Below are 55247 nucleotides of genomic sequence, written 5' to 3' on the forward strand. Positions count from 1 at the left end.
CCAGCAGGAGGCATAGACGAGCAAAGCGAAGGAGGCGGCGTGGCTTTCGGGAAAGCCGTATTCGCCGAAGCCTTCGATCTGCTTGAAGCAGCGCTCGGCGAAGTCCTTGGTGTATCCCTTGCCGACCATGCCGTCGATCATGCGCTGGCGGTAATTGCCGATGGTGCCGGTGCGCTTGAAGGTGGCCATGGCGCGGCGTAGTTCGTCCGCCTCGCCCGGCCTGAAGCCGCCGGCGACGATGGCGATCTTCATCGCCTGTTCCTGGAACAACGGCACGCCCAGCGTCTTGCCCAGGATTTCTTCCAGTTCCGGCTTGGGGTACTCAGGCATTTCCTTTTTCTGCCGGCGGCGCAGATAGGGATGCACCATATCACCCTGGATCGGACCGGGCCGCACGATCGCCACCTCGATGACCAGGTCGTAGAATTCGCGCGGGCGTAGACGCGGCAGCATAGACATCTGCGCGCGCGATTCGATCTGGAAGACGCCGAGCGTGTCGGCGCGGCAGATCATGTCGTACACGTCGTTCTCTTCCGGCGGCAGGGTGGCCAGCACATAGGGTCGGCCGTAATCATCCCGGGCCTTCGGATAATAGTCGGTGAGCAAGGTGAAGGCGCGTTTGAGGCAGGTCAGCATGCCGAGCGCCAGAATATCCACCTTCAGGATCTTCACCGCGTCGAGATCGTCCTTATCCCACTCGACCATCTTGCGCGCCTCCATCGCCGTCTTGACGATGGGGACGATCTCGTCGAGCCGGTCGCGGGTAATGACGAAGCCGCCGACATGCTGCGACAGGTGCCGGGGAAAGCCCATGATCTCGTTGGCGTGGGCGATCACGCGACGGGTCGAGGTCTCGTTGCGGTCGAGGCCGCCGGCATGCGCCTCCTTCTCGCCGAGCTCCGAGGTCGACCAGCCCCAGATCGAACTGGAGAGCGCACTGCGGACATCGTCCGACAGGCCCATGGCCTTGGCCACCTCGCGCAGCGCCGAGCGGCCGCGATAGCTGATGACGGCGGCAGCCAGCGCGGTGCGCTTGGCGCTGTATTTGGAGTAGATGTACTGGATCACCTCCTCACGCCGCTCATGCTCGAAATCGACGTCGATGTCGGGCGGCTCGTTGCGCTCCTCGGAAATGAAGCGCTCGAACAACGTGTCGATGCGCTCGGGGCCGACCTCGGTGATGCCGATGCAGTAGCAGACGATCGAGTTGGCGGCCGAGCCTCTGCCCTGGCACAGAATGCCCTCATTGCGGGCGAACTGGACGATGTCGTAAACGGTCAGGAAATAGCGCGCATAATTCAGACGCTCGATCAGAGCGAGCTCCTCACTGATGCGCTGCAAGACGGAAGCGGGGACGCCCGCCGGATAGCGCGTGGCGGCCCCCTCCCTGGCCAGACGCTCTAGCTCGGCCTGCGGCCCAAGCCCTGATTGCGTCGGCTCGTCGGGATAATTGTACTGGAGGTCGCTGAGCGAGAAGGTCAGTTCGCCGGCAAAGCGCAGCGTCTCGGCCAGCGCCCGTGGATGGCGGCGGAAGAGACGGGCCATTTCCAGCGGCGGCTTCAGATGGCGCTCGGCGTTGGCCGTCAATTCCAGCCCGACCTCGGCGACCGGCAAATTGAGGCGGATGGCGGTGAGCACATCTTGCAGCGAGCGGCGCTCGGCGCTGTGATAAAGCACGTCGTTGGTCGCCATCAGCGGCACGCCGGCGATGTCCGCCATGCCCGCCGCCTGCTCGATGCGGAAACGGTCATTGCCGCGATAATCCGGCGCCATGCCTAGCCGCAAATTAGCGCCGAAACGGTCTTTCAGTTGACGGACCAATGCCAGGGGATCGTCGGCATTCGCCGAGAGATCCGGCAGCACCGCCAGCGACAGCAGGTCGCCCCATTCGAGCAGGTCGCTGCGCTGGAGAAGGGTCGCGCCCTTCTCGTTTTCATCGCGCAAATTGGCTTGCGTCAGCATGCGGCAGAGATGGCCCCAGCCCTTGCGGTTCTGCGGATAGGCGAGAATGTCCGGCGTGCCGTCGCCGAACACCAGGCGGCAACCGGGGTGATAGGCGAGCTTCTCGACCTTGGCCTGCTGCCAGGCGCGCACGACGCCGGCCACCGTGTTGCGGTCTGCCAGTCCGATCGAGGAAAAGCCGAGGAATTTGGCCGCCACCACCAGCTCCTCCGGCTTGGAGGCGCCGCGCAGGAAGGAGAAGTTCGACTGGATGCCGAATTCCGCATAGGGGATGACGGTCAGCGCATTCATGCGAAGACCCCATGCATGAACCAGCGCGGCGGCAGCTGCGGGTTGCCATAGAGGCCTTGCCGGTAGAGCCAGTAGCGGCGGCCTTCGGCATCCTCGATCCGGAAATAGTCACGCGTCGATGTGACCGGATCGCTTGACGTTTCACGCCACCATTCCGGTGCGATGCGCTCCGGCCCTTCGGCACGCGCGACCCGGTAGAGCGCGCGGCGCCAGCGGAAATTCATCGGCGGCCCCTCCGGCATTTCGGTGGCCGGCACCTCGATCGGCTCGGGCGAACGGAACAGCCGTATCGGCCGTTCCGGCGGGAAGATGGTTGCGCGCGGCGCGTCTTTCGAGCCGGGCTTCCTGGGCGGTGTTTTGCGTTGTGGCGCTTCCGAGAACGGGATGGTGGCGACGGCGCGCTCCGGCAGATGGCTCTCGAGGGCGACCGGCTTCAGCACCGCACTGTCCCCGAGCCTGGCGCGGATGCGGTCGGCAAAGAGTGCCATGTCGGCGTCGTCATCCTCGGCCTCGCCGGTCAAATCGGCTTGCTGCATGTCGAAGTCGGCGGCCGCCAGCACCGAAAGCCGAACCAGGTCGAAGCCGTAGCCGGCATCGATGTCCTGTTCGAGCGCGGCCAGCCGCTCATGGAACAGGCGCTGGATCAGCTTCGGTTCGCGCAGCGGACGCGAGGTGCCGACAGCGATGCGGCTGACGGCGCCGTCGACGCGAAACAACAGCAGCGCCAGCATCCTTGCGCCTTCGCCGCGGCGTTCGAGATCGGCCTTCAGCGTCACCGCCAGCAAGAGCACCAGCCGTTCGATCTCGGCGGTCAGCACGACCGGCTCGGCCAGGTGGCGTTCGACTGAAAGGGGCGCCACCGGCAGGCGCGGCGATACCGCCTCGTCGAGGCGGCCGAGCGCCTGGTCAAGACGCAACAGCAAGGTCGCGCCGAAACGGCGGGCGAGCGGCGCGCGCGGCGCTGCCATGACCGCGCCGGCGGTGCGCAGACCGACGCTTTCCAGGCTGGCGCGGATATCGGCCTCGATGCGCAGTGCGGCCAGCGGCAAGGGGGCGAGCAGCGCTTCTTCCTCGCCGGAGACAACGATGCGGTCGCCGCAAAAGCGCGCTGCCGCCCAGGCTGCACCCGGCGTCGCGGCCAACCCGGCGCGGACAACGAAACCCTGCTGGAAAAACCGCGCAAGGATGTCGTCCAGCATGGCGCGCTCGCCGCCGAACAGGTGGGTACAGCCGGTGACGTCGAGATAAAGCCCGTCGACGCCGTCAAGCGCCACCAGCGGCGTATAGCGGTCGCACCAGTCGGCGAGGCCTTCGAGCAGCCGGCGGTCGGCCTCCGGATCGGCCTCGACAATGTCGATCGAGGGATGCATGGCACGGGCGTCGGCAATGCCCATGCCAGGCTTCAGATGCAGCGCCTCAGCCCGCTCGTCGAGGGCCGATATGCGCTGGGCGTTGCGGTCGCGATGGCTGATCACGAGCGGTGGGTGAGATGGCGGCAGATGATCCGAAGGCCGGGAACGCCACGACCGTCCCAGGCGCTGGCGCAGGATCCGTTCTGCCGCCAGATGCGGGAACCACAGCGACAGAATTCTCTGCCCGTTTTTCGCGGGGCTTTCTTTCTTCGAATGCGTGTTCATCGGGGTTCCACTCCAGTGTGAATTGTCCAGGCAGAGCGGTGCGGCTCTTGCCGATGCTGACGGTGAAGGCAGGCCGGCCGATCGAGCCGGCGAGCGACCCGGCGATCGTCCGGCGGCTCGCCGCTGGTGCAGCCGACACGATGAGGCGCACCGGGGCGGCGGTCGGCTCGGCTTCGCCGGCCTGGCGCAGCAGGAACACCGGCCGGCCGGCGTTTTGGGCGCGCGCGTGCAGCCGGCGCGTCGCGGTGAGGTCGAGCCGCTGCGGGCTGCCACGGATTTCGAGGATGATTGCGGCGAGCGCCGTCATCTTCGCGGCCTCCTCGGCTACCCACAGCGCATCGGTGAGTTTCGGCGCCTCGGAAAACAGCAATTGCTCCGGTGCGAGACCGAACATGCCCTGCAATCCCCTGGCATAGGGAAAGCCGGCCTCGCGAAAAATCTCCGATGTGCCGATCCACAGCACGGGCAAGGGCTGGCCCTTGAGGATCAGGCTGACAAGCGACAGCACAAAACCGGCGACGGCCCCGGCATTGCGGGTCTCAAGGCCATGGATTTCGCTCAAGGCGGCTTTCGGAAGGCCGCCGCTCAGCGCCGCATCGAGGCGCTCGACGCCGGTGGCCAGGAAAGCATCCGGCGAAGCCACGGCAAGCCCGCGCCGGATGATGGTGACATCGGCATCGGGTTCAGGCGCGGCGTCGAGACCGCCGCCAGGACCCGCGCGCAGCCCCTCGCCAGCCGGCGCGGCCAGGCGCTCGGGCAGCGTTCCCTCGATCTTCGCGATCTGGCGGCGCAGGGCAAAAACAGTCTCCCGCGCCACGGCTGATGTCGCCATGACGGTCAATTTCTCTCACAATTGTTCCTGTTATGTTCCTATAGATTCCAGAGGGTGCCGGAAGAGTCAAGCAGAGTCAGAAGGAATTTATTCCTTGATCAAAGGTGGCGAGGCCAACCTTGGACTTTGGTCGCAGCCATTCGGCGCAAAGAAACAGTCATTGGCCAGGTACCCGTCCATTTGCCGAGTCCGGAGGGAAAGCCTATATGCCGGGATCAAAGGACAAAGCATGGCCCGCATCTACAAGACCCGCACCTGGCACGATGAACTCTCGCCTTCGATCGAGGAGATCGAGTTTCTGGCGCTGGAGGCGTACGCACATCTGCCCGACGATTTTCGCAAGCTGACCGGCGAGATCGTCATCATGATCGCCGAATTCCCGACCGACGAGATCATGGACGATCTGTCGCTGGAGACGCCGTTCGACCTGCTCGGCCTGTTCGAGGGCCGCGGCATCGCCGAGCGCTGGAACCCGCAGACCGGCGAACGCCCGAACCGCATCACCCTCTACCGCCGCGCCATCCTCGACTACTGGGCCGAGAACGAAGAGACGCTGGGCGACATCGTCACCCATGTGCTGATCCATGAGATCGGTCACCATTTCGGCCTGTCGGACGACGATATGGAAAAGCTTGAAGAGGCGGCGGAATAGCCCCCACCTTTGTCATCCCAGGGCGAAGCAGGAGCGAAGCTCCGTCGCGAAGACCCTGGGATCCATGCCTAGGGTCTGCGTCGCGTCGCTTCGCTCCTTGCTTCGCCCTAGGATGACGAAGACGCGGAGGTTGACGCCTTCCCTACCAATCACTCAGCTTCGTATCCGGCCCGTATTCCTGGCCGTCGATATCCTTCACCACCGCCTGGCCGCAGCGCATCGATTTGGTCTTCTTGTCGTAGGCGTAGGTCGGCGAGCCGTACAGGTGCCAGCCCTTGTTCAGCGCCGCGGTCACCTTGTGGCAGAAGGTTGAATCGTCGGGGGCGGACAAAAAGCGGTAAAGTCTCATGGGTCAGATCCTGTCGTGAGTTCGTCTTTTCGGGGCGGATCATGCGCCGATGGCGGCGGCCTTCGCCAGCAATTTCTCGGCTTGAGCCAGATGCAGCCGCTCGACCATCCTGCCGTCCAGCGCAATCACGCCCTTGCCGGCATTTTTGGGCAAGGCGAAGGCATCCTTGACCGCGCGCGCCTGGGCCAAGGCTTCGGGCGAGGGCGCAAAGGCGCGGTTGGCGGCGTCGATCTGGGCCGGATGGATCAGCGTCTTGCCGTCGAAGCCCATGGCGGCGGCTTCGGTGCATTCACGCGCAAACGCGTCGAGGTCGCGAAAATCGTTGGAGACGCCGTCGAGCATGTCGATGCCGCCGGCCCGCGCCGCCAGCACCATCTGCATCAGCCAAGGCACGAGGTAGCGCCGATCGGGCGTCGCCAGAATTCCGGTTTCCTTGACCAGATCGTTCGTTCCGGCAACGAAACAAGCTAGGCGCGAGGCCGGGTCGCGGCCGAGTTCGGCAATGGCGCCGATGTTGAGCATGGCCTTGGGCGTCTCGATCATCGCCCAGAGCTTGACGCTGTCGGGGGCAAAATTGTCGTCGAGCACGTCGCCGACTTCGAGGATATCGCGCGGCGTGGCGACCTTGGACAACAGGATGCCGTCGGGCTCGAATTTTGCCGCGGCGAGCAGGTCTTCAGTGCCCCATTCGCTGGACAGCGCGTTGACGCGCACGATCATCTCGCAGCGGCGTTTCGGTCGGCTGGCGAAAATGCCGGCCAATTTGTCCCGCGCGGCGACCTTGTCGGCGGGCGCAACGGCGTCCTCGAGGTCGATGATCACGGCATCGCAGGCCAGCGTCGCGATCTTGGCCAGCGCCTTGTCGTTGGAGGCGGGGACGTAAAGCACCGAGCGGCGCGGGCGGTAAGGTTCGCTTGTCATGGCCGATCTATGCCGCGTGTGGGCGGGGGAGGCAAGCGTCCGACCGGTACCTGATGACGAGCCAACCGCGAAAGCTTGCGCTGCCCCGCCCGTCCCGCAGCAGTTGCGGAAGGGGGGCCATTCCTCTCCCCCGTCGATCGGGGGAGAGGTGTGGGGCGCAGGTGGACGGGGTGGGGGGCGACGGAGTGGATGTCGACCCTCGGGGCGCAAGGCGAGGCGATGTTTGCACCGAATGCCCTTCCTGTGTCCGTTCGCGGCGATTGCCAGGTGGTTCCCCCATTCCGTCTCGGCTTCGCCGAGCCACCTCTCCCCCCTCCTGAGGGAGAGGAAAGGAGCCTGGCTGGGACAGCGCCAACGTCCGGAAAGATGGCGGGCAGCGCCCCGGCCGTAAGCGCAGGTCCTGCACGAAAACTGCACTTCCCTGCGGAAAACCTCCTCCGCTCCGCCCCGCCGTTTCCATGCGAGCCCGCGACAACAGCGGCATGCAACAGCGAAACGCTCACCTTTGGTCCTTGCCCTATCGCCTGCGCAGCGAAAGCTGGTGGTTGGTCGATCCGCCCCGGACGCAGGCCCGCCCGTACCTGGAAGCGAGCCTGCTCCCTTTTATCCGCCCACCGGCCGAGCGGACCCAGCCCATCAGGAAAATCCGCGCATGACATCGTTTGCAAGCTTTTCCAGCCGCTTCGGCATCGCCGTCCTGCTCGTGGCGCTGGCGGATTTTTTCTTTTACGGCCAGCCCGCCGGGATCACGGTGCTGCTGTTTGCCATCCTGATCGCCGGCGCGGTGGTCGCTGTGCATCCTGCCGCGCTGAAATCCACCCGACCCTGGCTCAAGCCGGCCGCTTTGTTCGTCGCGCTGCTGCCGCTGGCCGAGAACGTCAGCCCGCTGTCGGTGGCGATAGCTGTCGTGGCGCTGGTGGTGTTTGCGCTGTCCCTGTCCGGGCGGCTACGGCACGGCATCGCCCGCATTGCCGGCCAGGTGGCGCTGTTCCTGCTGGCGGCGCCGCTGCGCCTTATCCGTGACTTTTTCCAATGGCGCCGCACGGTGCGCCGGCTTGGCGGCCGCCGCATCCGCCTGGCGTCCATCATCGTCTGGGTCATGCCGGTGACGCTGGGCGCGGTGTTCCTGTTCTTGTTCGGCGCCGCCAATCCGGTCATCGAATACTGGCTGTCGCTGATCGACCTGATGAAGCTGCTCGATCTCATCCAACTGGCGCGGATCGTCTTCTGGCTGTTCGTGATCGCCGGCGTCTGGGCTTTCCTGCGGCCTCGCCTGCCGCGTTTCCCGCGCCGCCTTCCACCTTTGACGCCGCCTGCAGCCGTGGCCGCACCGGCCGCGACTAAACCAGCGACAACGATCGAGGCCGTCGTCTTCGGCAAGGCCGCGATCCTGCGCGCGCTGATCGTCTTCAACGCCTTGTTTGCGCTGCAGACCGGGCTCGACGCAGCCTATCTCTGGGGTGGGGTCGCCCTGCCGGACGGGTTGAGCTATGCCGCCTATGCGCATCGCGGCGCCTATCCACTGATCGCCACCGCGCTGCTGGCCGCCGGCTTCGTGCTGGCGGCGCTGCGGCCGGGCAGCGAAACCTCAGGCGATCCGCTGATCCGCCGGCTGGTCTATGCCTGGGTGGCGCAGAACATCGTGCTGGTCATCTCGTCGATTCTCAGGCTCGATCTCTATATCGGCGTCTATGCACTGACCTACTGGCGCATCGCCGCCTTCGTCTGGATGGGGTTGGTGGCGTCAGGGCTTGCACTGATCATTGCCCGCATCGCGGTTGGAAAATCCAACGAATGGCTGCTCTCCGCCAATCTTGCGACGCTATCGGCGACGCTTTATGCCTGCTGCTTCATCAACTTCGCCGCAACGATCGCCAATTTCAATGTCGACCATTCCCTTGAAATGACCGGCGACGGCACGCCTATCGATACCGAATATCTGCGCTCGCTCGGCGCTGCCGCCATGCCGGCGCTGGACCGCCTCTACATGCACCAATTCGGAAACCAAACCACCTATCTGGCCGACCAAATGATGATCGACGACACTATCGCCGAGCAGAAGCAGTGGCGCGCCTGGAGCTTTCGCGGCTGGAGGCTCGTGCAGGTTCTCGACAAGAGAGGTCCGCTCGTGCTTCCTCCACCTACCCAGCCCTCGCAACCTTTAGTGCCGGACCGTTAGATCCATGCCGCATCAGATCCTGGTCGCCGACGACGATCCGCACATACGCGAGATCATCTGCTTTGCGCTGGAAAAGGCCGGGATGAAGACGCAGGCCGTGTCCGACGGCGCCGCGGCCCTGCAGGCGATCGAGCGCCGCGTGCCCGATCTCGTCGTGCTCGACATCGGCATGCCGGAGATGGACGGGCTGGAAGTCTGCCGGCGGCTGAGGCAGCGCTCCGACGTGCCGGTTCTGTTCCTGTCCGCGCGCGACGAGGAAATCGACCGCATCCTCGGGCTCGAAATGGGCGGCGACGACTACGTGACGAAACCGTTCAGCCCGCGCGAACTGGTGGCGCGCGTCAACGTCATCCTGCGCCGCGCCCGCCCGGTGGCGCCCGACCCCGCCGACGACAAGAACTTCGCGCATGGCAAGCTCAGCCTGGCGCCGGCCAGCCACGGCGCCAGTTTCGACGGCAAGGCGCTGGCGCTGACGGCGATCGAATTCTCGATCCTCAGGGGATTTCTGGCACGGCCGGCGCATGTGCTGGGCCGCGACCTGGTGGTCGCCAGCGCCTATGCCGCCAACATCCACGTCGCCGACCGTACCGTCGATAGCCACATCCGCAACATCCGCGCCAAGCTGGCGGCGGCGGGCTGTCTCGACGCCATTGAAACCGTGCATGGTGTCGGTTTCCGGCTCGGCCGATGCGGCGCCTGAGCGACGCCAAATGGATCGGCACCAAATGGCGGCCAAGGCTGGCCACGGTGGTTCTCGCCATCCTCATCATGGTGCTGGCGCTGCCGCTGGTCGGCCTGTTCTTCTTCCGGCTTTATGAAAACCAGCTGATCCGCCAGACCGAGGGCGAGTTGATCGCGCAAGGCGCCGTCATCGCCGCCATCTATGCACAGAATATCAGTGACGCCGCCATTGCCCCGGAGAAGCTAGGGGTGCCGATGCAGGCTGACAGCGGCGATGCCAGCCGCGGCGACGACTCGCCTTACCAGCCGATCGAGCCGAGCCTCGATCTCGCTTCCGACTATCTGCTGCCGACCCGGCCCGCCGGCATTGCCGCCGCCACCGATCCAGCCTTCACGGCCATCGGCGCGCGACTGTCCGGCATTCTCGACACGACGCAAAAAACCACGCTGGCCGGCTTCCGGCTGCTCGATCCCAAGGGCGTCGTCATTGCCGGGCGCGACGAGGTCGGACTATCCCTGGCCAATGTCGAGGAGGTGCGCGAGGCCCTTGCCGGCCGCTATGCCAGCGCATTGAGGCAACGAATCCCCGATCAGCCGCCGCCGCCGCTCTATTCGGTCAGCCGCGGCACGAAAGTTCGTGTCTTCGTCGCCATGCCGATTGCGGTCGCTGGCCACGTCGCCGGCGTGATCTATCTCTCCCGGACGCCGAACAACATCGTCAAACATCTCTATGGCGAACGCGGCAAGGTGACGCTGGCGGCCATTGCCATGCTGTTCGGCACGCTGCTGATCGCGCTGGTCTTCCTGCGCACCGTCAGCCGGCCGATCTACGCGCTGATGGAGCGCACCAGGCGCATCGCCGCCGGCGACCGCGACGCGATCCGGCCGCTCGACCATCACGGCACGCGCGAAATGGCGGAGCTGTCCGCCGCCTTTCTCGACATGGCCGAAAAGCTGCAAGCGCGCTCCGACAGCATCCAGACTTTTGCCACCCATGTCTCGCACGAGCTCAAATCGCCGCTGACGGCGATCCAGGGCGCGGCCGAGCTGCTGCGCGATTCCGGCGAGGCGATGGATGCCGCCGAGCGCAAGCGGTTCTCCGGCAACATCGTCAATGACGCCGGCCGGCTCAATCTGCTGGTGCGTCGCCTGCTCGACCTGGCGCGCGCCGAAAATCTGGCGCCGAGCGGCGAAAGCACATCGCTCGATGCAGCGCTGGCGCTGCTTCCGGTCGATGGCCGGCTGGCGGTCAACATTGAGGCGGGTGGCGAAATCGGCCTGCGGATATCAGCCGAGAATGCGGCGATCGTGCTTGCCAATCTGATCGACAATTCGGCCAGGCACGGAGCCACCCAGGTTCTTCTCTCTGCGGCCACCGCCGACGGCAAGGCGACCGTTGCGGTCAGCGATGACGGCGCCGGTATTTCGCCGAGCAACAGGGCCCGCATTTTCGAGCCGTTCTTCACCACGCGCCGTGAGTCCGGCGGCACCGGCATGGGCCTCGGCATCGTGCTGGCCCTCCTGAAAGCGCATGATGGCACGATCGCGCTGGTTGACTCCGGACGCGGCACGCGCTTCGAGATCATTGTGCCGGCGGCGTGAAGCATACCGGCGGCCGGATCGGAGAAAACGTGCGCTACGACATTGTCATCATCGGCGGGGCCATCGTCGGCTCCTCTGTCGCCTATTATCTGCGCGAGGAAGGCTTTACCGGCTCGATTGCGCTGATCGAACGCGATCCGCAATTCGCCCATGCGGCAACGACGCTGTCCATGGCCTCGATCCGTCAGCAATTCTCGATCCCGGAAAACATCCGGCTGTCGCAGTTCACGCTAAACCTGTTCCGGCGGCTGAAGGAGACCTTCGGCGCCGATGCCGATATCGGCTTTCGCGAGGGCGGCTATCTGATCCTGGCCGGCGAGGCCGGGCTGCCGATCCTGAAAGCCAATCACGAAGCGCAGGTCGCAGAGGGCGCCGACATTCTGCTCGAGGATGCCGACCAGCTGGCAAAGCGTTTTTCCTGGCTGTCGACGGAAGGCATCAGCGCCGGCGCCTTCGGCCGCACCGGCGAGGGCTGGTTCGACGCGCATGCCATGCTGACGCTGTTTCGCAAGGCATTGCGTGACAGACAAGTCGATTTCATCGCCGCCGATGTCACCGGCATCGAGCGCCAGGCCAACCGCGTTACCGGCGTGCGCCTCGACATTGGCGAAAAGCTGGAAGCCGGCATCGTCGTCAACGCCGCTGGTCCAAACGCCGGCAAGATCGCCGCTCTTGCCGGGCTCGCGCTGCCGGTCGAGCCGCGCAAGCGCAATGTCTTCGTCTTCGAGGCGCGGGAAAAATACGCCGACATGCCGCTGCTGGTCGATCCCTCCGGCATCTATGTCAGGCCGGAAGGCTCGGTCTATCTCACCGGCGGCGCCGAACCGGAGGAGGGCGATGGCCCCGCCGACCCCAGGGATTTCGACGTCGACTGGCCGCTGTTCGAAGAGGTGATCTGGCCCGTGCTGGCAACCCGCATCCCCGCCTTCGAGGCGATCAAGCCGACCCGCGCCTGGGCAGGCCATTACGACTACAACACGCTCGACCAGAACGCCGTGATCGGGCCGCATCCAGAGGTCGGCAATTTCATCTTCGCCAACGGATTTTCCGGCCACGGCCTGCAACAGGCGCCGGCGGTCGGCAAGGCGCTGGCGGAGTTGTTGGTGCATGGCGGGTATCGGACGGTGGATTGCTCGGCGTTTGGGTACGCCAGAGTGGCTGAGGGAAGGGCGTTTCGGGAATTGAACGTGATTTGAGGCGGCAAAAGCTCACTGTCGAGTTCCCGCCCACCCCCTCTGCCCTGCCGGGCATCTCCCCCGCAAGCGGGGAGATTGGCAGCTTCGGCGAAGGCGCCATTCTTGCAACGTCGGCGATTGGCGAAAGCGGTCGCGGCATCTGATCTCCCCCCTTGCGGGGGAGATGGCCGGCAGGCCAGAGGGGGGTGCTGTCCCGCGAGAGTCTAAGCAACCATCGCACTGACAGCCATCGCGTTGCCCAGTGCATGCCCGGCAGCCGTGTTGTCGAAAATGCCCCAGACCTCGGCACCGGAAGCGGCCGCTGCTTCCACTTGCCGCGCAAACCGGTCGAGCGTTTCGGCATCGTAACCCGAATGGTAGATGCGCGGCGCGCCGTGCCAGCGGAAATAGGCAAGGCCGGGCGAGCCACCCGGCCCTGCTGCCTCCGCAACCGGGGTCGGGTCAACGGCAACGCGCGTGATCCGGTTGTCAACAAGGAGTGCGTCGGCCTCGGCGCCGAACCAGCTGGGATGGCGCGGCTCGCATGCCAGCCTTGCCAGGCTACGCCTGCCCAACATGTTGAAGAAGCCGCCGGCGACCTCCGGCTCGAAGGGCAGGCTTGGCGGCAGCTGCACCAGAAGCACGCTCAGCTTTTCGCCGAGACCTTCGACCTGCCCGAGAAAGTCCTCTGTCAGCCCCTCGCAATCGGCGAGGCGATGCTCATGGGTCATGCTCTTCGGCGCCTTGACCGCGAAGCGGAAGTGCTCCGGCACGGCGTGCGTCCAGCGCTCATAGGTCTCGCGGCGGTGCGGCTTGTAGAACGAGGTGTCGATCTCGACGACCGGAAAGCGTTTTCCGTAACGTTCGAGATGCGACCCGGGCTGCGGAAAGTCAGCCTTGTATCGAGACGGAATTCCCCAGCCGGCGGTGCCTATGAGAGATCGGCGATTTCCCATGCTGGGGATGTGGACCGGATGAAGCGCGGATCAAGGGCGACAAGGAGGCGTTGCTCCGCGGGGTCCTGAACACCGTTCCGCATTGCCGAGAACCTTGCCCGCCTTGACTGCCCAACCCGATCGGCAATTGCGCTCGACGCTCGTCAGCCCTCGCGAGAGAACCAGAACGCGTCGGCCATTCGCGTCATGCCGATACGCTCATAGAAGCCGACTGCGTCGGGCATCGAGATCAGGCTGATGGCGACCGAAGGCCCAAGCTGCCGGCGGGCCGCGTCCATCAGGCCCTTGCCGATACCGAGGCCTTGCGCAGATTGGGATACGGCGAGCTCTGAGACATAACACACCCAGGAAAAGTCGGTGATGGCCCTGATAACGCCTATCAGCGGCCTGCCTTCGATGTCGAGCCGCGCCGTCAGCACCAGGTTCGCGCCCGAAAGCATCGCCTGCAGCCGGGCGTCGTCATCGACGGGGCGTGTTTCGCCGAGCGTGGATTCGACCAGCACGCGGCGGAATTCAGCGACGTCGAGCTCAGGCTCACTGGCATAGATAATATTCGATTGTGTGGTCATGGGCGCAAGGTGCACCAGCGGCGGCCGGTTTTAAAGACGTTTGCCGCCGATCTTTCGATCGGGCCGCGCACCAACAGTTGCCTTTTATTTGCCGGCGGCTTTGTGTAAACCGGGCGCAGCAAACCCTGACGCAACGAATTCGATCAAGAACGGGCAAAAGCCATGGAAAAATTCACCAAGCTCACCGGCGTCGCCGCACCGATGCCGATCGTCAATGTCGACACCGACATGATCATCCCCAAGGATTATCTCAAGACGATCAAGCGCACCGGGCTCGGCAGCGGCCTGTTCGCCGAAATGCGCTACAAGGACGATGGCTCGGAAAACCCCGACTTCGTGCTCAACAAGCCAGCCTACCGCAAGGCGCAGATCCTGGTCGCCGGCGACAATTTCGGCTGCGGTTCGAGCCGCGAACACGCGCCGTGGGCGCTGCTCGATTTCGGCATTCGCTGTGTCATCTCGACGTCGTTCGCCGACATTTTCTACAACAACTGCTTCAAGAACGGCATCCTGCCGATCACCGTCAGTCCGGAAGATCTGGAGAAGCTGATGGACGACGCCTCGCGCGGCTCCAATGCGACGGTTTCGGTCGACCTCGAGGCCAAGGAAATCCGCGGCCCCGACGGCGGCGTGGTCACCTTCGACCTCGACGACTTCAAGCGCCAATGCCTGCTGAACGGTCTCGACGATATCGGCCTGACCATGGAGAAGGCCGGCGCCATCGCCTCGTTCGAGAAGAAGAACGCTGCCGAGCGTCCTTGGGCCTGAGTGGTACGAGATGGCCCGGCCGCCACAAAGCCGGGTTCGTGGCGGCTGAACGGAGGGGACAGTCATGACACGTTTTCTTCTTGCCGGCGCCTGCGCGCTGGCGTGGATGCTGATGCCGGTGGCCGGCGCGCAAGCACAGACCGACACGGTCCTCGTGCCGGCAGAAGATCCGTCCGCCGCCGATCCGGGCGCGTCGAGCAATGCGGCCCTGGCGGACGATGACAGCCAGGGGCCGGTCCCGTTCGAGGGCGGGCAGCTGACCATCACCCAGCCGGAGCAGGATGGCGAAAAGGTGCTGGCCTATGACGGCAAGCAGCTGGCCAGCAATTACGACGTGTTCTTCGACAGAACAGTCAAGGTCGGCGGCGTCGACGTGGCGCTGGTCGATGTCGGCGACGGCGGCAACCAGTGCGGCCCGGCCAAGGTCATCGTCTGGAAGCCGGAAGGCGGCGAGATAGAAAGCCTCAAGGTCGAACAGGACGAATGCGGCGCGCCGCCGGCGGCGGTGGCCGACAACGCCATCTATTTCGTGCCGTATCTGTTGCCGGGCGATACGAAGCAAGCGCTGCAATGGTCGCCCAGCGACGGGCTGACGATCTCGGGCGACCTGACCTACGCGCCGGAGCCGGGTACGGACTGGAAGGACGTCGATCCGGCCAAATACCAGAACATCATCGACGCCTTCCACAATGAGGCCGTCTACAAGGCGGCGCAGACGCTACTCGGCGACACCATGCCCGACATGGCGACCAGCCTGCTGGTCGGCGGCGGCACCGAAAAGACGGCGTCGGGCGCCTTCTACGCCACCGGCTGCGTGCCGCACGCATGCGGCAGCAATGACGGTTTCATGGCGGTCGACCCGGCCAAGCACACGCTCTACTTCGCCCGGCGCGGCGACAATGGCGAGCCGCAGGCGTGGCCTGACGTGAAGACCTGGCCTGCGGATGTGAAGGAAGCAATGGACAAGGCGCAGGAGTCGGGGAACTAGAGTTCGCGGCAGCGCGGCGAACACTCGGTGTTCATGCTTGTTCCGTCGCGATCCGTCACACCCCCTCTGCCCTGCCGGGCATCTCCCGCTCAAGGGGGGAGATCAGACGTCACTCTGGCTTTCGCCAATCGCAAATGTGGAAAGCGAGAAAGGCGTCCGAACTGCTAATCTCCCCCCTTGAGCGGGAGATGGCCGGCAGGCCAGAGGGGGGTGCTGTCCCGCCGACGACCAAGATTTGCACCTGACTTGGCCCATGGCTTGGCCGGCCCTTTTCCTGCAAAGTGTCCGAAACCACAGCGAGGCTCCATGCGCACACTCATCTCCACCGGTTCGCCCTTCGAAAAAACCGCCGGCTATTCGCGCGCGGTGGTGCAGGGCGACTGGTGCTTCGTCTCGGGAACCACCGGCTATGACTATGCGACGATGGCCATGCCGGAAACGGTGGAGGCGCAGACGCGCAATTGCCTGGCGACCATCGCCGAGGCGCTGAGGGATGGCGGCTTCGACATGGCCGATGTGGTGCGGGCGCATTACTACATCACCGACCAGGCCATCGCGGACGTCGTCTTCCCCATCCTCGGCGAGGCTTTCGGCGAGATCAGGCCGGCGGCGACGATGATCGTGTGCCAGCTCAACAAGCCGGAAATGAAGATCGAGATCGAAGTCACGGCGCTGCGGCGCACGGCTTGAGGAGGCCAAAGCCATGACGGTCCGGCGCATCGTAGCCAATATCGGGACGCAGGACGCGGCGGCGGCGAAACGCTTCTATCAGGACGTGCTTGGCCTCGATGTGCTGATGGATCAGGGCTGGATCGTCACCTACGGGTCCGACGAACGGATGCAGGTGCAGATCAGCTTCATGGCCCAGGGCGGCTCCGGCACGCCGGTGCCGGACCTCTCCATCGAGGTCGACGATGTCGATGCGGCGCTGCAAGGCATGAAGGCCGCCGGCTTTGCCGTCGAATACGGTCCGGCCGACGAGCCGTGGGGCGTACGGCGGTTTTATGTGCGCGATCCGTTCGGCCGGTTGGTGAATATTTTGTCGCACAAGTGATTTGTTCCTCTCCCCCGCCTCTGGCCACGGCGAGGAACCCAGGTCTTGAGAGGCGGGCGCCGTCGTAGCGTTCTTCATCCCCTTGCGCCGCAAGCTCTTGGCGTTTAGCAAGGCCGCGGTTTCTCCAAACAGCATCGGACGGTTCTCCATGGCTTCGAAAAATCTTCTCCTGCTCGCCGGCGACGGCATCGGCCCCGAGGCGATGGCCGAGGTGAAGAAGCTGATCGCGGCCATGAACGCAAAGCTCGGCAGCGGTTTTGCCACTGATGAAGGCTTGGTCGGCGGCTGTGCTTACGACGCACATGGCGCGGCGATTTCCGACGCCGACATGGCAAAGGCGATGGCTGCGGATGCGGTTCTGTTCGGCGCCGTTGGCGGGCCGAAATGGGACAAGGTGCCTTACGAGGTGCGTCCCGAGGCCGGGTTGCTACGGCTGCGCAAGGATATGGAGCTGTTCGCCAATCTCCGGCCCGCCATCTGCTATCCGGCGCTGGCCGCGTCCTCTTCGCTGAAGCAGGAGGTGGTCGAAGGCCTCGACATATTGATCGTGCGCGAGCTTACCGGCGGCGTCTATTTCGGCGAGCCCAAGCAGATCATCGATCTCGGCAACGGCCAGAAGCGCGGCATCGACACGCAGGTCTACGATACGTTCGAGATCGAGCGGATTTCGGGCGTCGCCTTCGAGCTGGCGCGCACGCGCAAGAACCACGTGACATCGATGGAAAAGCGCAACGTCATGAAATCCGGGGTGCTGTGGAACGAGGTTGTCACCCAGACCCAGAAGACTCGCTATGCCGACGTCAAGCTCGACCACATGCTGGCCGATGCCGGCGGCATGCAGCTGGTGCGCTGGCCAAAGCAGTTCGACGTCATCGTCACCGACAATCTGTTCGGCGACATGCTGTCCGACATCGCCGCCATGCTGACCGGATCGATCGGCATGCTGCCGTCGGCCTCGCTCGGCGCGCCCGATGTGAAGACCAAGAAGCGCAAGGCGCTGTACGAGCCGGTGCATGGCTCGGCGCCCGACATTGCGGGACAGGGCATCGCCAACCCGATCGCCATGATCGCGTCGTTTGCCATGTGCATGCGATATTCGTTCGGGATGGTCGATGAGGCCGACAAGCTCGAAGGCGCAATAGCCGCCGTGCTCGACGACGGGCTCCGGACGAAGGATATTTTGTCCGAGGGCATGACCGAAGTCGGCACTGTCGCAATGGGCGATGCCATCATCGCCAAGTTCCTTGGCTGATCGGCGGTCTACCCCGGTCACACCTAAAACGGGATCTCGTTGTTGGGTGAGGGTTCAGTTGTCTCGTGGCTGATGTTCTCTACGATGCACTTTGCCCGATGGTACAGCTCGTCAAACGTGATGATCTCGGGCGCGCGGATGTTGCGTCGATAAAGCTCGAAGCAGGCGATCTTGTCGTCGTTCCCCGCTATCTCCGATAAATTGCCGACGATTAGGTAGCTTTTCGGGTCCACCGCGTAGAGATAGCCATTCTGATCGTTACCTTGGCCGTCTTTCTGGCGGTCGCGGAATCGGTTGCGTGTGAACTCAAAGGTCGTTTTCTGTACTTGGGTTACGGCGCTTGATAATTCGTCGGACACCGCCCAACAACCGGCTCTGTAGAAATCCGACTGCAGAAGCTCGGTCATGTTCCGTTTTATTTCGATCAGAACGTACTGGCTTACCTCGGCGCGAGTGTGCATCAGTCCATCCGCGCGCTTTCCGGCATGGTCGAATGCGCTGCCGGTCGTTGTTGCCTCCAGCTTCTTGGCGACTTTGTCGAGGAAAACGTAATTAAGCCCGTGTCCGAATATCCATGTATTGCGTTCGAAAAAACCCTGCCAATCGGCTTCGGAAACACGGTTGTTCAGATTGTTTTCGAACTCGCGTAGCGCCTCGCGTTTAGCGGCCACAGCATAGATATCAGCGTGGAGTTCTGGTGCGTTAGACAGCCCTTTCAAAAGCTCATCACCGCGCGAACTCGCGAGAAGTGTTTTTAAGGTCTCCAACTGAATGTTGCTGAGACCGATGCGCACCTTCTTCACGTCGCTTAGGTCGAGCGCAGCCAGCAGAGAAACAAACTGCCTCAGGTGCGACAGTTGGAAGTTGTTGAGCTGAAGGCTGCCGTCTTCTTGCCAGCCGTAGGTCTTGTGAAATTTCAGCTTCGTTAGCTTGAACGTACCAAAATCCTTCTTGTCCTTGACATAGAAAACCGACACTGCCAGCCGCGATCGGGGTGTCACCTCGACCTCGGCAAGTAACGTTTCGTCTTCGGATACTAGCGTTGCATAAGCCCCCTCTCGGCCTGGGTGCACGTAGAGGGTTTCGGGAATGTAATTCTTTAAGTACTCGACATCGGATGACATGAAAGTCCGCCCCGGCGGCCTGCTGTTCGCTCAAACGTAACATAAACTGGAGCATTCCCCACACAGCGAGACGTGTCGCTAAACGAGCAGGCCTGCAACGGCGCAAACCAAAGTGCCGCGTTTCCACCCCTAACTGATGCCGTCGCGACTAAACCCTGACCCCCTGCGGCACCGGCCCCCACTGGTTTTCGTGGCCTTGGGTCGGGATCAATCCGAGGATCAGCGCGAGGATCAGCGTAGCCGGAGCGAACATGAAGGTGATTGCGAAGTAAGGTATTGCCAGCCAGCCGGTCAGGCCGATGTCGTGCAAGCGGCGCACGACGAGCCCGACCCAGGGCAGGAACGTCGCCAGCCAAAACAGCCCCCAGACGCCGATCATCACAATCGGCCAGTTGCCGGCATCGAAATTGCCGACGGCCTGGTCGGCGAGGGCGCCGGCAATTCCGACCAGGATGAAGCTGACGGTCCAGAACAGGCAGTAGCCCCAGAATTCCTTGCGGCGGGCGCGTTCGGCGAAGTTGATGTAGTTGCGCGTCACGCCTCGCCAGAAATAACCCGGCAGTCCGCTATCGCGAACCGCGCCGTCTTCCGCCAGGCGGCCGAAATGCTGTGGCGCGGCTGAAGCGGCAGCCGCCTTGGGCGGCGCGGCGCTTGCCGCTGGCGCAGCGGTGGCGGGACTGGCGGGCTGGGCGCGGATTGAAAAAACGTCGCGCGCCTGACCGCTTGCCGGCAGAAACTCGACCACGGCGCCGTTCGCGATCACGGTATCACGGCGCAGATCCTCGCGCGCGAAGGTGTAGCGGTTGCCGTCCGCCCCGGTGATGAAGCCGAAACCCTGGGCCTCGTCATAGTGAAGAACTTCGCCGCGCATTTAGCCTCGCCCCCGTGCAGGCACAGACTGTTCAAAGTTGCGGCGGACTGCAAGCGGGTGGACGAAATGGAGGGCAAACGGTTCAGGCATGAGTTGCTTTATTTTCCGGTGCGTTGGCGCTGCCCCTCACCTGGCTGCCGGCATCCCCTCCCCGTATAGTGACGGGGAGAGGGGTCGCTGTTGCCGACGATTCCGCCAATCGCCAACGCTGCAAGAAGAGCGCCAAGGCTGCGGTCCGCCCTTTCTCCCGTCACTATACGGGGAGAAATGCCCGGCAGGGCAATGAGGGGCAGCGCCTGCATTTGTAATTGGCCGATAAGAGCCTCAAACCGGCCGCTTCTTCGGCTTCTTGTTCTTCGGCGGTCCCACCTTGTCGAATTTCGGTTTCCCGGCCCAAGGCTTTGCATCGCCGGCGGGCCGTTCCCGCTTCTCGAATTTCGGCTTGTGTGCGCTTTGCGGCGCCTCGAACGGGCGCTTGCCGCGATGCGGCTTCTTGTCGGGCTTCGGCGCCTGGTAGCCGGCCCGCGACAGGTCGGGCGTGCCGTCCAGGCGCTTCACCGCAATGTTGCCCTGCAGCTTCTTGTCGGGGCCGATGGCAGCGAGGAAGCGATCGGCCCAGTCGGCCGCGATCTGCACGTAGGTCTCATCCTGCTGCATCTTGATGGAGCCGATCTCGCGCTTGGAGATGTTGCCGGTGCGGCACAGCATCGGGATCAGCCAGCGCGGCTCGGCATTCTGCTTGCGCCCGATCGACAGCGAGAACCAGACACTGTCGCCGAAGTCGTCGCGCCGGCTTGGCGCTTCATCGCGGCGTTCGAATTTTTCGCCCGCCGGTCTGTCTCGCGACGGCGTGAAGGCCGCGACCTCCGTCAGTTCCTCGGGCGCCGAGCGGCTGGCGCGGCATTGGCGCACGAAGGCGGCCGCAATCTGTTCGGCGCCATGCCTGGCCAGAAGCGCGTCGATGAAGCCGCGCTCGTCCTCGGCCACCGGCTCGTCGAAGGCTGGATCGGCAAGGATGCGCTCGTCGTCGCGCTTGATCACGTCGTCGGCCGAGGGCGGGCTCGCCCATGTCGCCTTCAGCCCTGCATTCTGCAGCAGGCGCTCGGTGCGCTTGCGGGCGCCGTTGGGCACGATCAGCGCGCTGACACCCTTGCGGCCGGCGCGGCCGGTACGGCCGCTGCGATGCAGCAGCGTTTCGGGATTGGTCGGCAGATCGGCATGGATGACCAGTTCGAGATTGGGCAGGTCGATGCCGCGCGCGGCGACATCCGTGGCGATGCAGACCTTGGCGCGTCCGTCGCGCATCGCCTGCAGCGCGTGGGTGCGTTCGTTCTGGCTGAGCTCGCCCGACAGTGCGACGACGGAAAAATTGCGGTTGTTGAAGCGTGCCGTCAGATGATTGACGGCGGCGCGGGTGTTGCAGAACACCAGCGCGTTCTTCGCCTCGTAAAAGCGCAGCACGTTGATGATGGCGTTCTCGCGGTCGGGATAGGCGACATTCAGCGCCCGGTATTCGATATCGAGATGCTGCTTTTCCTCGCCGCCGGCCGAGATGCGTAAGGCGTCGCGCTGATAGCCTTGCGCCAGCGTGGCGATCGAGCGCGGCACGGTGGCCGAAAACATCAGCGTGCGGCGCTGAGCCGGTGCGGCATCGAGGATGAATTCGAGGTCCTCGCGAAAGCCGAGGTCGAGCATCTCGTCGGCCTCGTCCAGCACCACGGCTTTCAGCGCCGACATGTCGAGGGAGTTGCGGGTGATGTGGTCGCGCAGGCGGCCGGGCGTGCCGACGACGATGTGGGCGCCGCGCTCCAGCACGCGCCGTTCGGAGCGCATGTCCATGCCGCCGACGCAGGACGCGACGGTGGCGCCGGTCGGCGCGTAGAGCCATTGCAATTCGCGCATCACCTGCAGAGCGAGCTCGCGCGTCGGCGCCACGGCCAGCGCCAGCGGTGCGCCAGCCTGGTCAAAACGTTCGGCACTTCCAAGAAGGGTCGGTGCCAAAGCGAGGCCGAAGGCGACGGTCTTGCCTGAGCCGGTCTGCGCCGACACCAGAGCGTCGGACTCGCCGAGCTCCAGCACGGCCTTCTGCACTGGCGTCAGCTCGGTATAGCCGCGTTTTTCCAGCGCTTCTGCCAGCGCAGGAACAATAGCTTCGAAATTGGACATCTCACTCTTTCGGAATTCAGGGTCTGGGCTCATCATGGAGCACATGCCGGGGCTGACGCACGCCAGCCAAACACTATTTGGGCGTTCGTACTTCTTGCGGCCGCTATTGTACAGGGCAGGCGTGTGCCTGGCCGCAATTGACTCCTGACGCAAACCGCGTAAAAGCCGGCATCGAACGGGATCATTTTCGATGCGCGGCCTTCTGATGGCTCTTCTTGCATTCGACTTCCCCGGCCACAATCATGGAGCCGGGCGCGTTGGCGCGTCTTACCGTTCCAGCAAAACTATGGCCAAAACCACCACCAAAACGGTGTGATTCCCTTGGCCTAACCACCCTCTCCCGGGTCCGGCCCGGGGGACAAAACCCGCATTGGCCGGCGGGTTTTCTCCAAAAACCAAGCGGAGAGGGACAGGAGATTTCTGATGAGTTTCAAAGTTGCGGTAGTCGGCGCCACGGGCAATGTGGGGCGCGAAATGCTCAACATACTGGAAGAGCGCGGCTTTCCGGTAAGCGAAGTCGTGGCGCTGGCCTCGCGGCGCAGCCAGGGCACCGAAGTGTCGTTCGGCGACCGTTCGCTGAAGGTCAAGACGCTCGACCAGTATGATTTTTCCGACACCGACATCTGCATCATGTCGGCCGGCGGCAACGTCTCCAAGGAGTGGTCGCCGAAGATCGGCAAGCAGGGCTGCGTCGTCATCGATAACTCGTCGGCCTTCCGCTACGACCAGGACGTGCCGCTGATCGTGCCGGAAGTGAACCCGGATGCGATCTCGCTGTTCACCCGCAAGAACATCATCGCCAATCCGAACTGCTCGACGGCGCAGCTGGTCGTGGCGCTGAAGCCGCTGCACGATGTCGCCACCATCAAGCGCGTCGTCGTCGCCACCTATCAATCGGTATCGGGCGCCGGCAAGGAAGGCATGGACGAACTCTTTACACAGACCCGCGCGGTGTTCGTCGCCGATGGCGTCGAGGTCAAGAAGTTCACCAAGCGCATCGCCTTCAACGTCATTCCGCACATCGACGTCTTCCTCGACGACGGCTCGACCAAGGAAGAGTGGAAGATGGTCGCCGAGACCAAGAAGATGCTCGACCCCAAGATCAAGCTGACGGCGACCTGTGTGCGCGTGCCGGTGTTCATCGGCCATTCCGAAGCCGTCAACATCGAGTTCGAAAAGCCGATCACCGCCGACGAGGCGCGCGATATCCTGCGCGAAGCGCCGGGCTGCCAGGTCTTGGACAAGCGCGAGGATGGCGGCTACATCACGCCGCTGGAATCGGCCGGCGAGGACGCCACCTTCATCTCGCGCATCCGCGAGGATTCGACCATCGACAACGGCCTGTCGATGTGGATCGTCTCCGACAATCTGCGCAAGGGCGCGGCGCTCAACGCGGTGCAGATCGCCGAGCTTCTGGTCGAGCGCGGCCTGATCCAGCCGAAGAAGAAGGCGGCCTGACGGCTGGTTTGTTTTCGCTCACGGGGTTCGGCCTTCGGCCGATTCCGTTTATCGCTCACGGGCCGTATCGCCGCTGCCGCGGCTGGCCCTCCGCGGGGCGCCGGAAAGCCGGCGGCCCGTAGTCGCGGGCTCGGCCTTCGGCCGAAGCCTTCCTTCTCCCCGTTCACGGGGAGAAGGTCCCGGCAGGGGGATGAGGGCAGCGCTGACCTCTGTTGAGAAACGCCTTTGAACGATCCCACCAAAATCGTGCTGCGCCCCGCCACGGCTTTGGATGCCGCGACCATCGCCATTGTCATGCGGGCCGCACTTGGCTCGTTCTCCTGGATGCCGGTCATCCACACGCCGGATGAGGATCTTGCCTTCATCCGCGAGATCGTGCTGTCCCGGCAGCAGGTGACGGTCGCCGAGGCCGGCACCGGCATTGTCGGCTTCATTGCCCTGAGCGGCGATTGGGTGGAACAGCTCTATCTCGACCCCGCCTGGACGGGGCAAGGCATCGGCAGCCGGCTGCTGGTGCAAGCGACCGCCGCGCTACGGATCGTTAAACTGCATTGCTTCCAGGCCAACACCGGCGCGCGTCGCTTCTACGAGCGCCATGGCTTTCGCCCCGAGGCGTTCGGCGCGGGCACCACCAACGAAGAAGGCCTGCCGGATATTCTCTACGTGCGTCGAGCTTGATATTCAGCCGGCGTTATCCTTGGCCAGTTGGCGCAATAACTCCATCGCTTCCTCGGCCCGCTCAGCGGGCACGAACAGATGGTCATGATAGAAAGCAGAGACCGGATTGACGCCCATGCCGGCGGCGGCAAGCCGGGCGGTGATGGCGGCGAGGAAGCCGACGGCTTCCAGCGAGGAGTGGACGTTCAGGGTGATCATGCGGCAGCGGAACGAAGCGGTCAGCCCGGCCGCCCGTGCCGCGTCCTCGGTCACGATCAGTGTCACACCCTCGCGCTCGCGAAAGACCATCACGGGATCGAGGCCTGCCTGCCGGCTGATTCCAGGTGTGAGCGTAGCGAACACGTAGACGTCCGGCAGCAGTTCCGGCGTCATCGCCGCCAGCAGCTTTTTCAGATCAGTCTCGCCGGCCATTCGCTCGTCTCTCGCCCAGCCCTATCAATAGCCGTGACTGGTGGATGTCGATAGTCCGTCAAGGTGGAGGGACAGCGCCCCCCTCTGCCCTGCCGGGCATCTCCCCCGCAACCAGGGAGATCGGCGGTTTCGATGCTCCGCTCATTCATGGAACATTGCCGAAGCGGTCGAGCGTGTAATCTCCCCCCTTGCGGGGGAGATGGCCGGCAGGCCAGAGGGGGGTGTGAAGGATCGCCACGCAGCGGCTTTTGCTTGCTGCTACCCAAAAAGAATCCGCACCCTGTAGGATCGCCGCCCCATCGCTCGTCCTTGGTCCGAAGCCAGCAAACGGCTCGAACCGCTTAGGAGGGAACACCCGTGAGTATTTCTCAAACCATGCCCGTCTCATCGGGCGCCCTGTGGACCGGCCGCGTGCTCAGCGGCCTCATCATCCTGTTTATGATCTTCGACGGCGTCATCAAGCTGCCGCCGCTCGATGTCGTCACCCAGACCATGGTGCCGCTCGGCTGGCCGGCCGATGTCAATGTCGCGCGCACGCTCGGCATTATCGGGCTGATCTCGACCGCGCTCTATGCGCTGCCCCGCACCTCGGTGCTCGGCGCCATCCTGCTCACCGGCTATCTCGGCGGCGCCATCGCCACAAATATGCGCGTCGGCAGCCCGTTGTTTTCGCACACGCTGTTTAGCGTCTATCTCGGCATCATCCTGTGGGGCGGTCTCTATCTGCGCGACCCAAGCGTGCGCGCCCTGATCCCGTTCAGCCGTTAAGCGAGGAGAAAAACATGCTCAGCACCATTCTCATCCTCCTGGTCGTCATCATCGCCGCCGTGCTCATCTATGCGGCGACGAGGTCGAATGATTTCGTCACCGCCCGCACCGCCAGCATCAAGGCCGCGCCGGAAGCGATCTTTCCGCTGATCAACAATTTCAAGCACTGGCCGGAATGGTCACCCTACGAAAAGCTCGACCCGCTGATGAAGCGCACGCTGTCGGGCGCTGATGCCGGCAAGGGCGCCGCCTACGCCTGGGAAGGCAATGCCAAGGCCGGCAAGGGACGCATGGAGATCGTCAATTCCGTGCCATCCTCGCTGGTGTCGCTGAAGCTCGACTTCGAGAAGCCGTTCCGGGCCAGCAACAGCGTCGACTTCACCCTGAAGCCCTCGGGCGACACCACCGCAGTCACCTGGGCAATGCGCGGCAGCCGGCCCTTCATTGCCAAGCTGATGGGCCTGTTCATGAGTTTCGATACGCTGATCGGCAAGGATTTCGAGGCTGGCCTCGCCAATCTGAAAAAGGCAGCCGAAAGGTAGAAAAGCCTGGATTTTCAACAAGCTCGGCGGCGGTCGGCACGAATGTGACCGGCGCGGACACCGCGATCTCTCACGTCATCGGGATCAAATCAGCCGTCTGGGAGTTAGAGCCGTGGCGGCGAGGACGGCGATCCGCGTGAGAGAGGAACGATAATGAAAAGAGCGATGATCATTCTGGTACTGGCGACCGCACTGGGTGCGTGCTCGCAAACCGAAAAGGGTGCCGCGGTCGGCGGCCTCGGCGGCGCGGCGGTTGGCGCAGCTGTGGCAAATGATCCGGTTCAGGGCGCCGTCGTCGGCGGCGCCGTCGGCGCCGTGGCCGGCGCGCTGATCGGCCGTGCCAGCGAAAGCGGTCAATGTCGCTACCGCGGCCGCAACGGGCGCACCTACATCGCCAGCTGCCCCGACGGTTATTGAACACAGCCAGGTCCAACATCGGAAACCGGCGGCTATAGATCGCCGGTTTCGCTGTTGCCCAAGGCAGCTGGACCATGGCTGCCTGCGCTACAGCAATCCCCGGATATGCTCCCAAGCCAGGCGGCCCAGGCGTGTGTCGGCGTCGTCATTGCCGCCATGGGCGTGCAGCCCCGAGCGCGGCGTGTTTTCGCCCGGCAGCAGAATGCGGTGGCCGGCGTCGGGCACTGAGACGAGGCAGGTGGTCATTGCTGTGTCCTGGCGACGCCGAACGATCGACTGGGCAAAATCCAGCGATGGCCATAGCGCGTCGTCGCCGCCCGCAACCAGAACAATGTCGGCTGAAATAGCTTCGGCGGGAATGGCAGCCTTGGCCGCTGCGTCCTTGAAGGTTTGCAAGGCACGTAGGAAGAGCCCCCGGTAGGACACCAGACCATCGACATACTCAGCGTTCCAAGCGGGACTGCTTGGGACAAACGGCAAAGGAATCCCCTCGAGCGTCCACGACGATCGTTCCGGCCAGCTGACGCCGTCGCGGCCCGGCCCGATATTGCCCCAGACCACCGATGTCGGGCTGATCGCAACCACGAGGCCGATGCGTGGATCGTGAGCCGCCGCAAGCAGGGAGGCCTCGGCGCCTTTCGAGGTCCCGACATAGACGATGCGCCGGCATCCCATCTGGACAAGATAGTCGGTCGCCGCGAAAAACGTTTCGAGCGGGATCTCGCAAATGCCGGGCACCTGACCTTCGCCGCCAAACCATTGCAGCGCGAGAGCGGATGCTCGTTCCTTGGCAAAGAGCCGGGCGCGGGTGACGTCGATGCGGCCGCTCGATCCGCTGAGCACGACGACGCCTGTCGTGGCGCCGGCGCATCGCAACAGCGTTCCGGCTACGCCGCCGAAAAGGGTCTCTTCCGTGACGGTCCGCTCAGTCATCTTTCGTTCGAACGCATATGACATCGCCGCACATTAGCAAAACGGCGGGCACAGGCCCGCCGTTTTGTCGATGCGATGACGCGATGCTTATTCTGCGGTGGCGGCTTCCGCTTCGGCCGGGGCTGCAGCAGCGGCGGCAACGGCGGCGGCAGCGTCTTCCTGGGCCTTCTTCAGCAGAGAGGCGCGTTCCTGCGCCTTCTTGCCGGGCTCGGCCTTCTTCGGGTTGGAGCGGGCTTCGCGCTTGAGGAGGCCGGCCTCATCGAGGAAGCGCAGCACGCGGTCGGTCGGCTGGGCGCCGTGCGACAGCCAATGCTTGACGCGGTCGGCGTCGACCTTGACGCGCTCGCCGTCCTTGGGCAGCAGCGGGTTCCACGAGCCGATCGACTCGATGAACCGGCCGTCGCGCGGCGAACGGGCGTCGGCGATGACGACGTGGTAGTAAGGGCGCTTCTTCGAGCCCGCACGGGCCAGTCTGATCTTCAAGGGCATTTCATTTCTCCTAAAATTTCTGATCTCAGTGTTGGGTTAATGGCTTTGTCTGGTGCAGGTCGTTGTCCCAAAACCGCTGCGCACTTTTGGGCGACATGCACTTTGTTAGCCGGTTTTGCTTGCGCCGTTGGACGCGGCGATCTGCTCGTGATGGCGGATCACTTCGCGGACGACGAAGTTGAGGAATTTTTCCGCGAAATCGGGGTCGAGATGGGCGTCCTTCGCCAACTGGCGAAGGCGGGTGATCTGCTCCTGCTCGCGCGCCGGGTCGGCGGGCGGCAGGCCATGCTCGGCCTTGAGCACGCCGACCGCCTTGGTGCAGCGGAAGCGCTCGGCCAGCATATGAATGAGGGCGGCGTCGATGTTGTCGATCGAGGCGCGATAGCCGGCCAGGATGGTGCGTGCGTCGGCCATGTCTTTTTCTTCGTTCATAGCGTCCTCACTTCTTCTTTCCGAGGCCGGGCAGACCACCGCCGCCAAGGCCGGGAAGCTTCATGCCGCCGGGCAGACCGGGCAGGCCACCGCCGCTCGGGGCGGGCCGGCCCTTCATGCCGCCAAGACCGGGCATCTGCTTCTGCAAGGCTTCGAGCTGCTTGGGATCCATCTTGGAGAGGTCGGGCATGCCGCCACCCATCATGCCGCCGGGGCCACCCGGCATCATGCCGCCGAGGCCCATCTTGGAGGCAAGGCCGCCCATCATGCCGCGCATCAGGCCGCCGCCTTTGCCCTTGCCGCCCATCGCCTTCATCATGTCGGCCATGCCGCGATGCATTTTCAAGAGCTTGTTGATCTCGGCCGCATCCGTGCCTGAGCCGGCGGCGATGCGCTTCTTGCGCGAATGTTTCAGCATGTCCGGATTGGCGCGCTCGGCCTTGGTCATCGACGAGATGATGGCGAGTTGGCGGCCGAACATCTTGTCGTCGAGGCCGGCGGCCGCCATCTGGTCCTTCATTTTGCCCATGCCGGGCATCATGCCCATGATGCCGCCCATGCCGCCCATTTTCGACATCTGCTGAAGCTGGCCGGCAAGGTCGTTCAGGTCGAACTTGCCCGACTGCATCTTTTTGGCCATCGCCGCCGCCTGCTCGGCGTCGATGTTTTCGGCGGCCTTTTCGACCAGCGAGACGATGTCGCCCATGCCGAGGATGCGGTCTGCAATACGCTTGGGGTGGAATTCCTCCAGCCCGTCCATCTTTTCGCCGGTGCCGATCAGCTTGATCGGCTTGCCGGTGACGGCTCGCATCGAAAGCGCGGCACCGCCACGGCCATCGCCGTCCATGCGGGTCAGCACCAGGCCGGTGATGCCGACGCGCTCGTCGAAGCTTTTGGCAAGGTTGACGGCGTCCTGGCCGGTCAGCGAATCCGCGACCAGCAGGATTTCGTGCGGGCTCGACATCTTCTTGATGTCGGCCATCTCCACCATCAGCGGCTCATCGATATGGGTGCGGCCGGCGGTGTCGAGGATGACGACGTCATGACCGCCGAGCTTGGCTGCCTGGACGGCGCGCCTGGCGATGTCGACCGGGTTCTGGCCCGCAATGACAGGCAGGGTCGCGACTTTGACCTGCTCGCCGAGCTGGCGCAGCTGCTCTTGCGCCGCGGGCCGCCGCGTGTCGAGCGAGGCCATCAGAACCTTCTTGTTCTGGCGCTCGGTCAGGCGCTTGGCGATCTTGGCGGAGGTCGTCGTCTTGCCGGAGCCCTGCAGGCCGACCATCATGATGACGACCGGCGCCGGCGCATTGAGGTCGATGGCGACGCCCTCGGCGCCGAGCATGTCGACCAACTCGTCATGGACGATCTTGACGACCATCTGTCCGGGCTTGATCGACTTGACGACGGCGGCGCCGACGGCCTTCTCGCGCACCTTGTCGGTGAAGGAACGCACCACTTCCAGCGCAACGTCGGCTTCGAGCAGCGCACGGCGCACCTCGCGCAACGCCGCCGAGACATCAGCCTCCGACAGCGCGCCGCGGCCTGTCAGGCCGTTCAGGATGGAGCCAAGGCGCTCCTGAAGTGATTCAAACATTGGTCAACCCGCCGCGCGAGAGCGCCTTGGATTCATGGTGATCCCTGTCGGGCCGATGGCCCTCCACGCCTCTTGTGCGCTCCTGCAGCGATTCAAACATTCCGTTTCCTTTTCTCAGGCACCCCGATGGTGCCCGAGAGGTAGTGCGTTCGCGCCGCTCATCCAAGCAAAGCTCAAAACCAAAAAGCACCCGGGGGCGCTCAGCGCTGCCGGGTGTTGGCCTCCAGGATCTGTTTACAGCACCCACCTCAAAAGGTTTTGGCGTCCTGGTCGGCTTGCTCGGAGGGATACTCGTCGCGGATTTCGGGGCTGTAGACAGGAAATCGGCCGAAGAGTCAAGACAAGGGCGGCTTCCCGGTCTCTGGATCGGTCCCTGTTTAGTTCACCTTGCATCCCGAGGGTCGGCCGTAACCTTCAGCGGCGAGCGCGGGTGCAGAAGCAGCAGGATCGTCAGCAAGGTGCAGACGATACCGATGGCGGCGATGATGACGGCATCCGTCGTCGTCCAGTCCGGACCTTCCAGCGGCTTGGCGTTGAACAGGGCGAAGGAATTGTAGTTCTCCTGATGCGAGATCAGCAGGAAGCCGGTGAGATTGTTGCCGAGATGGGCGCCGAAGGCGGCGCCGAGACTGCCGGTGACATAAACCACCAGCGTCAACAGCAAGGCGAAGGCGGCGATCGAGGCCAGCACGCAGGCGTTGATGGCGGGGGTCGAGCCCGGGCTCCAATGCAAGGAGGTGAACAGCAAAGCGGGCAATAGCGCCCACACGTAAGGGCTCTCGAAGCGCCTGGCCAGGCCGCGCAGCAGATAGCCGCGAAACAGCATCTCCTCGGACGAGGTCTGCAGCAGGGTCAGCGCCACGATCGGGAGCAGGAACAGCAGCCAGGTCGACAGGTTGATCGTGCCGCGGGCGATTTCGGGCTGTAGCCAGTAGAGCAGGATTTCGGAAAGCGCCGATGTGATCAGCACCGCGACCAGGCCCTTGAGGAAGCCCGACAAGGACACGCGGCGGCTGGCGCCGAAAAGCGCCGAGAGCGGCTCGCCATGGACGAAACGCATGGCAAGCCAGAGGCCGAGCCAGATGCCGGTAAACGAAGTGAGTGCGGTGAGTATGCCGATGGGCGAGGCCAGAAAGCCCTGAAGCGGCCCGCGCGGATCGTCCGGCAATACATGCCAGACGATCGCGACATAGGTGCCGCCAAGCACCACAACCAGGGTGATCGCCACCCAGAACAGGACGACGACTGCCGTTCCAATTATCAGCCGCGGCAGGTTCGTCTTTTCGGTGGCCGTGTTGCTATAGCGCTCGAAGGCGGCTGGATCTGATATCACGCGAATTCCTCTGCCGAACGCATCGGGTCGCATGATCTAGGGGATCGTCGGCTCTCGCGCAATTGCTGCTGTTCAGCGACCCTTTTGCCGCCCTCAGCCTCGGCAGGAGGGCGGCACGAGTTCACTTGTCATTCTTTCCAGGCAAAATCAGCGCACGACGTACATGATGCGCCGTGTCTGCGGGTCGACCAGCGCCTGCTGGCCATTCACATAGACGTAGCGGTAGCGGTAGTCGGGGATTTCGCGCAGTTCGACCGTGTCGGGCAAGGTGGCACCGGTCACCACCTCGCCCTCGAGATAGACAGGATCGAGCCGGTGCGTGCTGACATAGGTGCCGACTTCCGCCGGTGGCCTGTCGATGGCGTCGACGGGGCCGTCGTCGGACAGAATCGCACCGGTATAGGTATCGGGATAATCATCCTGCGGCGGTGTAACCACGGTGATGGCGGCGTTGGCGGGGCGGCGTGTCAGAACGACCCGGTTGCCGCCGAAATCGGCCGTGACATAGTCGGAATAGACCCAGCCCTGGCCTCCGGCTTCGGCAATGGTGCACCATTTGCTGTTTTCGATGCAGCCATTGAGCGTCGCCGACTGGCCGGCGGCGAGCACGCCGATCACAGGATATTGCGGGCCGGGGCCGGCGCGCACATTAAGATCGGTGACGGCCGAGACGGCGGTATCGGCGAGTGCCGCACCCGACATCGCGACAAGCGCCCCGGCGACGGCCGGAAACAATATGCGTCTCATGGTTTCTCTCCCTTTCATGGTCCCTCGCGACACCAAACGAAACCAGAACGCATGCGTTCCGGCTAAAATACCGACGCCAGCTCACGATTTGTTCCGGTTTCTTTCGGCAAACCGGTCAAAAGCTCATGCACGAAGCTGAGTTTCTGCGCCGTCACGTCCGAAATGACGAAGGGATAAAGGTCGGGCAGGCCCATGCAGCGGTTGATCGAGTTGGAGGCTTCCGAGAGTACCAGCCAGCGGGCGAGAATCTTTTCGAACGGCTCGGGCACGGCGTCAGGTTCCGCGGGCGCCGCCTGCAACCGGCCGCCGGTGTCGCCTTGCGGCAGCACATTGGTCTCCATCGTCTCAAGCTGGCCGAGTGGAAAATTCAGCGCGTGCACCATCTCCAGCGTGTCGGTGATGTGGAGATGGTGCGCCCAGGTCTCGGCCCAGTCTTCCCATGGATGCGACGTCGCATAGGCGGAGATGTGGTTCTGCTGCCAGTCGGGCGCAGCGCCATTGGCGTAATAGGCCTTCAGCGCCTGCTCGTAGTCGGGGCGTTCGTCGCCGAACAGCGCCCGGAAGGCATCGAGCCGTTGCGGCTCGTCGCGGATCAGCCGGTCCCAGTAGTAATGGCCAAGCTCATGACGGAAATGACCGAGCAGCGTGCGGTAATTTTCGCCCATCTCGACGCGACGCCGCTCGCGCTCGGCCGAGTCCGCCTCGGCGACGTTGAGCGTGATCAGGCCGTTGTCGTGGCCGGTAAGGATGCGTTCGCCGCCGGGACCGCCGCCGATCGGATCGGCAATGAAGTCGAAGGCGAGGCCGATTTCGTCGCCGTGCTTGTGCTTGGGCACGACCGGAAGGCCGAAGGCGAGCAGCGAATAGACGGCGCGCTTCTTGGCCGCCTCGACGCGAATCCAGCGGCGGCGGTTGCCGTCGACGGAGAGGTCGGGGATCAGCTGGTTCAGCACGCAGGCGCGGCAGTAGGTATGACCCGGTTCGGCCATCCAGTTGCAGGCGCATTCATCCGCATTGGTGCAGTGGAAGATGCCGTCGACGTCAGACAAGGCAAAGCGCGCATGCTCGGGATCGTAAAGCACGAGACTCCCGCAATTCAGGCACTGCGCATTCTCGAAGTAGAGGCGGTGGCCGCAATGCGGGCAGTCGAACAGTTTCATGTCGATCTCGATGCGTCAGGCGTTGGCGTATGGCGTCAGAGGAGGAATATGGTGCGGAGCGGCGCCTCGCCCAAACGCCCGCCACGGGCCGCCGTTCCATGCCCCCGTCACCTCTTTTTACCCGAGCAGCGAATTCGCCTGCCCGGCACCGGGCGTTTCGGCCACAATAAGCACTTGATCGTAAGCAAATTCCGCTGCATTGGCCAGGGTAGCGCCGGGGGTACGGTGACAATGGCGCGTTTCGCTGGCAAGTTCGCAACCGGGACGTGATTCAGGCAATCAGGAGAAAAAGCATGGCATTGCTTGCCAAGGGAAAGATTATTGCTGCCGCGGTGGTCGCGGTACTTGCGCTGGCGACGGGCGCGCAGGCGGCGGCCAGCTGCGGCAAGACCGGCGCGGGCTTCGAGGCGTGGAAGCAGGACTTTGCCGCGCAGGCCAGGTCCGAAGGTGTCGGCGGGAAGGGTCTGGCTGCTCTGGCCGGTGCCAGCTACGCGACAAAGACAATCTCCGTCGACCGCGCCATCCACAAGGCGTTCAGCGGTTCGGTGGACGCCTTCATGAAGCGTCGTGGCGGAGCTGCGATCATTTCCAGGGGCCGTGCGCTGAAGAAGTCGAATGCAGCGATGTTCGACAGGATCGAGAGCAATTACGGGGTGTCGCCGGGCGTGTTGCTGGCCATCTGGGGCATGGAAACCGGCTTCGGAGCCTCCCTGGGCAACCAGAACACGGTCTCCGCCATTCTGACGCTTGCCTATGATTGCCGTCGCCCGGGCTTCTTTTACCCGCATGCCATTGCGGCGCTGAAGCTGGTCGATCGCGGCGCGCTGAGCGCCTCGTCGGTCGGCGCTGCGCATGGCGAGATCGGCCATACGCAGTTCCTGCCCGGCAATGTCCTGAAGTATGGCGTCGGCAACGGAAATCTGCGCGACAAGGCGACGGCCTTGGCTTCGACGGCCAACTTTCTCAAGGCTCATGGCTGGCGGGCGGGTGCGAGCGCGAGTGCGAATATGGGGGCCATCGCCGGCTGGAATTCCGCCAGCGTCTACCAGCAGGCCATCGCCCAGATCGCCGACGCGATCGACGGCGGCTGATAGAAATATCCAGATCGAAGAACGGAAAGCCCGGCCATGCGCCGGGCTTTTCTGCAAGGACTGGAGCTTTTGGCGTTCAAACCGTTCAGCAGCCGAGCGGCTACCCGCCTTTTATGACCTTCCAGATGTCCGTGGACTGGTCGAACTGGAGGCGGTTTATGTCGGAGAAGGTCAGCCGGCCGGTCTTCATGGCATCGACAAGGCGGCGGCACAGCAGTGGCGGCATGCGCTCCAGGGAAACGCCCATAAAAGCGGCGATCTCGTGTTTGGCCGATATATTCGATATGGCCACCTTGCTGACGCAGCGATCGAATGCCGCCTCGGGATCCTGTCTCACTTGCTCCTGCCCAGTCTGGCAACCGGCCAGCATGACGACCATTGCAGGCAGGGCCACAAACCACGGCTTCATTGTCAGCTGCCCCCATCGATTGTGAGGAGGCTAGATAAGGGCCCGAAAAGATCAAGCAGGAAAAGCACTGAGTTCTTTGCCGCCGCTCTATTTCTTTGTTTTTACGCAGTTACGGACGAAGTCGGGCATGCTCTTTCTCGAATTGCTCGATCGTTGGCGCAAATGCCGGCTGAGCGCCTGGGCTCTCAATAATGTGCGTAGCCGCTCAACGGGCACTTCTGGGAAATAGGAACCTCGAAGGCGCCTTCAGTACCTTTGCAGCTCCGGAATTTGGAGTTGCGCAGCACCGGCGCGGCCCTGGCAGCCGCCTTTGACTTGCCCTTGATGACCAGCCATATCTCGGTCGGCAGGTCTAGCTGCACTCTGTTCAAATCGGAGTAGCTGATCCGCCCGCTGCGTACGCCTTCGGTGATACGCTGGCAGAACAGGGCCGGCATGCGCTCCTGCGAGACGCCCATGAAAGAGGCGATTTCGTGCTTGAACGTGATGCTCCACAAATGGACTGCGGAGATGCACCCGTCCTGCTCGCGTTTCGCGGCCGCCTGCGAGGACTGGCATCCGGTAAAGACGATGGCCGCCGCAAGCATGAGAAAAATGGCGTTTTTCACGATCGGAATCCCTCGTCCCGCGAAGGAATTTAGATGAGGCTTTTAAAAGGTCAAACGGAAACCATGTCAGCCAGCTTGGCCTCTTATATTAGAGGTATCAAATAAAAACCCTGTGTGACCACCGGGTTTTCCTGGAACACTAGTTTGGTTCACCCTTGCGGCTCCTTGCCGCCAGCGTCCTCAGCCGCAGCGCATTGAGGCGGATGAAGCCGGCGGCGTCCTTCTGGTCGTAGGCGCCGCGGTCATCCTCGAAGGTGACCAGCGCGTCGGAATAGAGCGTCTTCTTGGATTTGCGGCCGGTGACCATGACATTGCCCTTGTAGAGTTTCAGGCGCACCGTGCCTTCGACGTCTTCCTGGCTCTTGTCGATCATCGCCTGGAGCATCAGCCGCTCGGGCGAGAACCAGAAGCCGTTGTAGATCAGCTCGGCGTAGCGCGGCATGAACTCGTCCTTGAGGTGGCCGGCGCCGCGGTCGAGCGTGATCGATTCGATGGCGCGGTGGGCGACGATCAGGATGGTGCCGCCGGGGGTCTCGTAGACGCCGCGCGATTTCATGCCGACGAAGCGGTTCTCGACCAGATCGAGCCGGCCGATGCCATTGTCGCGGCCAAGATCGTTAAGCGCCGTCAGAATGGCGGCCGGCGACAGCTTCTTGCCGTTCAGTGCAATCGGATCGCCCTTCAAAAATTCGATCTCGATCTCGGTGACCTTGTCCGGCGCCTCCATCGGCGAGACGGTGCGCTGATGGACGAATTCCGGCGGCTCGCTCCACGGGTCTTCCAGCACCTTGCCCTCGGAAGAGGAGTGCAGAAGGTTGGCGTCGACCGAGAACGGCGCCTCCCCCCGCTTGTCCTTGGCCACCGGGATCTGGTGCTGCTCGGCGAAGTTGATCAGGTCGGTGCGCGACTTGAACGACCAGTCGCGCCACGGCGCGATGACCTTGATGTCGGGATTCAGCGCATAGGCCGACAGCTCGAAACGCACCTGGTCGTTGCCCTTGCCGGTGGCGCCGTGCGCAATGGCATCGGCCCCGGTCTCCCTGGCGATCTCGACCAGGTGTTTGGAGATCAGCGGCCGGGCGATCGAGGTGCCGAGCAGGTAGGTGCCTTCATAGACGGCATTGGCGCGAAACATCGGGAAGACGAAGTCGGCGACGAATTCCTCGCGCACATCGACGACGCGGATATCCTTGATGCCCATCATCTCGGCCTTCTTGCGCGCCGGCTCCAGCTCGCCGCCCTGGCCGAGATCGGCGGTGAAGGTGACGACTTCGGCGCCGAGCTCGGTCTGCAGCCATTTCAGGATGATGGAGGTGTCGAGACCGCCGGAATAGGCGAGCACGACCTTCTTGACGTCTTTTGTCTTGGGCATTGCTGAGGACATTTTGGCGGTTCCGCGCGATGAGTTTCGCGGGCGAGGTATCACGGCATTTCCGGCCAGCGCAAGGGATGAACGGGCGCCGGCCGCCGCAGCCGCTGGACCAGATGCCACGCCAGTCAGTTGCTGGCGTGAGCGGGGAGGCTGCGTTATAGACCGACGATCATTCGCCAGGGCCCACCGATGTCCTTCATTCCCGACCCACCACGCTGATCCAGTTCGCCATCGCCACCATGATCCTGGCGATCACGCCGGGGCCGGATATGACGCTGTTCGTCTCGCGGACACTGAGCCAGGGCCGCGCCGCCGGCTTTGCCTCGCTGGCGGGTGCTCTGTTCGGAACGCTGATCCACACAACTTTGGTGGCGGTCGGCATCTCGGCGCTGATCGTCGCCTCGCCAATGGCCTTCCTCGTGCTGAAAATTTTCGGCGCCGCCTATCTGGTGTTCCTGGCCTGGCAGGCGATCACCAAGGGCTCGGCGTTTTCACCGCAGAAGAAGAACGGGCCGCAAATTTCGCTGTTCCGCAGCTGGGCCGCCGGGCTTGGCGTCAATCTGCTCAACCCGAAGATCATCCTGTTCTTCATGACGTTTCTGCCGCAGTTCGTCTCCGCTCACGATCCGAACGCGCCGGGAAAACTGTTCTTCCTCGGCCTCATGTTCATCGTGCTGTCGATCCCGATGACAGCGCCGATGGTGTTTGCCGCGGAAAGGTTTTCGGCGGCGATGAAGGCCAGCCCGCGCGTAACGCGGGTCGTCGACTATCTCTTTGCCGGTGTGTTTTCGGCCTTCGCGCTCAAGATCCTGACCGCTCAGGCGAAGTAGCGGCCTGCCACCAGCTTCCGGCCCAGCGGCCGGCGCTTAGCCAGTAGAAGATGCCGCCGACCATGCCGCAGCCGATCACCGCGGCGATGGCGCGCGGTTCGGTGACGTCGAAATCCACGTTCTGATGGACGAAGCCGAGGAAGGCCGCGGCCACGAAGCCGCCCGCGAGTGCATAGAACAGCCAGTCGCGGCGGCTGAGGACCTCGGAGATCAGGATTGCGACCACCGCCGGTATGAAAGCGAAATAGGCGACAAACAGCGCCACGAACGGGATCGAAAAATACAGCGCCGCGGCCGCCGCTGGGTGCGCATCGTCCGGCATATAACCGACGGAAGCCAGGAACAGCACGTTGAGAAAGGCGCTCGCCGCCAATGAGGCGACGACATAGCCGAACAGGATGACAGCGAAACGGAGGATATAGGCGAAGAGGCGGCTCACGCCTCGCCATGCCCCGCAATCATCATGGCTTCCAGCGCCAGGCGGTCGACCTTGCGCATGCGTTCGGAGTCGGATTTGAGCTGCCCGCAGGCGGCCAGGATGTCGCGGCCGCGCGGCGTGCGGATCGGCGAGGCATAGCCGGCATTGTTGATGTAGTCGGCAAACTTCTCGATCGTCTCCCAGTCCGAGCACTGATAGTTGGTGCCCGGCCACGGGTTGAACGGGATCAGATTGATCTTGGCTGGAATGCCTTTGAGCAGCTTGATCAGCCCCTTGGCGTCCTCGATGGAATCGTTGACGTCCTTCAGCATCACATATTCGAAGGTGATGCGCTTGGCGTTGGACAGGCCGGGATAGGCGCGGCAGGCCTCGATCAGTTCCTTCAGCGGATACTTCTTGTTGATCGGCACAAGCAGGTCGCGCAAATCGTCATTGGTGGCGTGCAGCGAGATCGCCAGCATGACCCCGATCTCCTCGCCGGTGCGGAAGATCTCGGGCACCACGCCGGAGGTCGAGAGCGTAATGCGGCGCTTCGACAGCGACAGTCCGTCGCCGTCGGAGGCAATCAGCAGCGCCTTCTTCACCGCCTCGAAATTGTAGAGCGGCTCGCCCATGCCCATCATGACGACGTTGGAGACTTTTCTGCCCTCGGCAGGGACGATGGCGCCGTCGGGTGTGTCGCGGTCGGGGAAATCGCCGAGCCGGTCGCGGGCGGTGAGCAATTGCGCCAGGATCTCTTCCGCCGTCAAATTGCGCACCAGCTTCTGTGTGCCGGTGTGGCAGAACGAGCAGGTCAGCGTGCAGCCGACCTGCGATGAGATGCATAGCGTGCCGCGGCCTTCTTCGGGGATGTAGACGGTCTCGATCTCGACGGGACGGCCGGCGCCGCGCGGCGGAAAGCGGAACAGCCACTTGCGCGTGCCGTCGGAGGAAATCTGCTCCTCGACGATTTCGGGCCTGGCGATGGTGAAATGCTTGTCCAGTTCGGCGCGCAGATCTTTGGAGATGTTGAACATGCCGGCAAAGTCGGAGACGCCGCGCACATACATCCAGTGCCAGAGCTGTTGGGCGCGCATTTTCGCCTGGCGCTCGGGCACGATGCCGGCACTGATGAGGGCGTCACCGAGCTCGGCCCGCGTCAGGCCGATCAGCGACGGCTTCTCGGGCGTGGCGCGGGCGCGCAACGCATCGCGTGCGCCCTCAGTGGTGAGATCGAAGGAAAGGGTCATATCAGCGCCAATATAAGCGAATTGCGGCCGATTTCATCCATCGTGCCGAAAAGAAGCGCGGCGCATAGCACAGGTTGCGGCGAGAGTCATGCGGCGGGAACCGCGCTAGCCTACTTGCACTTGGCGATCGACGTCAGCGCGGCCGAGATGCCTTTCAGCGAAAACACATAGGTCGTCGGATTGCCGCGGCCAGACTTCGCCGAGACCTTCATGTCGGTGCCGGTTTTCATGGCGGCGATCAGCACCGGCTCTTCGGCGGCGTTCTCGACCCAGGCCGACTTGCCGCGGGTGAACATCGAGAACGTCTTCTTGTCGATGGTGACGGTGGCCTTGGAGCCTTCCTGGAATGTGTAGCCGGCGATGAATTGCGGCTCGTAGGACACTTGCTGGCCCGGCCGCTGGCTGACGAAGAAGAACATGTCGCCGTGATCGAGCGTCGGCGGCTGCTTGTCGGTCGGCACGGTGAGCACATAGCAGACCTTGCCGCCCTGCGCCTGGTAGCTGTAGGTGCCCCAGGCATTGTGCTGGCCGATCTTGGTCGCCTGCTGCGCCAGCGCCGGCGCGGCAAAGGCCACCAGGACCAGGCTCGAGACTAGTGCAATCAATCCGCGCATCGCTTTTCCCGTATTCCAAATGGTGCGGGGCAGGCCGGCTTGGCGTCCTGCCCGTCGCTTCATTTTGATTTAATCTGGGTTACCAAACGGTGAATTTCCCTTGGAAAAGGACATTCACCCATGGAAACCACCGCCATTTCCGCGCCGCTTCTTGAAAAAACGGCTTTCGCAATGTCCCTGCGGCGACTTGGAGGCCACGAAAGCGGCAAGAGTTTGACTTTTCGAACGGCCGCAGCGGAACCCGAAGCCAAGCCGCTATCGTCCTGTTTGAGCGGAGGATTTCTTCTGAACCCAGTTGCCAACGCGACGCCGATTCAGCTCTTGTCGGCGATCGCCTCCTTGGCGGCCTTGCGGTGCGCAGGGGTGATATGGGCGCTTACCGCGGAGATCGCGGCGGTCAGCACGGCAATGTCGTCGGTGAAGCCGAGGCCGAAGACGAAATCGGGTATGACATCGACCGGCAGCACGAAATAGCCAAGCGCTGCCAGCAATATGCCCTTGGCACGCAAAGGCGTCTTCCTGTCGAGCGCGCAATAATAGCCGGCGACGACCTCTTCCATGAACGGAATCTGCCGGGCGGCCTTCTTGGCCGTGCGCCAGAATTTGGCGCGCACTTCACTCTCGTCGCCGAGCTTGCTGCCGAAGCCGAAGAAATCAAAACCGGGCTGCTGCGCCATCAATCCTCTCCTTGCCGGCCGTCGCGCTACGCGTTTCGCGCGGCCGCCACGGAAAATGTGGTGAAAGTCCCGGTCCACTGCAAGAGGATGGCGCCGATTTGGCGTTGCCGCCCCAGCGTTCAGCCGCCTGCATACCCATTCATCTTCTTGGCCAGCGCGATGTCGAGCGCGGTGACACCGCCGGCATCATGGGTGTTGAGCGTCACGTCGACAGTCTTGTAGACGTTCGACCAGTCGGGATGATGGTCCATCTTCTCGGCGGCCAGCGCGACGCGGGTCATGAAGGCGAAGGCTTCGGAAAAATTCTTGAAGACAAAGCTGCGCTTGATGGAGGCGCCATCGGCTGCCTGCGACCAGCCAGGCAGTTCGGCCAGTGCGGCGGCGATGGCGTCCTTGCTGAGTTTCTCTCTCTTCATGATGATTTCCCATGCTATCAAAGATATCGACCCTCACCATAATGCAAGTCGCCCAAAAGTCCTTTGCGTTTTGGGCTTCCAAATGCACGAACGGCGCATATCGAATGAGCGTAAAGCCGATAAATTCCATACTCTTCGTCTGCCTCGGCAACATCTGCCGTTCACCCCTGGCCGAAGGCGTGTTTCGCGCCGTGCTGGCGGAGCGCGGCCGCGACATGGTGCTGGACGATATCGTGCTGGACTCTGCGGCGACCGGCGGCTGGAACCTCGGCGAAGCGCCCGACCCGCGCTCGATCGCGATTGCGGCCGGCCACGGCATCGACATATCAGGGCAGCGGGCACGCAAGGTCAGGCCGGGGGATTTTTCGCGCTTCGACCTGATCCTCGGCATGGATCGGCAGAATGTCCGCGACCTCAAGGCGTTGGCGCCGGCCGGTGCGCGCGAACGTATTCATCTCTTGGCAGAGTTTGCGCAGGGCAAAACCCGCGACGTGCCGGATCCCTATTATGACGGGGCCGAAGCGTTCGCTTCGGTCTACCGCATGATCCGCGAAGCGTCGGAGGCGCTGGCGACGAGATTGGTGGCGCGGGCGTCGACGCCGGAGAGCGGCCACGCCTCCTCGACAATGTAGGGACCGCCGCCGACCGAATCGCGCGACGACATCAGCACGAAGCGGCCGACGCGAAACGGTAGCGTCGCAAAATTGCCGCGCGCCGACAGGTACTGGGCGACGTCGAGCGGGCTCGAATTGCGCAAGCGTGCCAGCGTAACATGCGGGGTGAACTTGCGCGGGTCGGCGGGCAGGCCGAGCCGCTGGCAGATGCGGTCGATTTCGCCTTGCAGCGCCGAAAGGTCGGGCGAGGCGAAGACGCCGGCCCAGACGGCGTGCGGCTTCTTCTGGCCGAAAGCGCCAACTCCGGACAGGGTGAGCGAGAAGGATGGGCGGTGCACCCGGTCGAGTGCGTTGGCGATTTCGTCGGCGATATGGCCTTCGACGTCGCCGATGAAGCGCAGCGTCAGATGGTAGTTTTCGACATCGATCCAGCGGGCTCCGGGCAGGCCGCCCCTGAGCAGGGACAGCGAAAGAGCGGCGTCACGGGGTATTTCGAGGGCGGTGAAAAGACGCGGCATGGTGAGCCTCCCTTCCTCGAATCGAACTGTGCCCCCTAGCGAATCATCGATAGTCAAACGGGGCAAGTGGTTTGTTGGTTGCAGGCATTTTTACGAACAGGCGCCTCCAAGCGATGAATGAGCACTATTGCCGTGCCGCCTCGGCGCTTGCATTACCCAGATGCTGCATATGCTCTTCGAGCGCAGCATGGATGACTCGGGTCATCGGCAGCCCGGTCTTTTGTTTCAAAGTTCGCGCGAGGCGAACGCCGCGTTATTCTCGTCAGGCCGGCGTTCAACCGCCACCCTCAACTGCCGCAATCGCCTTCTCCACGGCGGGCATGATGCGCTCGACCATCGCTGCGACGCCCTTCGGATTGGGATGCAGGCCATCCTCCAACTGCAGGCCGGACTGCCCGGCGACGCCATCGAGAAAAAACGGATAGAGCGGCACATCGTATTTCGCGGCCAGCTTTGGATAGATCGCATCGAAGGCGTTCTGGTAGTCGGCGCCGAGATTGGGAGCGGCGCGCATGCCGGCCAAAAGCACCGCGATCTTGCGCGCTTTCAGCTTCGCCAGCATGTCGTCCAGGTTCTTTTCCGTGATGCTGGGCGAGACGCCGCGCAGCATGTCGTTGGCGCCGAGTTCGAGGATAACCAGCCTTGTCCCATCCGGCACCGACCAGTCAAGCCGCGCCAAGCCGCCGCTCGAGGTGTCGCCTGAAACGCCGGCGTTGGCTACGGTGACGTCATGGCCTTTGGCGCGCAGCGCAGCTTGCAATTTGTCGGTAAAGCCATCGCCAGGCCCGAGGCCGAAACCGGCCATCAGGCTGTCGCCGAAGCCGACGATGGTGAACGTCTCGGCGCGCACGGACGAAATGGCGCCGCAAAGGGTGACGAAAAGGACGAGCCCTGCGGCATTCAAGCGTTTGAAAGATATCTTGCGTTTGAAAGACATGTGGCAGGCCCCATATACCCGAGGAATTCTTCCGGCGTCGGCTTCCGGCAAGCAGAGCCTTCATCCTGATATAGGACGCTTTAATTGTGACAGAAGCCGTCATCGCGCTGAAAGACATATCCCTGACCCTGGGCCAAGGGGCTTCGTCGGTGCATGTGCTGAAAGGCGTCAGCCTTGACGTGACGCGCGGCGAGGCGACCGGCATTGTCGGCCCTTCGGGTTCCGGCAAGTCGACCTTGCTGATGGTGCTTGCCGGGCTGGAGCAGGTCGATTCGGGGACGGTGCGGATCGCCGGCGAATTGCTGAACGGCAAAAGCGAGGACCAGATCGCATCGTTTCGGGGCCGAAACATCGGCATCGTCTTCCAGTCGTTCCATCTCATTCCCAACATGACGGCGCTCGAAAATGTCGCGGTGCCGCTGGAACTGGCCGGCCATGCCGATCCGTTCGGCGTCGCCGCGCGCGAGCTGGCAGCGGTGGGCTTGAGCGACCGCGTCACCCACTATCCGGGCGAGCTGTCCGGCGGCGAACAGCAGCGCGTGGCGATCGCCCGCGCGCTGGCGCCGTCGCCGCGCATTCTCATCGCCGACGAGCCGACCGGCAATCTCGACCAGGCGACGGGGCGGCAGGTTGCCGACCTTTTGTTCGCCAAGGCGGCCGAGCGCGGCATGACCTTGTTGCTGGTCACGCACGATCCGGCCCTTGCGGCGCGCTGCTCGCGCCAGGTCTCGATGCGCTCGGGCCGCATCGAGGATGCGCCGGTAGCGCAGGTCAAGGTGCCGGCCTGATGCCACTGTCGCAGACGCTGAAGCTCGCGTTCCGCTTCTCGCTGCGCGAGATGCGCGGCGGGTTGTCGGGTTTCCTGATCTTCCTTGCCTGCATTGCGCTCGGCGTCGCTGCAATCGGCGGGGTCAATTCGGTGGCGCAGGCGATCACCGCAGGCGTTGCAGACCAGGGCCAGACGCTGCTTGGCGGCGACTTGCGCTTCCAGCTCAACCAGCGCGATGCGACGCCAGCCGAAAGCACCTTCCTCGACCGCCTCGGCACTGTGTCGCACAGCGCCAATATGCGCTCGATGGCGCGGCTGGAAGAAGGCTCCGACCAGGCGCTGGTCGAGGCCAAGGCCGTCGACGACGCCTATCCGCTCTATGGCGCGATCGAGACCGCGCCGCAGCTTGGCAGAAAGGATTTGTTCGGCGAGAAATCAGGCGTCTTTGGCGCCGCCGCGCCCGACCTGTTGTTCGACCGGCTGAATGTGGAGATCGGTGACCGGCTGAAGGTCGGCAGCGCGACATTCGAATTGCGGGCCAGGCTGGTGAGCGAACCGGATGCGGTGTCGGACGGTTTCGGCTTCGCGCCGCGGCTGATGGTCTCGACCGCGGGGCTTGCCGCCTCTGGGCTGATCCAGCCAGGCAGCCTGGTCGAGAATGCCTACAAGGTTCGGCTGCCGGCCGGCGCCAGCGAGGCCGATCTCAAGGCCATCCAGGATCGGGCGGCGAGCGATTTCCCCGAAGCCGGCTGGTCGATCCGCACCCGCTCGAACGCCGCGCCGGCGCTGTCCTCCAACATCGAGCGCTTCTCGCAATTTCTGACGCTGGTCGGGCTGACGGCGCTGGTCGTCGGCGGCGTCGGCGTTGCCAATGCGGTGCGCGCCTATCTCGACGGCAAGCGCGGCGTCATCGCCACCTTCAAGAGCCTTGGCGCCTCGGGCGGCTTCGTCTTCACCGTCTATCTCGTGCAGATCCTGATGATCGCCGGCCTCGGCATCGCGCTTGGCCTCATCCTCGGCGCCGCCATGCCGTTTGCTGCCAGCGCTGCGCTCCAGTCGGTCATTCCGGTGCCGGCTAAAGGCGGCTTCTATCCCGTTGCGCTGGCTCTTGCCGCGCTGTTCGGGCTGCTGGTGACGCTTGCCTTCGCGCTGTTGCCGCTCGGCCGCGCCCGCGATGTGCCGGCGACCGCGCTGTTTCGCGAAATGGGTTTTGAGGGCCGCGGCTTTCCACGCCTGCCCTATCTTGCCACGGCGGTCGGCATCGCGCTCGCTTTGGCGGCTTTGGCCATCCTGTTTTCCGGCGACCGGCGCATCGCCACGATCTTCGTCGGCGCGACGGTCTTTGCTTTTCTGGTGTTGCGCCTGGTCGGTGCGGTGGTGCAGTGGGTGGCGCGCAAAAGCCCGCATGCGCGCTCGGTCGCGCTTCGGCTCGCCATCGGCAACATCCACCGGCCCGGCGCGCTGACGCCGTCCGTCGTGCTGTCGCTGGGCCTCGGCCTGACGCTTTTGGTGACGCTGGCGCTGATCGACGGCAATCTCAGGCAGCAGATCTCCGGCAGTCTGCCGGAACGGGCGCCGAATTTCTTCTTCGTCGACATCCAGAATAGCGAGGTCGATGCCTTCTCGACATTGATCGGCAAAGAGGCGCCGAAGGGAACGCTGGTCAAGGTGCCGATGCTGCGCGGCCGGGTGATGGCTCTGAACGGCGTTAGTGTCGACAAGGCCAATGTGCCATCGGAAGGCGCCTGGGTGCTGCGCGGCGATCGCGGCCTGACCTACGACGCCAAACAGCCGGCCAATGCGACACTGACCGAGGGCAGCTGGTGGCCGGAGAATTACAGCGGCGAACCGCTGGTTTCGTTCTCCAACGATGAAGGCAAGGCGCTCGGCCTGAAGCTTGGCGATACCGTCACCGTCAATGTGCTCGGACGCAATGTGACGGCCAGGATCGCCAATTTCCGCGAGGTGCAATGGGAGACGATGGGCATCAACTTCGTCATGGTGTTCTCGCCCAACACTTTTGCCGGCGCCCCGCATGGCTGGCTGGCGACGCTGACCGAAAAGGATGCCACGGCAGCAGAGGATGCCCGCCTGCTGAACGCCGTCACCCGCGCCTTCCCGGCGGTGACGACAGTTCGGGTCAAGGACGCGCTCGATGTCGTCAACCGGCTGGTCGGCCAGCTCGGCACGGCGATCCGGGCCGCGGCCGGCGTTGCCTTGATCGCTTCGGTGCTGGTGCTTGCCGGCGCGCTCGCCGCGGGAAATCGCGCCCGCATCCACGATGCCGTGGTGCTGAAGACGCTGGGCGCCACGAGGCGCACGCTTATCGCGGCGTTTTCGCTGGAATACATGCTGATCGGCCTGGCCACCGCGGTGTTCGCGTTGGCTGCCGGCGGCGTCTCCGCCTGGTACATCGTTGCCCGCATCATGACACTGCCGTCGCATTTCATGCCGGAGGTGGCAGTGGCGACCTTGGTGTTTGCGCTGGTGATCACGGTCGGCATCGGCCTTGCCGGCACCTGGCGGGTGCTCGGCCACAGGGCGGCGCCGGTGCTGCGCAACCTCTAGGCCCCAAGCGGCAAGGTTGGCCGAATCTGCCGTTTCCGATTAAATCTTGGTAATGTGCAGTCATGGAAGCCCAAGAAAACCGGCTTCCTGCGATTCACCAAGCTTGCAGCCTGTTACGGTCTTGTTCTTGACGTCAAGAACCATCATATTTCGCCACAGGCATGCTGGAGCCCCGCCAGCGGCGCCCAGGTCCGAAAGGGCCTGACACCGTACGGGGCAGAAGCAACAGAGGATTCCAATGGCTGAGCCCATTCGCAACTACCAGACTTCGGCCGTGCCGGGCGCGCGCGCCGACATTGACCAAGGCCTGCGCACTTACATGCTCAAGGTCTACAATTTGATGGGGCTTGGCCTCCTCATCACCGGCGTCGCCGCCTGGGGCGCTTTCCAGCTCGCCGTCACCGGCGACGGACAGCTGACCGCTTTCGGCACGCTGATCTATGCCAGCGCCTTCCGCTGGGTGGTCATCCTGGCTCCACTCGCCGCCGTCTTCTTCCTGTCGTTCAGGATCCAGTCGATGAGCGTGGCCGCGGCGCAAACCACCTTCTGGGTCTATTCGGGCCTGGTCGGCCTGTCGCTGTCGACCATCTTCCTGGTCTACACCGGCGCGTCGATCACCCAGACGTTCTTCGCCACGGCGGCCGCCTTCGGCGCGCTGTCGCTCTACGGCTACACGACCAAGCGCGACCTTTCGGCCTTCGGCTCGTTCCTGGTCATGGGCGTGGTCGGCCTGGTGATCGCCATGCTGATCAACATTTTCCTGCAGTCGTCGGCGCTCGGCTTCGCCATCTCGGCGATCGGCGTGCTGATCTTCGCCGGGCTCACCGCCTATGACACGCAGACCATCAAGGAAATGTACTACGAAGGCGATCAGGCCGACGTTGCCGGCCGCAAGGCGATCATGGGCGCGTTGAGGCTATATCTCGACTTCATCAACCTGTTCATGTTCCTGCTGCAGTTCATGGGCGATCGCCGCTAGGCGGTCTTCCCATCAGGCAACTGGACCAGCTGATATCAAGAGGGCGGCCAACGGCCGCCCTTTTCTTTTGTGCCGGCCTTTGCTGTCATGGAGGCAGATGAATCGTCTGCATAAATCATGAGCACTATTTCCATCCGCGCGGCCTTGGAAGGCGACCTCGGCCGAATTACCGAGATCTACGGCGATGCCGTGACGCATGGCACCGCGAGCTATGAGCTGGAGCCGCCCAGCCGCACTGAGATGGGTGGGCGCTTCGACAGCCTGACGGCGGGGGGCTTTCCCTATCTGGTGGCGGAACGAGATGGCGCGCTACTCGGCTACGCCTATGCCGGCGCGTTCCGGCCGCGCCCGGCCTACCGCTTCATCGTAGAGGATTCCGTCTATGTCGCGCCTGATGCGAAGGGCCAGGGCGTCGGGCTGCTGCTGATGCAGGCGCTGATTGAAGCCTGCCGTATGGCGGGCTTTCGCCAGATCGTCGCGGTGATCGGCGACGGCCATGCAGACAGCGCCTCGGTGCGGCTGCATGAAAAGCTCGGCTTTCGCCATTCCGGTCGCCTGGAAGGCTCCGGCTACAAGCATGGGCGCTGGCTTGACACGGTGTTCATGCAGCTGTCGCTGAATGGCGGCGTAACGGTTCCGCCCGATCCGCATTCGCTGCCGGAGCGGAAGTTTCGTGAGAGCCTGAGGAGGGGAATTGAGGAGAACTGAAGAATTGAGGATCTGAATAGCTGAGAACAAACCCGGCGGTATTTCGACCGTTACATCCTCTTTTTTCAATTCTTCAGCTCTTCAATTCCCCAATTTTCAATTAGGCCTGGACAATCTTCAGCTTAGCATCGAAGACGTTGAGCACGCGACCGAGTTCCTGGCCGCGCTTGAGGATCCGGCCGCCGGCGGCGATGACGGCGAAGGCGCCTTGCCGGCGCGCCAGTTTCGGATCCTTGACGATCTGGAACAGCGGCACTTCGCTGGCCCGGCGGAAGACTGAAAACACAGCCCGATCAGACAGATGATCGATGGCATAGTCGCGCCATTCGTTGGCGGCGACCATGCGTCCGTACAGCCTCAGGATCTCATCGAGTTCACGCCGGTCGAAACGGACCGGCTGGTCGAGGCGTTCGCGTCGCGCCTCGTGCAGCGGGATCAATATTGCGGATGCGTCCCCATCCTCCGTCCCACCGCTGCGATCGGTCATCCCGCGATCCCTTTGAAAATGAATCTCGCTTGCAGAAGTTGGCGTGTTCGCCGTGGAATTGCAAGGCCCGGCTAACCATCCCGGGACTGCGCTGTTTTCGCAACGTCCAGTCACTTTTATAAAACGCGGTGTTTGAATTGGTGATGCCTCGCCACATTTCCGCCTTTTTTTATCCGCGCTCATGCCCCAATGTCCGACGAATTTACCGGCGTTGCCTGAGACGGTTCGGTCCGGCACCGGCTCGTAAACCCCAAGCCCCCCGCCCACGGGTCTGCGTCGGATCGAACCAACCTCGGACTTTCCTCAGGGAGAGACCGGGTGCGACGATCCCAAAACCTAAATGACCGACGTCAGAAGCAAGCTGACGTCGGTTTTTTTGTTGGGCGGCGCCAGACACTTGTCGTCGTGATCCTTCACACCCTCTGTCCTGCCGGACATCTCCCCGCAAGGGTGGAGATCAGATTTCGCGTTTGCTTTCGCCAATCTCAAACGTGGGACAGGATGGCGGATGTGGCGAAGCTGCCAATCTCCCTCCTTGCGGGGGAGATGGCCGGCAGGCCAGAGGGGGGTGCTGTCCCGCCGATATCAAAAGGTATGGACCAGCCTCTTAAGGCTTGTGAATAAACGCCGCGCCCAGAATAGGGCCCGGCAGGCCGTCCTTGCCGACCGACTGCAGCAGCACGGCGCAGCCGCCTTTCTTGGCGATCTCCGTCATCGGCAATTCGTAGCGCTGCGCCTTGCCGTGCCACATGCCGGCGGTCTGGATGCCGGTGACGGCGTTCCAGTAGGTCATGCTGCGGCCGGTGTTCTCGCCCTTGGCGATGGTCACCGTCTGCGGTGGTTCGAAATAGACGATGACGACATGGGCGTCGCTGGGGCCGCTACCGGCGTCGCCGGCATCGATCATGACGCGATCGCTGGTGCGGCTGACCTTGACGCTGACCCGCATGCCTTCACCGGATTTCTCCATGCGGGCAAGCGCGCCGTCGACCTCCTTGCGGCTGGCGCCGTTGACATGGCTGCGACCATTGATGACGGCTTGCGGCGTGTAGACGGAGCGGGTGCCGAAGGCGCGCATATAGTCATATTGCCGGTCGGTATTGTCCTTGCTGCTCAGCGTGTCCTGCCAGCCGAGATAGTCCCAGTAATTGACGTGGTAGGCGAGCGCGACGACGTTGTCCTTGGCCGCCAGCTCGGCAAAGAAAGCGTCCGCCGGCGGGCAGGAATTGCAGCCCTGGCTGGTGAACAGCTCGACCACGCCCAAGGGCCTGTCAATCTGCGGTTTGTCGGTCTGGGTCGTTCCCGATTCCTCGGCGAACCCGGTCCCGGCAAGCGCCGAGAAGGCCAGCGCAAAAGCCGCAAGCCGCAGAGGGTGTCGAGGTGCCATGATCGTTCCGATTCCCGCCGGTGACGCCGGCCTTGTTCTGGTTGCCCAGATTTGTGGCAGAAGCGACAGTCAACGGGAAGTCACGTTGCGGTGAAATTTTTGCTGCCGCAACCATGGGTATGGCCATCACAGGGGGAGCACTTCACCGCCCGGTTCGATCGGGAGCATGGCATCAGGAGCGTGGGGCAGATCTTGCTGAGCCCAGCCGGTTTTACTCCTGTCGGACAGGGCGGGGCTTCGATCGGGTCGGGCGATGCTTTGGAGAGACTGGGAGTAGGGAGTAGGGAGTAGGGAGTAGGGGATGTCGTTCCCCGCTACCGCCCAATCCCTACTGCCTAAGCCCTGGCCGCTACGCGGCCAGATCGCGCAGCACGTATTGCAAAATGCCGCCATTCTTGAAGTAGTCGAGCTCGTCCAGCGTATCGATGCGGCAGATGATCGGCACGTTCTTCACGGTGCCGTCGCCATAGGTCACCTTGGCGATCATTGTCTGGCGTGGCTTGATGGTGCTTATGCCGTCGATCTCGACCAGCTCGTCACCCTTGAGGTTGAGCGAGGCCCATGAGGTGCCTTCCTCGAAGACGAAGGGGATGACGCCCATGCCGACCAGGTTGGAGCGATGGATGCGCTCGAAGGACTGGGCGATGACGGCACGGACACCGAGGAGATTCGTTCCTTTAGCTGCCCAGTCGCGCGAGGAGCCGTTGCCGTATTCGACGCCGGCGAAGATGACCAGCGGCACGCCTTCCTTTTTGTATCTCATCGCCGCGTCGTAGATCGATTCCTCTTCCTTCGACGGGTAGTGGATGGTGTAGCCGCCCTCGCGGCCGTTCTCGCCCAGCATGTGGTTGCGGATGCGGATGTTGGCGAAGGTGCCGCGCATCATCACCTCATGGTTGCCGCGCCTTGTGCCGTACTGGTTGAAGTCGGCAACGCCGACGCCATGGTCGGTGAGGTATTTGCCGGCCGGGGAAGCGGCCTTGATCGAACCCGCCGGTGAGATGTGATCGGTGGTGATCTTGTCGCCGAACAGGCCGAGCACGCGCGCGCCCTTGATGTCGCCGATCTTGCCGAAACCGGAGGTCATGCCGGCGAAATAGGGCGGGTTCTGCACATAGGTCGAGTTGTCGTCCCAGGCATAGGTCTGGCCTTCCGGCGCCTTGACGTTCTGCCAGTATTCGTCGCCCTTGAAGACGTCGGCATATTTGCGGGCGAACAGCTCACGTGTGACGTTCTTCTCGATGAACTCCTGGATCTCGGCCGAACTCGGCCAGATATCCCTGAGATAGACCGGCTTGCCGTCGCGGCCTTCGCCGAGTGGCTCGGTGGTCAGGTCCTTGGTGACGGTGCCGGCCAAAGCATGGGCTACCACCAGCGGCGGCGACGCCAGATAGTTCGCCTGCACGTCAGGTGAAACACGGCCTTCGAAGTTGCGGTTGCCGGAGAGCACTGCGGCGGCGATCAGGCCCTTATCGTTGATGGTCTTGGAGATCGGCGCCGGCAGCGGGCCGGAATTGCCGATGCAGGTGGTGCAGCCGAAACCAACCAGGTTGAAGCCGATCTGGTCGAGCTCCTTCTGCAGGCCGGACTTTTCCAGATATTCGGCGACCACCTGGCTGCCCGGCGCCAGCGAGGTCTTCACCCACGGCTTCTGCTTGAGGCCGAGCCGGTTGGCGTTGCGCGCCAAGAGGCCGGCGCCGATCAGCACGCTCGGGTTGGAGGTGTTGGTGCAGGACGTGATGGCGGCAATGACGACATCGCCATGGCCGAGATCATGGTCGGTGCCTTCGACGGCATAGCGCTTGTGGATTTCGGCAGCCTTCTTGTACTCGGTCTCCATCGCCTTTGCGAAGCCGGCCGGAATGCCTTCGAGCGGAACGCGGCCTTCGGGGCGCTTGGGACCTGCCATCGACGGCACGACGCTGTCGAGCTCGAGTTCGAGCAGGTCAGTGAAGACAGGGTCGGCCGAGCCGGCGTCACGCCACATGCCTTGCGCCTTGGAATAGGCTTCGACCAGGGCGATGCGGCTTTCCTCGCGGCCCGACATTGTGAGATAGCGGATGGTCTCGCCGTCGACCGGGAAGAAGCCGCAGGTGGCGCCATATTCGGGCGCCATGTTGCCGATGGTGGCGCGGTCGGCCAGCGTCATGTTGGACAGGCCCGGGCCGAAGAACTCGACGAACTTGCCGACGACGCCCTTCTTGCGCAGCATCTGGGTGACGGTCAGTACGAGGTCGGTGGCGGTGATGCCCTCCCTGAGCTTGCCGGTAAGGCGGAAGCCGATGACTTCGGGCAACAGCATGGAAACCGGCTGGCCGAGCATCGCCGCCTCGGCCTCGATACCGCCGACGCCCCAGCCGAGGACGCCAAGGCCGTTGATCATGGTGGTGTGCGAATCGGTGCCGACGCAGGTGTCGGGATAGGCGGTCGTTTCGCCGTCTTCCGTGTTGGTCCAGACGACCTGACCGAGATATTCGAGGTTGACCTGATGGCAGATGCCGGTGCCGGGCGGCACGACGCGAAAATTGCGGAACGCCTGCTGGCCCCATTTCAGGAATTTATAGCGCTCTTCGTTGCGCTCATATTCGAGCTCGACATTCCTGGCAAAGGCCAGTGGCGTGCCGAATTCGTCGACGATGACGGAGTGGTCGATGACGAGGTCGACCGGCACCAGCGGATTGATCTTCTGCGGATCCCCGCCGAGCGCCTTGAGGCCGTCGCGCATGGCGGCAAGGTCGACCACCGCCGGGACGCCGGTGAAATCCTGCATCAGGACACGCGCCGGGCGATAGGCGATCTCGACGCCGGCGGTGCCCTTGTCCGTCAGCCAGCCGGCCACAGCCTGGATAGAGTCCTTGGTGACGGAGCGGCCGTCTTCATTGCGCAAAAGGTTTTCCAGCAGCACCTTCATCGAATAAGGCAGCTGGGCAATGCCGGTGAGGCCGTTCCTCTCGGCCTCGACCAGATTGTAATAGACATAGTCCGCGCCACCCACGGTCAGGGTGCGGCGGCAATTGAAACTGTCGAGGGATTTTGACACGTGCGGTCCGTCCTTGTCTGTTCAGCCTGAAAGGGAACGGACGCCGATGGGCATGCAATCACGCGCAAAGGTGCGGGTACGGCCATTTCCGCTGTCCGTTCCCAGCCAACCCGAGCCGTTCAAGGCGGCGCGTGCGCTGGTTCGGCGCAAATTCTGTTCCCGTGCCGACCGCTGGCACGGATGTCCCGCATATAGAGAATTTTCTGGAATAGTTCTAGACAGTTGCGGAGCAAATTTGTGCGATGCGGCAGCTATCGCGCGGTAAAGTTTTCGGGACGGGCAGGCATGCGGCTGATTGCCGAAAATCTGGGCGGCGAACGCGGCGGCGAGACGGTCTTTTCCGGCATCGGTTTTGCGCTCGACAAGGGCCAGGTGCTGGTCGTCACCGGGCCGAACGGCTCGGGCAAATCGACGCTGCTCAGGGTCATCGCCGGGCTGCTACCGAAGGCGCAAGGCGATGTGCGCATCGAGGGCGGCGAAAGGTTTCCGACGATCGCTTCGGCGGTCCACTATCTCGGCCACCTCAATGCACTGAAGACGGCGCTCAGCGTGGCGGAGAATCTGCGCTTCTGGCGCGATTTCAACGGCGATGGGCAGTTGGGTGTCGGAGAGGCGCTGGAGACGGTTGGTCTCGGCGGCATCGGCCATCTGCCTTTCGGATATTTGTCGACCGGGCAAAGGCGGCGGGCGGCGATTGCGAAATTGCTGGTCAGTCATAAGCCGCTGTGGCTGCTGGATGAGCCGACGGCTGGGCTGGACAAGGCCTCGGAGGCGCGGTTTGCGGGGCTGATGACGAGGCATTGCGCAGAAGGTGGAATCATTGTCGCGGCGACGCATTTGCCACTGGGATTGGATGGAGCACAGGCATTGAGGATGGGAGCAACAGGGTGATGTCGGCATTCCCGCCCACCCCCCTCTGCCCTGCCGGGCATCTCCCCCGCAGGGGGGGAGATCAGATGTCATGCCGGCTTTCGCCAATCACCGGCATTGAAAAAGAGGCGTCAGCAGTGGAGCTGCCAATCTCCCCCCTTGCGGGGGAGATGTCCGGGAGGACAGAGGGGGGTGTGAAGGAACGCCACCTTCGGCAAGATGGCGATCAAACCGCAGGCGCGGCTTGGCAATGCTAGCCCTCTTCCTGCGCGACGTCCGTCTCTCAATCCGTGCCGGGGGCGGGGCGCTCACCGGCGTCATCTTCTTCCTCGCCGTCATCGCCACCATCCCCTTCGGTGTCGGACCGGACCTGAAGCTGCTCGCCCGCATCGGTCCGGCGATCCTTTGGATCGGCGCTCTGCTCGCCTGCCTGCTCGGCCTCGACCGGCTGTTTCAGGCCGATCGCGAAGACGGTTCGCTGGATCTTCTGGTGCTGGGCAATGACCGCCACATGCTGGCGCTGACGGTGCTGGTGAAGTGCCTGGCGCACTGGATGGGCAGCGTTCTGCCGCTGGTGGTTGCGGCACCTCTGCTCGGCCTGTTCATGAACATGGAGCCGCTTAGCATCGGCGCCACCGCGCTCACGCTGCTGGTCGGCACGCCGGCCATCACTTTCATCGGCGCGGTCGGGGCGGCGGTGGCGGTGGCGCTGCCGCGCGGCGGGCTGCTGATCTCGGTGCTGGTGTTGCCGCTGACCATCCCGGTGCTGATCTTCGGGGTGTCGGCGAGCTACGGCGCGGTGGCCGACCCTGATCCGTTCCTGCAGCCCTTCCTCATTCTTGCCGCGCTGACGCTGTTTCTTGCCGTGCTGGGTCCGGTGGCAGCAGCACTGGCGCTGCGGCATGGAACGGACTGATATGACCGCTGCGGCGCGACGGATCAATTGCGAAGCCCCAGCCGCAAAGCTAAGAAAGTCGCAAAGCTATGGGAAGGCCATGATCGAGCACGACGAAGCGACGGTGGAAGGGGAGCGAAGCGCATGAGTGCACACGCACTCTATGTCGCGGCCGCCTATGGCATCACGGCGATCGTGCTGGCCGGGCTGATCGGCTGGATCCTGCTCAACCAGCGGACCCGCAAGCGCGAACTGGCGGAACTCGAAGCGGCCGGCGTGCGGCGTCGCTCGGACAAAGCCGGTACTGGGGCCAGCACTGGGGCCAGCAAGCCATGAGCACGGAAAGCGAAACGCCGGCGTCGCCGCGCCGCCGCCTGATCGTGCTGTTGCCGCTGCTGGTTTTTCTCGGCCTCGCCGGATTGTTCCTGTCGCAGCTTTTGTCGGGACGCGACGAGGCGGCAGTGCCGTCGGCGCTGATCGGCCTGCCGGCGCCGCAGACCAACCTGCCGGCGCTGGAAGGATCAAACCTGCCCGGGCTGGATTCGAAAGCCTTCGCCGGCAAGGTAACGCTGGTCAACGTCTTTGCATCGTGGTGCGCGCCGTGCCGGGAAGAGCATCCGGTGCTCTTGCAGCTGTCGCAGGACAAGCGCTTCGTCATGGCCGCGCTAAACTACAAGGACCAAGCGCAAAACGCGCGCCGGTTCCTTGGTGATCTCGGCAATCCGTTCCAGGCGATAGGTTTCGACGAGGCCGGCCGCACGGCCATCGACTGGGGCGTCTACGGCGTGCCGGAAACCTT

At 63.6% G+C, this 55247-nt stretch carries 56 protein-coding genes and 1 pseudogene (2 of these 57 running past the window's edge); 26 read left to right on the forward strand and 31 right to left on the reverse strand.

The features are described 5' to 3' along the window. The 3 genes in view from NKJ77_RS22990 to NKJ77_RS23000 are tightly spaced (each overlapping or abutting the next) and all read right to left on the reverse strand, a layout consistent with a single transcriptional unit that may run on beyond the window. Nucleotides 1–2253, reverse strand: partial view of an error-prone DNA polymerase gene (locus NKJ77_RS22990; RefSeq protein WP_023745940.1) — the 5' portion only. The gene continues 1020 nt to the left of window position 1, outside the view; only the first 2253 of its 3273 coding nucleotides appear in the window; its start codon is at nt 2251–2253; its stop codon lies beyond the left edge, outside the window. Beyond that, a complete protein-coding gene (locus NKJ77_RS22995) occupies nt 2250–3728 on the reverse strand; it encodes a DUF6504 family protein (protein WP_352535804.1) in 1479 nt (492 codons plus the stop codon). The genes NKJ77_RS22990 and NKJ77_RS22995 overlap by 4 nt, the downstream gene beginning before the upstream one ends. Then, nucleotides 3670–4722, reverse strand: a complete 1053-nt coding sequence (locus tag NKJ77_RS23000; RefSeq protein ID WP_023730283.1) for an ImuA family protein — start codon at nt 4720–4722, stop codon at nt 3670–3672. Before NKJ77_RS23000 ends, NKJ77_RS22995 begins: the two co-directional genes overlap by 59 nt. Nucleotides 4723–4951: 229 nt before the next feature. On the opposite strand from NKJ77_RS23000, the gene NKJ77_RS23005 reads away from it, so the two are divergent. Then, nucleotides 4952–5374 (forward strand): metallopeptidase family protein, encoded by a 423-nt coding sequence (locus tag NKJ77_RS23005; RefSeq protein ID WP_352535805.1) that lies wholly within the window; start codon nt 4952–4954, stop codon nt 5372–5374. Nucleotides 5375–5516: 142 nt separating this feature from the next. Here NKJ77_RS23005 and NKJ77_RS23010 read toward each other — a convergent pair whose 3' ends face one another. Next, nucleotides 5517–5723, reverse strand: coding sequence for a DUF1737 domain-containing protein (locus NKJ77_RS23010; protein ID WP_023673921.1), 207 nt, complete (start codon nt 5721–5723; stop codon nt 5517–5519). Nucleotides 5724–5762: 39 nt separating this feature from the next. Then, complete coding sequence (locus tag NKJ77_RS23015; RefSeq protein ID WP_352535806.1) at nt 5763–6644, reverse strand: HpcH/HpaI aldolase/citrate lyase family protein; 882 nt, start codon at nt 6642–6644, stop codon at nt 5763–5765. A 652-nt stretch (nt 6645–7296) separates the two neighbouring features. Between NKJ77_RS23015 and NKJ77_RS23020 the strand changes: the two genes are divergently transcribed. From NKJ77_RS23020 to NKJ77_RS23035, 4 genes are read left to right on the forward strand one after another with little or no spacing between them, the layout of a single operon-like run. Beyond that, nucleotides 7297–8823 carry a DUF4153 domain-containing protein gene (locus NKJ77_RS23020; RefSeq protein WP_023805911.1) on the forward strand — a complete coding sequence of 509 codons (1527 nt, stop codon included), beginning with the start codon at nt 7297–7299 and terminating at the stop codon, nt 8821–8823. 4 nt (nt 8824–8827) lie between these two features. Continuing rightward, nucleotides 8828–9523 carry a response regulator transcription factor gene (locus NKJ77_RS23025; protein ID WP_023736741.1) on the forward strand — a complete coding sequence of 232 codons (696 nt, stop codon included), beginning with the start codon at nt 8828–8830 and terminating at the stop codon, nt 9521–9523. After that, nucleotides 9511–11106: a sensor histidine kinase gene (locus NKJ77_RS23030; protein WP_023694560.1), complete on the forward strand. Its 1596-nt coding sequence runs from the start codon at nt 9511–9513 to the stop codon at nt 11104–11106. Before NKJ77_RS23025 ends, NKJ77_RS23030 begins: the two co-directional genes overlap by 13 nt. A 29-nt stretch (nt 11107–11135) precedes the next feature. After that, complete coding sequence (locus tag NKJ77_RS23035; RefSeq protein ID WP_023824386.1) at nt 11136–12302, forward strand: NAD(P)/FAD-dependent oxidoreductase; 1167 nt, start codon at nt 11136–11138, stop codon at nt 12300–12302. Between the two features lie 203 nt (nt 12303–12505). Here NKJ77_RS23035 and NKJ77_RS23040 read toward each other — a convergent pair whose 3' ends face one another. Together NKJ77_RS23040 and NKJ77_RS23045 are read right to left on the reverse strand one after the other, a co-directional pair. Then, on the reverse strand, nt 12506–13237 hold the full coding sequence (locus NKJ77_RS23040; RefSeq protein WP_023831891.1) for a DUF72 domain-containing protein: 732 nt from the start codon (nt 13235–13237) through the stop codon (nt 12506–12508). Between the two features lie 143 nt (nt 13238–13380). Then, nucleotides 13381–13806, reverse strand: coding sequence for a GNAT family N-acetyltransferase (locus NKJ77_RS23045; protein ID WP_023831890.1), 426 nt, complete (start codon nt 13804–13806; stop codon nt 13381–13383). 162 nt (nt 13807–13968) lie between these two features. On the opposite strand from NKJ77_RS23045, the gene leuD reads away from it, so the two are divergent. The 5 genes from leuD to leuB all read left to right on the forward strand — a co-directional run bounded on the left by leuD (nt 13969) and on the right by leuB (nt 17868). After that, a complete protein-coding gene (leuD, locus tag NKJ77_RS23050; RefSeq protein ID WP_023715740.1) occupies nt 13969–14574 on the forward strand; it encodes a 3-isopropylmalate dehydratase small subunit in 606 nt (201 codons plus the stop codon). A 64-nt stretch (nt 14575–14638) separates the two neighbouring features. Further along, complete coding sequence (locus tag NKJ77_RS23055; protein ID WP_023715741.1) at nt 14639–15562, forward strand: Ivy family c-type lysozyme inhibitor; 924 nt, start codon at nt 14639–14641, stop codon at nt 15560–15562. A 306-nt stretch (nt 15563–15868) separates the two neighbouring features. Beyond that, complete coding sequence (locus NKJ77_RS23060; RefSeq protein WP_023699291.1) at nt 15869–16252, forward strand: RidA family protein; 384 nt, start codon at nt 15869–15871, stop codon at nt 16250–16252. Nucleotides 16253–16265: 13 nt separating this feature from the next. Continuing rightward, a complete protein-coding gene (locus NKJ77_RS23065; RefSeq protein ID WP_023671691.1) occupies nt 16266–16616 on the forward strand; it encodes a VOC family protein in 351 nt (116 codons plus the stop codon). Nucleotides 16617–16764: 148 nt separating this feature from the next. Next, on the forward strand, nt 16765–17868 hold the full coding sequence (gene leuB, locus NKJ77_RS23070) for a 3-isopropylmalate dehydrogenase (RefSeq protein ID WP_352535807.1): 1104 nt from the start codon (nt 16765–16767) through the stop codon (nt 17866–17868). A gap of 23 nt (nt 17869–17891) precedes the next feature. On the opposite strand, the gene NKJ77_RS23075 is transcribed toward leuB, so the two are convergent. From NKJ77_RS23075 to NKJ77_RS23085, 3 genes are all read right to left on the reverse strand, one after another. Next, entirely contained in the window at nt 17892–18992 is a 1101-nt protein-coding gene (locus tag NKJ77_RS23075; protein ID WP_352535808.1) for a Shedu immune nuclease family protein, read from the reverse strand. Between the two features lie 148 nt (nt 18993–19140). After that, complete coding sequence (locus tag NKJ77_RS23080) at nt 19141–19863, reverse strand: DUF805 domain-containing protein (RefSeq protein WP_352535809.1); 723 nt, start codon at nt 19861–19863, stop codon at nt 19141–19143. 324 nt (nt 19864–20187) lie between these two features. Further along, nucleotides 20188–22029: a DEAD/DEAH box helicase gene (locus NKJ77_RS23085; protein ID WP_352535810.1), complete on the reverse strand. Its 1842-nt coding sequence runs from the start codon at nt 22027–22029 to the stop codon at nt 20188–20190. Between the two features lie 423 nt (nt 22030–22452). On the opposite strand from NKJ77_RS23085, the gene NKJ77_RS23090 reads away from it, so the two are divergent. Then, nucleotides 22453–23487 (forward strand): aspartate-semialdehyde dehydrogenase, encoded by a 1035-nt coding sequence (locus NKJ77_RS23090; RefSeq protein ID WP_023671698.1) that lies wholly within the window; start codon nt 22453–22455, stop codon nt 23485–23487. Between the two features lie 225 nt (nt 23488–23712). Beyond that, on the forward strand, nt 23713–24165 hold the full coding sequence (locus NKJ77_RS23095) for a GNAT family N-acetyltransferase (RefSeq protein ID WP_023671699.1): 453 nt from the start codon (nt 23713–23715) through the stop codon (nt 24163–24165). A 3-nt stretch (nt 24166–24168) separates the two neighbouring features. Here the strand turns inward: NKJ77_RS23095 and NKJ77_RS23100 are convergent, their stop codons facing one another. Continuing rightward, the gene (locus NKJ77_RS23100; protein WP_023671700.1) at nt 24169–24576 is read right to left on the reverse strand and encodes an ACT domain-containing protein; all 408 of its coding nucleotides are present in this window, start codon (nt 24574–24576) and stop codon (nt 24169–24171) included. A gap of 357 nt (nt 24577–24933) precedes the next feature. Here NKJ77_RS23100 and NKJ77_RS23105 point away from each other — a divergent pair, with 357 nt between their 5' ends. The 3 genes from NKJ77_RS23105 (at nt 24934) to NKJ77_RS23115 (ending at nt 26303) form a co-directional block, all read left to right on the forward strand. Then, a complete protein-coding gene (locus NKJ77_RS23105) occupies nt 24934–25344 on the forward strand; it encodes a DoxX family protein (RefSeq protein ID WP_023687655.1) in 411 nt (136 codons plus the stop codon). A 14-nt stretch (nt 25345–25358) separates the two neighbouring features. Continuing rightward, nucleotides 25359–25886, forward strand: coding sequence for an SRPBCC family protein (locus tag NKJ77_RS23110; protein ID WP_023831887.1), 528 nt, complete (start codon nt 25359–25361; stop codon nt 25884–25886). 153 nt (nt 25887–26039) lie between these two features. Next, a complete protein-coding gene (locus tag NKJ77_RS23115) occupies nt 26040–26303 on the forward strand; it encodes a YMGG-like glycine zipper-containing protein (RefSeq protein WP_023687657.1) in 264 nt (87 codons plus the stop codon). A gap of 87 nt (nt 26304–26390) precedes the next feature. Here the strand turns inward: NKJ77_RS23115 and NKJ77_RS23120 are convergent, their stop codons facing one another. The 7 genes from NKJ77_RS23120 to NKJ77_RS23150 form a co-directional block, all read right to left on the reverse strand. Next, the gene (locus tag NKJ77_RS23120) at nt 26391–27236 is read right to left on the reverse strand and encodes an acyl-CoA thioester hydrolase/BAAT C-terminal domain-containing protein (RefSeq protein ID WP_023831886.1); all 846 of its coding nucleotides are present in this window, start codon (nt 27234–27236) and stop codon (nt 26391–26393) included. A gap of 87 nt (nt 27237–27323) precedes the next feature. Next, nucleotides 27324–27725, reverse strand: a complete 402-nt coding sequence (gene rpsP / locus NKJ77_RS23125) for a 30S ribosomal protein S16 (protein WP_023671705.1) — start codon at nt 27723–27725, stop codon at nt 27324–27326. Between the two features lie 105 nt (nt 27726–27830). Beyond that, complete coding sequence (locus NKJ77_RS23130) at nt 27831–28157, reverse strand: chorismate mutase (protein ID WP_023671706.1); 327 nt, start codon at nt 28155–28157, stop codon at nt 27831–27833. Between the two features lie 7 nt (nt 28158–28164). Further along, entirely contained in the window at nt 28165–29751 is a 1587-nt protein-coding gene (ffh, locus tag NKJ77_RS23135) for a signal recognition particle protein (RefSeq protein ID WP_023831885.1), read from the reverse strand. Between the two features lie 382 nt (nt 29752–30133). Beyond that, a complete protein-coding gene (locus tag NKJ77_RS23140) occupies nt 30134–31084 on the reverse strand; it encodes a CPBP family intramembrane glutamic endopeptidase (RefSeq protein WP_352535811.1) in 951 nt (316 codons plus the stop codon). A gap of 147 nt (nt 31085–31231) precedes the next feature. Next, a complete protein-coding gene (locus NKJ77_RS23145; RefSeq protein WP_023671709.1) occupies nt 31232–31831 on the reverse strand; it encodes a DUF1236 domain-containing protein in 600 nt (199 codons plus the stop codon). A 62-nt stretch (nt 31832–31893) separates the two neighbouring features. Then, nucleotides 31894–32991 carry a zinc-binding metallopeptidase family protein gene (locus NKJ77_RS23150; RefSeq protein WP_023671710.1) on the reverse strand — a complete coding sequence of 366 codons (1098 nt, stop codon included), beginning with the start codon at nt 32989–32991 and terminating at the stop codon, nt 31894–31896. A 293-nt stretch (nt 32992–33284) separates the two neighbouring features. Between NKJ77_RS23150 and NKJ77_RS23155 the strand changes: the two genes are divergently transcribed. Then, nucleotides 33285–34082, forward strand: a complete 798-nt coding sequence (locus tag NKJ77_RS23155) for a lytic murein transglycosylase (protein WP_023671711.1) — start codon at nt 33285–33287, stop codon at nt 34080–34082. 100 nt (nt 34083–34182) lie between these two features. Here the strand turns inward: NKJ77_RS23155 and NKJ77_RS23160 are convergent, their stop codons facing one another. The 3 genes from NKJ77_RS23160 to NKJ77_RS23170 form a co-directional block, all read right to left on the reverse strand. Further along, entirely contained in the window at nt 34183–34461 is a 279-nt protein-coding gene (locus NKJ77_RS23160) for a hypothetical protein (protein WP_023671712.1), read from the reverse strand. Nucleotides 34462–34676: 215 nt separating this feature from the next. Further along, on the reverse strand, nt 34677–35099 hold the full coding sequence (locus tag NKJ77_RS23165; RefSeq protein ID WP_023710248.1) for a hypothetical protein: 423 nt from the start codon (nt 35097–35099) through the stop codon (nt 34677–34679). 139 nt (nt 35100–35238) lie between these two features. After that, entirely contained in the window at nt 35239–36471 is a 1233-nt protein-coding gene (locus NKJ77_RS23170) for an argininosuccinate synthase (RefSeq protein ID WP_023831883.1), read from the reverse strand. A 189-nt stretch (nt 36472–36660) separates the two neighbouring features. Here NKJ77_RS23170 and NKJ77_RS23175 point away from each other — a divergent pair. Then, nucleotides 36661–37301, forward strand: a pseudogene (locus NKJ77_RS23175) (LysE family translocator). Here the strand turns inward: NKJ77_RS23175 and NKJ77_RS23180 are convergent. The 5 genes from NKJ77_RS23180 to NKJ77_RS23200 all read right to left on the reverse strand — a co-directional run bounded on the left by NKJ77_RS23180 (nt 37273) and on the right by NKJ77_RS23200 (nt 40676). Then, the gene (locus NKJ77_RS23180; protein ID WP_023831881.1) at nt 37273–37740 is read right to left on the reverse strand and encodes a hypothetical protein; all 468 of its coding nucleotides are present in this window, start codon (nt 37738–37740) and stop codon (nt 37273–37275) included. The pseudogene NKJ77_RS23175 and the gene NKJ77_RS23180 overlap by 29 nt on opposite strands. Beyond that, entirely contained in the window at nt 37737–38969 is a 1233-nt protein-coding gene (gene rlmN, locus NKJ77_RS23185; RefSeq protein WP_023831880.1) for a dual-specificity RNA methyltransferase RlmN, read from the reverse strand. Before rlmN ends, NKJ77_RS23180 begins: the two co-directional genes overlap by 4 nt. A gap of 110 nt (nt 38970–39079) precedes the next feature. Then, complete coding sequence (locus NKJ77_RS23190; protein WP_023671718.1) at nt 39080–39583, reverse strand: invasion associated locus B family protein; 504 nt, start codon at nt 39581–39583, stop codon at nt 39080–39082. Nucleotides 39584–39897: 314 nt separating this feature from the next. Then, nucleotides 39898–40260, reverse strand: coding sequence for a YkvA family protein (locus NKJ77_RS23195; RefSeq protein ID WP_023687669.1), 363 nt, complete (start codon nt 40258–40260; stop codon nt 39898–39900). 119 nt (nt 40261–40379) lie between these two features. Beyond that, the gene (locus tag NKJ77_RS23200) at nt 40380–40676 is read right to left on the reverse strand and encodes a 4a-hydroxytetrahydrobiopterin dehydratase (protein ID WP_023706758.1); all 297 of its coding nucleotides are present in this window, start codon (nt 40674–40676) and stop codon (nt 40380–40382) included. A gap of 104 nt (nt 40677–40780) precedes the next feature. On the opposite strand from NKJ77_RS23200, the gene NKJ77_RS23205 reads away from it, so the two are divergent. Further along, nucleotides 40781–41308, forward strand: coding sequence for a low molecular weight protein-tyrosine-phosphatase (locus tag NKJ77_RS23205; protein WP_352535812.1), 528 nt, complete (start codon nt 40781–40783; stop codon nt 41306–41308). Here the strand turns inward: NKJ77_RS23205 and thpR are convergent. Together thpR and NKJ77_RS23215 are read right to left on the reverse strand one after the other, a co-directional pair. Then, nucleotides 41212–41808, reverse strand: coding sequence for an RNA 2',3'-cyclic phosphodiesterase (gene thpR, locus NKJ77_RS23210; protein ID WP_023831878.1), 597 nt, complete (start codon nt 41806–41808; stop codon nt 41212–41214). The genes NKJ77_RS23205 and thpR overlap by 97 nt on opposite strands. 274 nt (nt 41809–42082) lie before the next feature. Further along, nucleotides 42083–42745, reverse strand: a complete 663-nt coding sequence (locus NKJ77_RS23215; RefSeq protein WP_488377138.1) for an arylesterase — start codon at nt 42743–42745, stop codon at nt 42083–42085. A gap of 86 nt (nt 42746–42831) precedes the next feature. On the opposite strand from NKJ77_RS23215, the gene NKJ77_RS23220 reads away from it, so the two are divergent. The 4 genes from NKJ77_RS23220 (at nt 42832) to NKJ77_RS23235 (ending at nt 47769) form a co-directional block, all read left to right on the forward strand. Beyond that, complete coding sequence (locus NKJ77_RS23220; protein WP_023831877.1) at nt 42832–43533, forward strand: ABC transporter ATP-binding protein; 702 nt, start codon at nt 42832–42834, stop codon at nt 43531–43533. Then, nucleotides 43533–46082, forward strand: coding sequence for an ABC transporter permease (locus NKJ77_RS23225; protein WP_023831876.1), 2550 nt, complete (start codon nt 43533–43535; stop codon nt 46080–46082). Before NKJ77_RS23220 ends, NKJ77_RS23225 begins: the two co-directional genes overlap by 1 nt. 238 nt (nt 46083–46320) lie before the next feature. Next, a complete protein-coding gene (locus tag NKJ77_RS23230) occupies nt 46321–47061 on the forward strand; it encodes a Bax inhibitor-1/YccA family protein (protein ID WP_023671726.1) in 741 nt (246 codons plus the stop codon). A 117-nt stretch (nt 47062–47178) separates the two neighbouring features. After that, nucleotides 47179–47769: a GNAT family N-acetyltransferase gene (locus NKJ77_RS23235; RefSeq protein WP_023671727.1), complete on the forward strand. Its 591-nt coding sequence runs from the start codon at nt 47179–47181 to the stop codon at nt 47767–47769. A 100-nt stretch (nt 47770–47869) separates the two neighbouring features. Here NKJ77_RS23235 and NKJ77_RS23240 read toward each other — a convergent pair whose 3' ends face one another. The 3 genes from NKJ77_RS23240 to acnA form a co-directional block, all read right to left on the reverse strand. Continuing rightward, nucleotides 47870–48256, reverse strand: coding sequence for a DUF2794 domain-containing protein (locus tag NKJ77_RS23240; RefSeq protein ID WP_023683844.1), 387 nt, complete (start codon nt 48254–48256; stop codon nt 47870–47872). 607 nt (nt 48257–48863) lie between these two features. Then, nucleotides 48864–49643, reverse strand: coding sequence for a DUF1223 domain-containing protein (locus NKJ77_RS23245; RefSeq protein WP_023683845.1), 780 nt, complete (start codon nt 49641–49643; stop codon nt 48864–48866). Nucleotides 49644–49992: 349 nt separating this feature from the next. Further along, complete coding sequence (acnA, locus tag NKJ77_RS23250; RefSeq protein ID WP_023715753.1) at nt 49993–52683, reverse strand: aconitate hydratase AcnA; 2691 nt, start codon at nt 52681–52683, stop codon at nt 49993–49995. Between the two features lie 285 nt (nt 52684–52968). On the opposite strand from acnA, the gene ccmA reads away from it, so the two are divergent. The 4 genes from ccmA to NKJ77_RS23270 all read left to right on the forward strand — a co-directional run. Next, nucleotides 52969–53574 carry a heme ABC exporter ATP-binding protein CcmA gene (ccmA, locus tag NKJ77_RS23255; RefSeq protein ID WP_023834703.1) on the forward strand — a complete coding sequence of 202 codons (606 nt, stop codon included), beginning with the start codon at nt 52969–52971 and terminating at the stop codon, nt 53572–53574. A 229-nt stretch (nt 53575–53803) separates the two neighbouring features. Then, nucleotides 53804–54469 (forward strand): heme exporter protein CcmB, encoded by a 666-nt coding sequence (gene ccmB, locus NKJ77_RS23260; RefSeq protein WP_023824364.1) that lies wholly within the window; start codon nt 53804–53806, stop codon nt 54467–54469. Between the two features lie 123 nt (nt 54470–54592). Then, nucleotides 54593–54784 (forward strand): heme exporter protein CcmD, encoded by a 192-nt coding sequence (ccmD, locus tag NKJ77_RS23265; RefSeq protein ID WP_352535813.1) that lies wholly within the window; start codon nt 54593–54595, stop codon nt 54782–54784. Then, nucleotides 54781–55247, forward strand: the 5' portion of a protein-coding gene (locus tag NKJ77_RS23270) for a DsbE family thiol:disulfide interchange protein (RefSeq protein ID WP_352535814.1). 115 nt of this gene lie beyond the right edge of the window; 467 of the gene's 582 nt are visible here — the first part of the coding sequence; its start codon is at nt 54781–54783; the stop codon falls past the right edge of the window. Before ccmD ends, NKJ77_RS23270 begins: the two co-directional genes overlap by 4 nt.

The sequence above is a fragment of the Mesorhizobium sp. M0052 genome, from assembly GCF_040323255.1.
In the GTDB taxonomy this organism is placed as follows: Bacteria; Pseudomonadota; Alphaproteobacteria; order Rhizobiales; family Rhizobiaceae; genus Mesorhizobium.

Bases quoted from the DNA above. Each gene is read 5' to 3' on its own strand.
- NKJ77_RS23000 (WP_023730283.1), bottom strand. From the start codon at position 4,722: ATGGCGACATCAGCCGTGGCGCGGGAGACTGTTTTTGCCCTGCGCCGC.
- NKJ77_RS23005 (WP_352535805.1), top strand. From the start codon at position 4,952: ATGGCCCGCATCTACAAGACCCGCACCTGGCACGATGAACTCTCGCCT.
- NKJ77_RS23010 (WP_023673921.1), bottom strand. From the start codon at position 5,723: ATGAGACTTTACCGCTTTTTGTCCGCCCCCGACGATTCAACCTTCTGC.
- NKJ77_RS23015 (WP_352535806.1), bottom strand. From the start codon at position 6,644: ATGACAAGCGAACCTTACCGCCCGCGCCGCTCGGTGCTTTACGTCCCC.
- NKJ77_RS23020 (WP_023805911.1), top strand. From the start codon at position 7,297: ATGACATCGTTTGCAAGCTTTTCCAGCCGCTTCGGCATCGCCGTCCTG.
- NKJ77_RS23025 (WP_023736741.1), top strand. From the start codon at position 8,828: ATGCCGCATCAGATCCTGGTCGCCGACGACGATCCGCACATACGCGAG.
- NKJ77_RS23030 (WP_023694560.1), top strand. From the start codon at position 9,511: ATGCGGCGCCTGAGCGACGCCAAATGGATCGGCACCAAATGGCGGCCA.
- NKJ77_RS23040 (WP_023831891.1), bottom strand. From the start codon at position 13,237: ATGGGAAATCGCCGATCTCTCATAGGCACCGCCGGCTGGGGAATTCCG.
- NKJ77_RS23045 (WP_023831890.1), bottom strand. From the start codon at position 13,806: ATGACCACACAATCGAATATTATCTATGCCAGTGAGCCTGAGCTCGAC.
- leuD (WP_023715740.1), top strand. From the start codon at position 13,969: ATGGAAAAATTCACCAAGCTCACCGGCGTCGCCGCACCGATGCCGATC.
- NKJ77_RS23055 (WP_023715741.1), top strand. From the start codon at position 14,639: ATGACACGTTTTCTTCTTGCCGGCGCCTGCGCGCTGGCGTGGATGCTG.
- NKJ77_RS23060 (WP_023699291.1), top strand. From the start codon at position 15,869: ATGCGCACACTCATCTCCACCGGTTCGCCCTTCGAAAAAACCGCCGGC.
- NKJ77_RS23065 (WP_023671691.1), top strand. From the start codon at position 16,266: ATGACGGTCCGGCGCATCGTAGCCAATATCGGGACGCAGGACGCGGCG.
- leuB (WP_352535807.1), top strand. From the start codon at position 16,765: ATGGCTTCGAAAAATCTTCTCCTGCTCGCCGGCGACGGCATCGGCCCC.
- NKJ77_RS23075 (WP_352535808.1), bottom strand. From the start codon at position 18,992: ATGTCATCCGATGTCGAGTACTTAAAGAATTACATTCCCGAAACCCTC.
- NKJ77_RS23080 (WP_352535809.1), bottom strand. From the start codon at position 19,863: ATGCGCGGCGAAGTTCTTCACTATGACGAGGCCCAGGGTTTCGGCTTC.
- NKJ77_RS23085 (WP_352535810.1), bottom strand. From the start codon at position 22,029: ATGTCCAATTTCGAAGCTATTGTTCCTGCGCTGGCAGAAGCGCTGGAA.
- NKJ77_RS23090 (WP_023671698.1), top strand. From the start codon at position 22,453: ATGAGTTTCAAAGTTGCGGTAGTCGGCGCCACGGGCAATGTGGGGCGC.
- NKJ77_RS23100 (WP_023671700.1), bottom strand. From the start codon at position 24,576: ATGGCCGGCGAGACTGATCTGAAAAAGCTGCTGGCGGCGATGACGCCG.
- NKJ77_RS23110 (WP_023831887.1), top strand. From the start codon at position 25,359: ATGCTCAGCACCATTCTCATCCTCCTGGTCGTCATCATCGCCGCCGTG.
- NKJ77_RS23115 (WP_023687657.1), top strand. From the start codon at position 26,040: ATGAAAAGAGCGATGATCATTCTGGTACTGGCGACCGCACTGGGTGCG.
- NKJ77_RS23120 (WP_023831886.1), bottom strand. From the start codon at position 27,236: ATGACTGAGCGGACCGTCACGGAAGAGACCCTTTTCGGCGGCGTAGCC.
- rpsP (WP_023671705.1), bottom strand. From the start codon at position 27,725: ATGCCCTTGAAGATCAGACTGGCCCGTGCGGGCTCGAAGAAGCGCCCT.
- NKJ77_RS23130 (WP_023671706.1), bottom strand. From the start codon at position 28,157: ATGAACGAAGAAAAAGACATGGCCGACGCACGCACCATCCTGGCCGGC.
- ffh (WP_023831885.1), bottom strand. From the start codon at position 29,751: ATGTTTGAATCACTTCAGGAGCGCCTTGGCTCCATCCTGAACGGCCTG.
- NKJ77_RS23145 (WP_023671709.1), bottom strand. From the start codon at position 31,831: ATGAGACGCATATTGTTTCCGGCCGTCGCCGGGGCGCTTGTCGCGATG.
- NKJ77_RS23150 (WP_023671710.1), bottom strand. From the start codon at position 32,991: ATGAAACTGTTCGACTGCCCGCATTGCGGCCACCGCCTCTACTTCGAG.
- NKJ77_RS23155 (WP_023671711.1), top strand. From the start codon at position 33,285: ATGGCATTGCTTGCCAAGGGAAAGATTATTGCTGCCGCGGTGGTCGCG.
- NKJ77_RS23160 (WP_023671712.1), bottom strand. From the start codon at position 34,461: ATGGTCGTCATGCTGGCCGGTTGCCAGACTGGGCAGGAGCAAGTGAGA.
- NKJ77_RS23170 (WP_023831883.1), bottom strand. From the start codon at position 36,471: ATGCCCAAGACAAAAGACGTCAAGAAGGTCGTGCTCGCCTATTCCGGC.
- rlmN (WP_023831880.1), bottom strand. From the start codon at position 38,969: ATGACCCTTTCCTTCGATCTCACCACTGAGGGCGCACGCGATGCGTTG.
- NKJ77_RS23190 (WP_023671718.1), bottom strand. From the start codon at position 39,583: ATGCGCGGATTGATTGCACTAGTCTCGAGCCTGGTCCTGGTGGCCTTT.
- NKJ77_RS23195 (WP_023687669.1), bottom strand. From the start codon at position 40,260: ATGGCGCAGCAGCCCGGTTTTGATTTCTTCGGCTTCGGCAGCAAGCTC.
- NKJ77_RS23200 (WP_023706758.1), bottom strand. From the start codon at position 40,676: ATGAAGAGAGAGAAACTCAGCAAGGACGCCATCGCCGCCGCACTGGCC.
- NKJ77_RS23205 (WP_352535812.1), top strand. From the start codon at position 40,781: ATGAGCGTAAAGCCGATAAATTCCATACTCTTCGTCTGCCTCGGCAAC.
- thpR (WP_023831878.1), bottom strand. From the start codon at position 41,808: ATGCCGCGTCTTTTCACCGCCCTCGAAATACCCCGTGACGCCGCTCTT.
- NKJ77_RS23215 (WP_488377138.1), bottom strand. From the start codon at position 42,745: ATGTCTTTCAAACGCAAGATATCTTTCAAACGCTTGAATGCCGCAGGG.
- NKJ77_RS23225 (WP_023831876.1), top strand. From the start codon at position 43,533: ATGCCACTGTCGCAGACGCTGAAGCTCGCGTTCCGCTTCTCGCTGCGC.
- NKJ77_RS23230 (WP_023671726.1), top strand. From the start codon at position 46,321: ATGGCTGAGCCCATTCGCAACTACCAGACTTCGGCCGTGCCGGGCGCG.
- NKJ77_RS23235 (WP_023671727.1), top strand. From the start codon at position 47,179: ATGAGCACTATTTCCATCCGCGCGGCCTTGGAAGGCGACCTCGGCCGA.
- NKJ77_RS23240 (WP_023683844.1), bottom strand. From the start codon at position 48,256: ATGACCGATCGCAGCGGTGGGACGGAGGATGGGGACGCATCCGCAATA.
- NKJ77_RS23245 (WP_023683845.1), bottom strand. From the start codon at position 49,643: ATGGCACCTCGACACCCTCTGCGGCTTGCGGCTTTTGCGCTGGCCTTC.
- ccmA (WP_023834703.1), top strand. From the start codon at position 52,969: ATGCGGCTGATTGCCGAAAATCTGGGCGGCGAACGCGGCGGCGAGACG.
- ccmB (WP_023824364.1), top strand. From the start codon at position 53,804: ATGCTAGCCCTCTTCCTGCGCGACGTCCGTCTCTCAATCCGTGCCGGG.
- ccmD (WP_352535813.1), top strand. From the start codon at position 54,593: ATGAGTGCACACGCACTCTATGTCGCGGCCGCCTATGGCATCACGGCG.